Annotated in this window: 56 protein-coding genes (1 of these 56 only partly in view); 34 read left to right on the top strand and 22 right to left on the bottom strand. The window is 63.6% G+C overall.

What is annotated here, in order from left to right; translation table 11 throughout:
- The 13 genes from xdhA to uraH all read left to right on the top strand — a co-directional run.
- Positions 1-554, top strand: partial view of a xanthine dehydrogenase small subunit gene (gene xdhA / locus HNO79_RS00275; protein ID WP_082071045.1) — the 3' end only. Its footprint begins 946 nt before the window's first position; only the last 554 of its 1500 coding nucleotides appear in the window; its start codon lies beyond the left edge, outside the window; it ends in the stop codon at positions 552-554.
- Positions 547-2913 (top strand): xanthine dehydrogenase molybdopterin binding subunit, encoded by a 2367-nt coding sequence (xdhB, locus tag HNO79_RS00270; protein ID WP_214164370.1) that lies wholly within the window; start codon positions 547-549, stop codon positions 2911-2913. The genes xdhA and xdhB overlap by 8 nt, the downstream gene beginning before the upstream one ends.
- A gap of 4 nt (positions 2914-2917) precedes the next feature.
- A complete protein-coding gene (xdhC, locus tag HNO79_RS00265; RefSeq protein ID WP_048855386.1) occupies positions 2918-3772 on the top strand; it encodes a xanthine dehydrogenase accessory protein XdhC in 855 nt (284 codons plus the stop codon).
- Positions 3769-4725 (top strand): LysR family transcriptional regulator, encoded by a 957-nt coding sequence (locus HNO79_RS00260; protein WP_010514343.1) that lies wholly within the window; start codon positions 3769-3771, stop codon positions 4723-4725. The genes xdhC and HNO79_RS00260 overlap by 4 nt, the downstream gene beginning before the upstream one ends.
- Positions 4726-4897: 172 nt before the next feature.
- A complete protein-coding gene (locus HNO79_RS00255) occupies positions 4898-6355 on the top strand; it encodes an NAD(P)-binding domain-containing protein (RefSeq protein ID WP_214164371.1) in 1458 nt (485 codons plus the stop codon).
- 43 nt (positions 6356-6398) lie between these two features.
- Positions 6399-6635 (top strand): DUF4089 domain-containing protein, encoded by a 237-nt coding sequence (locus tag HNO79_RS00250; RefSeq protein WP_010514349.1) that lies wholly within the window; start codon positions 6399-6401, stop codon positions 6633-6635.
- A complete protein-coding gene (locus HNO79_RS00245) occupies positions 6632-8005 on the top strand; it encodes an AtzE family amidohydrolase (RefSeq protein WP_010514350.1) in 1374 nt (457 codons plus the stop codon). The genes HNO79_RS00250 and HNO79_RS00245 overlap by 4 nt, the downstream gene beginning before the upstream one ends.
- A complete protein-coding gene (locus tag HNO79_RS00240; RefSeq protein ID WP_214164372.1) occupies positions 8005-9597 on the top strand; it encodes a gamma-glutamyltransferase family protein in 1593 nt (530 codons plus the stop codon). Before HNO79_RS00245 ends, HNO79_RS00240 begins: the two co-directional genes overlap by 1 nt.
- Positions 9591-10865, top strand: a complete 1275-nt coding sequence (locus HNO79_RS00235; protein ID WP_048855415.1) for an allantoate amidohydrolase — start codon at positions 9591-9593, stop codon at positions 10863-10865. The genes HNO79_RS00240 and HNO79_RS00235 overlap by 7 nt, the downstream gene beginning before the upstream one ends.
- The gene (locus HNO79_RS00230; RefSeq protein WP_010514353.1) at positions 10862-12091 is read left to right on the top strand and encodes a pyridoxal-phosphate-dependent aminotransferase family protein; all 1230 of its coding nucleotides are present in this window, start codon (positions 10862-10864) and stop codon (positions 12089-12091) included. Before HNO79_RS00235 ends, HNO79_RS00230 begins: the two co-directional genes overlap by 4 nt.
- Positions 12092-12110: 19 nt before the next feature.
- Positions 12111-13022 carry an allantoinase PuuE gene (gene puuE, locus HNO79_RS00225; protein ID WP_010514355.1) on the top strand — a complete coding sequence of 304 codons (912 nt, stop codon included), beginning with the start codon at positions 12111-12113 and terminating at the stop codon, positions 13020-13022.
- Positions 13023-13030: 8 nt separating this feature from the next.
- The gene (gene uraD, locus HNO79_RS00220) at positions 13031-13546 is read left to right on the top strand and encodes a 2-oxo-4-hydroxy-4-carboxy-5-ureidoimidazoline decarboxylase (RefSeq protein WP_214164403.1); all 516 of its coding nucleotides are present in this window, start codon (positions 13031-13033) and stop codon (positions 13544-13546) included.
- Positions 13543-13899, top strand: coding sequence for a hydroxyisourate hydrolase (gene uraH, locus HNO79_RS00215; protein WP_214164373.1), 357 nt, complete (start codon positions 13543-13545; stop codon positions 13897-13899). Before uraD ends, uraH begins: the two co-directional genes overlap by 4 nt.
- A 174-nt stretch (positions 13900-14073) precedes the next feature.
- On the opposite strand, the gene HNO79_RS00210 is transcribed toward uraH, so the two are convergent.
- The 5 genes from HNO79_RS00210 to HNO79_RS00190 form a co-directional block, all read right to left on the bottom strand.
- The gene (locus HNO79_RS00210; protein WP_010514358.1) at positions 14074-15102 is read right to left on the bottom strand and encodes an isocitrate/isopropylmalate dehydrogenase family protein; all 1029 of its coding nucleotides are present in this window, start codon (positions 15100-15102) and stop codon (positions 14074-14076) included.
- A 170-nt stretch (positions 15103-15272) separates the two neighbouring features.
- Positions 15273-17045, bottom strand: a complete 1773-nt coding sequence (locus HNO79_RS00205) for a M24 family metallopeptidase (protein ID WP_408885684.1) — start codon at positions 17043-17045, stop codon at positions 15273-15275.
- Between the two features lie 25 nt (positions 17046-17070).
- Entirely contained in the window at positions 17071-17589 is a 519-nt protein-coding gene (locus HNO79_RS00200; RefSeq protein ID WP_010514360.1) for a GNAT family N-acetyltransferase, read from the bottom strand.
- Positions 17582-18484 (bottom strand): 50S ribosomal protein L11 methyltransferase, encoded by a 903-nt coding sequence (locus HNO79_RS00195; protein WP_010514361.1) that lies wholly within the window; start codon positions 18482-18484, stop codon positions 17582-17584. The genes HNO79_RS00200 and HNO79_RS00195 overlap by 8 nt, the downstream gene beginning before the upstream one ends.
- Positions 18485-20698, bottom strand: a complete 2214-nt coding sequence (locus HNO79_RS00190; RefSeq protein WP_214164374.1) for an ATP-dependent helicase — start codon at positions 20696-20698, stop codon at positions 18485-18487.
- Between the two features lie 88 nt (positions 20699-20786).
- On the opposite strand from HNO79_RS00190, the gene HNO79_RS00185 reads away from it, so the two are divergent.
- Entirely contained in the window at positions 20787-21458 is a 672-nt protein-coding gene (locus HNO79_RS00185; protein WP_244987379.1) for a JAB domain-containing protein, read from the top strand.
- 15 nt (positions 21459-21473) lie between these two features.
- Here the strand turns inward: HNO79_RS00185 and HNO79_RS00180 are convergent, their stop codons facing one another.
- Positions 21474-22166 (bottom strand): HAD hydrolase-like protein, encoded by a 693-nt coding sequence (locus HNO79_RS00180; protein ID WP_010514366.1) that lies wholly within the window; start codon positions 22164-22166, stop codon positions 21474-21476.
- Between the two features lie 84 nt (positions 22167-22250).
- Here HNO79_RS00180 and HNO79_RS00175 point away from each other — a divergent pair, with 84 nt between their 5' ends.
- Positions 22251-22922: a JAB domain-containing protein gene (locus HNO79_RS00175; RefSeq protein WP_200410514.1), complete on the top strand. Its 672-nt coding sequence runs from the start codon at positions 22251-22253 to the stop codon at positions 22920-22922.
- Here HNO79_RS00175 and HNO79_RS00170 read toward each other — a convergent pair whose 3' ends face one another.
- From HNO79_RS00170 to HNO79_RS00160, 3 genes are read right to left on the bottom strand one after another with little or no spacing between them, the layout of a single operon-like run.
- Positions 22923-24065 carry a 5-(carboxyamino)imidazole ribonucleotide synthase gene (locus tag HNO79_RS00170; protein WP_214164375.1) on the bottom strand — a complete coding sequence of 381 codons (1143 nt, stop codon included), beginning with the start codon at positions 24063-24065 and terminating at the stop codon, positions 22923-22925.
- Positions 24062-24577 carry a 5-(carboxyamino)imidazole ribonucleotide mutase gene (gene purE / locus HNO79_RS00165; RefSeq protein WP_214164376.1) on the bottom strand — a complete coding sequence of 172 codons (516 nt, stop codon included), beginning with the start codon at positions 24575-24577 and terminating at the stop codon, positions 24062-24064. Before purE ends, HNO79_RS00170 begins: the two co-directional genes overlap by 4 nt.
- Positions 24578-24601: 24 nt before the next feature.
- Positions 24602-24802, bottom strand: a complete 201-nt coding sequence (locus HNO79_RS00160; protein ID WP_010514370.1) for a DUF465 domain-containing protein — start codon at positions 24800-24802, stop codon at positions 24602-24604.
- Positions 24803-24962: 160 nt separating this feature from the next.
- Here HNO79_RS00160 and HNO79_RS00155 point away from each other — a divergent pair, with 160 nt between their 5' ends.
- The gene (locus tag HNO79_RS00155; RefSeq protein WP_010507586.1) at positions 24963-25133 is read left to right on the top strand and encodes a YdcH family protein; all 171 of its coding nucleotides are present in this window, start codon (positions 24963-24965) and stop codon (positions 25131-25133) included.
- 42 nt (positions 25134-25175) lie between these two features.
- Here the strand turns inward: HNO79_RS00155 and HNO79_RS00150 are convergent, their stop codons facing one another.
- The 3 genes from HNO79_RS00150 to rpmE form a co-directional block, all read right to left on the bottom strand.
- Positions 25176-25763, bottom strand: a complete 588-nt coding sequence (locus HNO79_RS00150) for a DUF1013 domain-containing protein (RefSeq protein WP_029329459.1) — start codon at positions 25761-25763, stop codon at positions 25176-25178.
- Between the two features lie 251 nt (positions 25764-26014).
- Positions 26015-26557 (bottom strand): Hsp20 family protein, encoded by a 543-nt coding sequence (locus HNO79_RS00145; RefSeq protein ID WP_029329460.1) that lies wholly within the window; start codon positions 26555-26557, stop codon positions 26015-26017.
- Between the two features lie 188 nt (positions 26558-26745).
- Positions 26746-26976, bottom strand: coding sequence for a 50S ribosomal protein L31 (gene rpmE / locus HNO79_RS00140; RefSeq protein WP_010514374.1), 231 nt, complete (start codon positions 26974-26976; stop codon positions 26746-26748).
- 252 nt (positions 26977-27228) lie between these two features.
- Between rpmE and mscL the strand changes: the two genes are divergently transcribed.
- Together mscL and HNO79_RS00130 are read left to right on the top strand one after the other, a co-directional pair.
- Positions 27229-27744, top strand: a complete 516-nt coding sequence (gene mscL, locus HNO79_RS00135; RefSeq protein ID WP_048855395.1) for a large conductance mechanosensitive channel protein MscL — start codon at positions 27229-27231, stop codon at positions 27742-27744.
- 135 nt (positions 27745-27879) lie between these two features.
- Positions 27880-28335, top strand: coding sequence for a hypothetical protein (locus HNO79_RS00130; protein ID WP_214164377.1), 456 nt, complete (start codon positions 27880-27882; stop codon positions 28333-28335).
- A gap of 48 nt (positions 28336-28383) precedes the next feature.
- Here the strand turns inward: HNO79_RS00130 and secF are convergent, their stop codons facing one another.
- Entirely contained in the window at positions 28384-29334 is a 951-nt protein-coding gene (secF, locus tag HNO79_RS00125; RefSeq protein WP_029329462.1) for a protein translocase subunit SecF, read from the bottom strand.
- 13 nt (positions 29335-29347) lie between these two features.
- On the bottom strand, positions 29348-30898 hold the full coding sequence (gene secD, locus HNO79_RS00120) for a protein translocase subunit SecD (RefSeq protein WP_214164378.1): 1551 nt from the start codon (positions 30896-30898) through the stop codon (positions 29348-29350).
- Positions 30899-31150: 252 nt separating this feature from the next.
- On the opposite strand from secD, the gene HNO79_RS00115 reads away from it, so the two are divergent.
- Positions 31151-32161 (top strand): Gfo/Idh/MocA family protein, encoded by a 1011-nt coding sequence (locus HNO79_RS00115; protein WP_214164379.1) that lies wholly within the window; start codon positions 31151-31153, stop codon positions 32159-32161.
- Here the strand turns inward: HNO79_RS00115 and HNO79_RS00110 are convergent.
- The 3 genes from HNO79_RS00110 to HNO79_RS00100 all read right to left on the bottom strand — a co-directional run bounded on the left by HNO79_RS00110 (position 32149) and on the right by HNO79_RS00100 (position 36278).
- Entirely contained in the window at positions 32149-33975 is a 1827-nt protein-coding gene (locus tag HNO79_RS00110) for an ABC-F family ATP-binding cassette domain-containing protein (RefSeq protein ID WP_214164380.1), read from the bottom strand. The two genes, HNO79_RS00115 and HNO79_RS00110, sit on opposite strands and share 13 nt — an antisense overlap.
- Positions 33976-34030: 55 nt before the next feature.
- The gene (locus HNO79_RS00105) at positions 34031-35410 is read right to left on the bottom strand and encodes an alpha,alpha-trehalose-phosphate synthase (UDP-forming) (RefSeq protein ID WP_010514382.1); all 1380 of its coding nucleotides are present in this window, start codon (positions 35408-35410) and stop codon (positions 34031-34033) included.
- A 127-nt stretch (positions 35411-35537) separates the two neighbouring features.
- A complete protein-coding gene (locus HNO79_RS00100) occupies positions 35538-36278 on the bottom strand; it encodes a response regulator (RefSeq protein WP_214164381.1) in 741 nt (246 codons plus the stop codon).
- 127 nt (positions 36279-36405) lie between these two features.
- Between HNO79_RS00100 and HNO79_RS00095 the strand changes: the two genes are divergently transcribed.
- The 11 genes from HNO79_RS00095 to thiL all read left to right on the top strand — a co-directional run bounded on the left by HNO79_RS00095 (position 36406) and on the right by thiL (position 47800).
- Entirely contained in the window at positions 36406-36894 is a 489-nt protein-coding gene (locus HNO79_RS00095) for a sigma-70 family RNA polymerase sigma factor (protein WP_010514387.1), read from the top strand.
- A gap of 106 nt (positions 36895-37000) precedes the next feature.
- Positions 37001-37564 carry a sigma-70 family RNA polymerase sigma factor gene (locus tag HNO79_RS00090; RefSeq protein WP_029329465.1) on the top strand — a complete coding sequence of 188 codons (564 nt, stop codon included), beginning with the start codon at positions 37001-37003 and terminating at the stop codon, positions 37562-37564.
- A 146-nt stretch (positions 37565-37710) separates the two neighbouring features.
- Positions 37711-37893 (top strand): hypothetical protein, encoded by a 183-nt coding sequence (locus HNO79_RS17190; RefSeq protein ID WP_010514389.1) that lies wholly within the window; start codon positions 37711-37713, stop codon positions 37891-37893.
- Between the two features lie 3 nt (positions 37894-37896).
- A complete protein-coding gene (locus HNO79_RS00085) occupies positions 37897-39699 on the top strand; it encodes a sensor histidine kinase (RefSeq protein ID WP_048855398.1) in 1803 nt (600 codons plus the stop codon).
- A gap of 98 nt (positions 39700-39797) precedes the next feature.
- Positions 39798-41510, top strand: coding sequence for a thiol reductant ABC exporter subunit CydD (gene cydD, locus HNO79_RS00080; protein ID WP_214164382.1), 1713 nt, complete (start codon positions 39798-39800; stop codon positions 41508-41510).
- Complete coding sequence (cydC, locus tag HNO79_RS00075; protein WP_214164383.1) at positions 41507-43201, top strand: thiol reductant ABC exporter subunit CydC; 1695 nt, start codon at positions 41507-41509, stop codon at positions 43199-43201. The genes cydD and cydC overlap by 4 nt, the downstream gene beginning before the upstream one ends.
- A gap of 137 nt (positions 43202-43338) precedes the next feature.
- A complete protein-coding gene (locus tag HNO79_RS00070; RefSeq protein ID WP_010514394.1) occupies positions 43339-43713 on the top strand; it encodes an OmpA family protein in 375 nt (124 codons plus the stop codon).
- Positions 43714-43736: 23 nt separating this feature from the next.
- Positions 43737-45572 (top strand): DNA helicase RecQ, encoded by a 1836-nt coding sequence (recQ, locus tag HNO79_RS00065; protein ID WP_010514395.1) that lies wholly within the window; start codon positions 43737-43739, stop codon positions 45570-45572.
- A gap of 59 nt (positions 45573-45631) precedes the next feature.
- Complete coding sequence (nrdR, locus tag HNO79_RS00060; RefSeq protein WP_029329466.1) at positions 45632-46138, top strand: transcriptional regulator NrdR; 507 nt, start codon at positions 45632-45634, stop codon at positions 46136-46138.
- A 72-nt stretch (positions 46139-46210) separates the two neighbouring features.
- A complete protein-coding gene (gene nusB, locus HNO79_RS00055; protein ID WP_214164384.1) occupies positions 46211-46792 on the top strand; it encodes a transcription antitermination factor NusB in 582 nt (193 codons plus the stop codon).
- 15 nt (positions 46793-46807) lie between these two features.
- Entirely contained in the window at positions 46808-47800 is a 993-nt protein-coding gene (thiL, locus tag HNO79_RS00050) for a thiamine-phosphate kinase (protein WP_214164385.1), read from the top strand.
- A 24-nt stretch (positions 47801-47824) separates the two neighbouring features.
- Here the strand turns inward: thiL and HNO79_RS00045 are convergent, their stop codons facing one another.
- A complete protein-coding gene (locus HNO79_RS00045) occupies positions 47825-48985 on the bottom strand; it encodes a hypothetical protein (RefSeq protein ID WP_010514399.1) in 1161 nt (386 codons plus the stop codon).
- Between the two features lie 156 nt (positions 48986-49141).
- On the opposite strand from HNO79_RS00045, the gene HNO79_RS00040 reads away from it, so the two are divergent.
- Both HNO79_RS00040 and glk read left to right on the top strand, forming a co-directional pair.
- Complete coding sequence (locus HNO79_RS00040) at positions 49142-49939, top strand: SDR family NAD(P)-dependent oxidoreductase (RefSeq protein ID WP_010514400.1); 798 nt, start codon at positions 49142-49144, stop codon at positions 49937-49939.
- 260 nt (positions 49940-50199) lie between these two features.
- Positions 50200-51168 (top strand): glucokinase, encoded by a 969-nt coding sequence (gene glk / locus HNO79_RS00035; protein ID WP_010514401.1) that lies wholly within the window; start codon positions 50200-50202, stop codon positions 51166-51168.
- 55 nt (positions 51169-51223) lie between these two features.
- Here the strand turns inward: glk and HNO79_RS00030 are convergent, their stop codons facing one another.
- Positions 51224-51691: a hypothetical protein gene (locus HNO79_RS00030; protein WP_244987393.1), complete on the bottom strand. Its 468-nt coding sequence runs from the start codon at positions 51689-51691 to the stop codon at positions 51224-51226.
- A 365-nt stretch (positions 51692-52056) separates the two neighbouring features.
- On the opposite strand from HNO79_RS00030, the gene HNO79_RS00025 reads away from it, so the two are divergent.
- Entirely contained in the window at positions 52057-53757 is a 1701-nt protein-coding gene (locus tag HNO79_RS00025; protein ID WP_214164387.1) for a thiamine pyrophosphate-binding protein, read from the top strand.
- An 18-nt stretch (positions 53758-53775) separates the two neighbouring features.
- On the opposite strand, the gene HNO79_RS00020 is transcribed toward HNO79_RS00025, so the two are convergent.
- Entirely contained in the window at positions 53776-54273 is a 498-nt protein-coding gene (locus HNO79_RS00020) for a hypothetical protein (RefSeq protein ID WP_010514404.1), read from the bottom strand.
- Between the two features lie 193 nt (positions 54274-54466).
- Between HNO79_RS00020 and HNO79_RS00015 the strand changes: the two genes are divergently transcribed.
- Positions 54467-55279: a hydroxyethylthiazole kinase gene (locus HNO79_RS00015; RefSeq protein WP_374699948.1), complete on the top strand. Its 813-nt coding sequence runs from the start codon at positions 54467-54469 to the stop codon at positions 55277-55279.
- On the opposite strand, the gene hpxZ is transcribed toward HNO79_RS00015, so the two are convergent.
- Both hpxZ and HNO79_RS00005 read right to left on the bottom strand, forming a co-directional pair.
- The gene (gene hpxZ, locus HNO79_RS00010; protein ID WP_214164388.1) at positions 55274-55663 is read right to left on the bottom strand and encodes an oxalurate catabolism protein HpxZ; all 390 of its coding nucleotides are present in this window, start codon (positions 55661-55663) and stop codon (positions 55274-55276) included. The genes HNO79_RS00015 and hpxZ overlap by 6 nt on opposite strands.
- A gap of 28 nt (positions 55664-55691) precedes the next feature.
- The gene (locus HNO79_RS00005) at positions 55692-56141 is read right to left on the bottom strand and encodes a hypothetical protein (RefSeq protein ID WP_010514407.1); all 450 of its coding nucleotides are present in this window, start codon (positions 56139-56141) and stop codon (positions 55692-55694) included.
- Positions 56142-56379 lie beyond the last annotated feature (238 nt).

Below are 56379 nucleotides of genomic sequence, written 5' to 3'. Positions count from 1 at the left end.
GACCGCCGGTGCTGATCGCGGCGGGGGCGAAGCTGCACCTGCGCCGTGGGGATGCGCGGCGTGTTATCGCGCTGGAAGATTTCTTCATCGATTACGGCAAACAGGACCGCGCGCCGGGTGAGTTCGTGGAAGGCGTGAGCATTCCCCGTCCCACGCCGGATACCGTGGTTCGGGCATGGAAGGTTTCCAAACGGTTCGATCAGGATATTTCGGCCATTCTGGGGGCTTTTTCGCTCACGATCGCGCCTGATGGCACCATCACCAATGCCCGCGTGGCCTTTGGTGGCATGGCGGCCACACCGCGCCGCGCCAGCCGGACGGAAGCCGCACTTGAAGGCCGGAAGTGGGACGAGACCACGCTGGCTGCTGCGCGGCAGGCCATGATGGATGATTTCGCGCCCATTACCGACATGCGGGCCAGCGACTGGTACCGCCGCACCGTCGCGGCCAATCTGCTGACCCGGCTTTACGCCGATTGCGGACCACGGGACGCACGTGCACAGACCAGCGTGCGCGCCGCGTGCACCGCTGCGGGAGAACACGCACATGGCTGATGGAAACGGCTTTGCCACGACGGCCCCTGCGTCGGGGGACGGCATTGTGGCCGGTGGCGCATCACGCAGCCTGCGGCATGAAAGTGCCGCCATGCACGTGCAGGGCAGTGCCGCCTATATTGATGATCTGCCCGAACCGCGCGGCACGCTGCACCTTGTCCCGGGGCTGAGCGCGCGCGCCCATGCCCGCATCGTGTCCATGGATCTTGATGCAGTAAGGCAGGCCGAAGGCGTGGTGGGTGTCTATACCGCCGCCGATATTCCCGGCGAGAACCAGATCAGCCCCGTCGGCAAGGGGGATGAGCCCCTGCTGGCGAGCACCGAGGTCTCGTTTTATGGCCAGCCTTTATTCGTGGTCGCCGCGACCACGCGCATGGCTGCACGCCGGGCCGTGCGGCTGGCCAGAGTGGAATATGAAGACCTGCCCGCCATCCTGAACGTGGCCGAGGCCCGCGCGGCGGGTAGCCCCATGGTCTGGCGACCGATGGAAATGAAGCGTGGCGACGTGGTGGCCGGGCTGGAGCACGCGCCCCGCAGGCTGTCTGGCCGCATTACCGTGGGCGGGCAGGAACATTTCTACCTCGAAGGGCAGATCGCCCTTGCCCGTCCGGGTGAGGAAGGGGAGATGCATGTCACCTCCTCCACCCAGCATCCGACCGAAACCCAGCACATGGTTGCCCATGTGCTGGACCGTCGCGCCAATCTGGTGACGGTGGAGGTCCGGCGCATGGGCGGCGGCTTTGGCGGCAAGGAAACGCAGGCCAATGCCTGTGCCTGCCTTTCGGCGCTGGTGGCCGACCTGACCGGGCGCGCGGCCAAGATGCGACTGGATCGTGACGACGACATGACCATGACCGGCAAGCGGCATGATTTCGTCATTGATTACGATGTCGGCTATACCGACGAGGGACATATCCTTGCGGTGGACATGGTGCTGGCGGCGCGGTGCGGGTGGTCGGCCGACCTGTCCGGCCCCGTGATCGACCGTGCGCTGTTCCATGCGGACAATGCCTATTTCTATCCCGATGTGCGCCTGCGCTCCGAACCGCTGCGCACCAATACGCAGTCCAATACCGCCTATCGCGGCTTTGGCGGCCCGCAGGGCATTGTCGCGGCCGAGCGCGTGATCGAGGAAATTGCCTTCGCCACCGGCCTTGACCCGCTGGAGGTCAGGCTGCGCAATGCCTATGGTACGCATGACCGCAACGTCACGCCCTACAACATGGTGGTCGAGGACTCGATTACCGCAGACGTCCTGCCCGAACTGGCGCGGCGCTGCCATTACGTGAAACGGCGCGAGGCCTGCCGTGCATTCAATGCCGGCAGTCCCTACCTGCGGCGCGGTATTGCGATCACGCCGGTCAAGTTCGGCATTTCCTTTACCGCCACGCATTACAATCAGGCGGGCGCGCTGGTTCATGTCTATACCGACGGGTCGGTGCAGGTGAATCACGGCGGCACGGAAATGGGGCAGGGCCTGCATACCAAGATGGTGCAGGTCGTCATGCGTGAACTGGGGCTGGGCACGGATCAGGTGCGCATTACCGCCACCACGACGGGCAAGGTGCCCAATACGTCGGCTACCGCCGCGTCGTCCGGGGCGGACCTCAATGGCATGGCGGTGCTGGACGCGGTGCGCCGGATCAAGCGCAGGCTGGTGGAATTCGCGGCCGGCCACTGGAACGTGGCCGAGGACGACGTCCGCTTCGCGCCCGATGGCGTGCATGTCGGGCAGAAGGTGATCGCGTTTTCGCACCTGACGCGGCAGGCCTATTTTGCACGTGTGTCCATGTCCGCCAACGGGTTTTACAAGACGCCCAAGATTTCATGGAACGGGGATACGGGGCAGGGCCGTCCCTTCTATTACTTTGCATACGGGGCGGCGTGTTCGGAGGTCGTGATCGACCTGCTGACGGGGGAGATGAAGATCGACCGCGTGGACATCCTCCATGACGCGGGGCAGTCCCTGAACCCTGTTCTGGACATCGGGCAGGTCGAAGGCGGCTTCGTGCAGGGCGCCGGATGGCTGACCTGCGAGGAACTGGTATGGGATAAGGCGGGCCGCCTGCGCACGCATGCGCCCAGCACGTACAAGATCCCGGCCTGCTCCGACCGCCCACGGGTGTTCAATGTCGAACTGCTGGAAAACGCGCCCAACCGGGAATACAGCATTTTCCGCTCCAAGGCCGTGGGGGAACCGCCATTCGTCCATGGGGTGTCGGTGCTGCAGGCGGTGTCCGATGCGCTGGCCAGTCTGGATGACTATCGCACCTGTCCCCGTCTGGACGCGCCCGCCACGCCGGAAATGATCCTGCGCGTGGCCGAACGCATGCGGCACGGCAACCCGCCCGCCGCCTGATCACATGGGCATGCAGATGCGCGCGGATCTGGTGCGATGGCGGATGTCAGGCCAGCCCATCGCCCGGATCAGTGTATCGGACGCGCGGGGGTCCACCCCGCGTGAGGCCGGAACCTTCATGCTGGTCACCCCCACAGAACAGTCTGGCACGATCGGTGGCGGGGATCTGGAATGGAACGCCATCCACCACGCCCGCAGGCTGCTGGAACATGGCGGCGACGCGCTGGTCCAGCGCATAAGCCTGGGGGGTAATTCGGGCCAGTGCTGCGGCGGGGAGGTCTGGCTGAACCTTGACCTGCCCGCCCCCCACAGGCTGGACGCCATCATGGAACAGCTGGAACACCAGCGCCGGATGCAGCCGCTGCTGCTTCTGTTCGGGGCGGGGCATGTGGGCCGCGCGCTGGCGCATGTGCTGGCCCCGCTGCCGCTGCGCCTTGCATGGTGCGATTCGCGCCCGCATGAATTCGGTTCAACCATTCCCCCGGGGGTAGAGGTGCATGACGATGGCGCATGGGAACGTCTGGTCGCCAGCGCGCCCGCGGGTTCAGGCGCGCTGGTCCTGACGCAGAGCCATGCACTGGACAGCGTTATTGTTGCATCCATCCTGGAACGGGGGGATTTTCGATATGTCGGCCTGATTGGTTCGCATACGAAGCGCCGCCGGTTCGAAGCCGGGTTCCGCCAGATCGGCCTGCCGGAAGACCGCATCGCCGCACTGGTCTGCCCGATCGGGGACCGGGGCGTGCGTGACAAGCGGCCCGCCGTCATCGCCGCACTGGTCGCGGCAGAAATTGTTACCCGCTTCCTGCACCCCGTGCAGGCGGGCGGTCATGTAAACGGGGATGACACCAGCCCATGAACGATCCGCTTTCCCGTACGCCCCGCATGATGCGGCTGCACGCGCGGGGCATTTCCTATTTCAACGCCGTGCGGGAATGCCGCTCCATCCGCGAGGCGGCGCGAAGGCTGAACGTCACGCCGTCCGCCCTGACCCGCCAGCTTGCGCAGATGGAGGCGGAAATCGGCGCCCCCCTGTTCGACCGCCTGCCCGATGGCATGGTGCTGACGGAAGTGGGCACGATCATGGCCCGGCATATCGTTACCGTCATGCAGGATGCCGCCCGGACGGAGGAACAGATCAATGCCCTGTCCGGTCGGCATGACGGGCGGCTGCGTATCATGGCGGTGGAAGGGATTGCGGGACAGCTGCTGCCCGCCCTGCTGGAACGCATCATTTCCGCCTATCCGGCCGTGGAACTGCATGTGGAAGTCGGTGCGCCCAAAACCATCGTCTCCGCCCTGCAGGACGGTCGGGTGGATCTGGGCATTGCGTTTTCGCTGGCGCTGTATCCCGAACTGCGGCGGGTGGCGGTGGGGCATTTCCCTGTTGGCGCGGTGGTGCGCGCGGACCATCCGCTGGCGCACCTGCGCACGGTCACGGTGGAGGAATGTACGGCCTATCGCCTGATCCTGCCTACACGCACGCTGTCGCTGTACCGTGTCATGGAACCCATGCTGCGCCCGTGGCAGGACCGGCTGAACGTGGTGTTGCAGACCGGATCGATCGAACTGACCAACCGCATGGTGCAGGCGGGCGTCGGGCTGGCGTTCCAGTCCCCGCTGGCGGTGGGCGTGCAGCCGGGACAGGACACCCTGCGCCATGTGCCGCTGCGTGATACCCGGGCGGTTACGGACCTCGGGGCCTATGTGCGGGAATCCCGCTGGCTGCCGCCGCTGCTGGAAACGGTGATTGAGGAACTGCGCCTGGAACTGCGGCGTGTGCAGGGTGTCAGCGATGAACGGGTGGTCTGACATCTGTTGCGTTTTGGGCAACGGAACGGTCAAATCATTATACTAGACGAAACAGGGGGAAGGCTGGTTAGATTTCCCCATCATGGTGCGGTTGGGGGAATATCCGCATGGCGTCGGGGGACGCCATGCGGGCTGCATCAACACACAGTAAAAAATGAATGGGAACCCGCAGATGGATACCACAACGCAGCCGAATGCCGGGACGGCCGGCGGGCTTGCTGCACTGGATGCGGCAGTGCGCCGGGATCTGGAGATCATCCGTTATCCCCGCAAGGAATGGGTTCCCCCCATGGAACGTGACGGCCAGCGCGTGCTGGACGTGGCCATTATCGGGGGCGGGCAGGGTGGTCTTGCCACAGCCTTCGCGCTCAAGCGCAATAACATCACCAATGTCCGCATCTTTGACCGTGCGGCCAAGGGGGGCGAAGGCCCGTGGGTGACATTCGCGCGCATGATCACGCTGCGCACGCCCAAATACGTGACCGGCCCCGACCTTGGCGTGCCGTCCCTGACCCCGCGTTCGTGGTACGAAGCGCAGTATGGCGCCGAAGCCTGGGAAAAGCTGGACAAAATTCCGCGTGGGCAGTGGCAGGCCTATCTGGACTGGTACCGCGACATCCTGAAGCTGCCGGTCGCCAATGACCATGATTTCCAGGGCGTGACATGGGAAGGTGGCCTGCTGCGCCTGACCTTCCGTCGTCCCGACGGTTCGACCCATGTGCATTACGCGCGCAAGCTGGTGCTGGCCACCGGGATCGAAGGCTGCGGGTCGTGGCATGTGCCCGACTTCATCCGCGATGGCCTGCCGCGTGCGCGGTATGCCCACACGTCGGAAAACATTGATTTCGCGGCGCTGAAGGGCAAGCGGATCGGTGTGCTGGGGGCTGGTGCCTCGGCGTTCGATAACGCGGCCACGGCGCTGGAAGACGGTGCGGGCAGCGTGACGCTGTGCCTGCGGCGCAAGGAAATCCCGTCCATCAACCCGTACCGGTGGATGGAAAATACCGGCTTCCTCGCTTATTACCCCGCCCTGTCGGATGAGCTGCGCTGGGGCTTCATGCGCCGGATTTTCGAACTCAACCAGCCGCCGCCGCAGGATACGTTCTGGCGCTGCCGTCGGCATGCGAACTTCTCCTTCCGCACGGGCTGTCCCTGGACGGGCGTGCGCATGGACGGGGATGAGATCGTGGTCGATTCGCCCACTGGTGAGATGCGGTTCGATTTCGTGATTATCGGCACGGGTTTCACAACCGACCTGTCCCGCAGGGCCGAGACGAAATCCTTCGCCCCCTCCGTCGCGCTGTGGGGTGATCGCTACACCGCACCCGCCGGGTCGGAAAGCGCCGTGCTGGAAAGCTATCCCTATCTGGGGGAAAACTACCAGTTCCTGCCGCGCCGCGCGGATGATCCGCTGGCGCCCATGCTGGCGAACATTCATAATTTCACGTTCTCCGCCACGCCAAGCATGGGCCTGTCGGGGGCATCCATCAGCGGCATGCGCTTTGGCGTGGAGCGTCTGGCACACGGGCTTGGGCGTGACTTGTACGTGGCCGATGGCAGGCAGCATCTTGAAAGTCTGCTGGCCTATGACGTGCCGGAACTGGTCAGTCTCGACCCTCCTGTTGCATGATGCGTCCCGGGTAGAGTTATCCATTCGGGAGAAAGTTGATCAGATGAGCAGTGCAGCACACCTTTCCCCTTCCGCGCCGGCCATGACCGGCGCGGGGGGGCATGATGACCGCAAGGGTCCACCCGTGGCCGATATGGCGCGGATTATCGGCCTGTCCATTCCGGCCGCCTGCATGCCCGATGTCGTGGCGAATACCGCCCTGCTGCATGGTTATGCCGATCTGGTCAGCGGTTTTGCGCTGCCTGATGACTGCGAACCCGCCTATGAGTACACGCCATGACCGGTCAGGGGCACAAGGCGGGCGCCGCCCTTGCCATTGCGGCGGATGTACGTGCCGGACGCCGCAGCGCCGTATCGGTCGTGACCGCTGTCATCGGGGATATCGAAGCCCGTGACACCCGTTTCAACAGTGTGACCCGCATCCTTGGCCCTGCCGCCGTGGCGCAGGCCGAGGAGGTGGACAAGGCCGTTGCGGCGGGTCGCGATCCCGGCCCGCTGGCAGGGGTGCCCTTTGGGGTGAAGGACCTGTTTGACGTCCGTGGCGAGGTCACCACGGCAGGCTCCATCGTCCTGCGCGACAACCTGCCCGCCACGCGCGATGCGGAGGTGGTCGAACGCCTGCGCGCGGCAGGCGCCGTGCCGGTCGCGACGCTGAACATGGATGAATTCGCCTACGGCTTTTCCACCGAAAACGCCCATACCGGCACAACACGCAATCCGCATGATCCCGCGCGTCTGGCCGGTGGGTCATCGGGCGGGTCGGCGGCATCGGTGGCTGCGGGCCTGCTGCCGTTCACGCTGGGGTCGGACACCAACGGGTCCATCCGCGTTCCGTCCTCGCTGTGCGGGGTGTGGGGGCTGAAGCCGACATACGGGCAGATGCCGCTGCGCGGTGTCTATCCGTTCGTGGCCAGCCTGGACGTGGTTGGCCCGATGGCCGACACGGTCGAGGATCTGCGGGCGGTGTACGGCATCATGGCCGGTGGGCTGCATATGGGCGAACCCGACGTGGGTGATGTGCGCGTGGCCCGCCTTGGCGGATGGTTTGCCGAAAATATCAGCCCCGAACTTGCCGCTGGCATTGACCGTGTCATGGCGCATCTGGGGCATGACCGGGTGATCGAACTGCCTGAAGTCGCGCGTGCGCGGGCCTCGGCGTTTTTGATCAGCGCGGCGGAAGGGGGCAACCTGCACCTGCCGCGCCTGCGCCGCCGGGCCATGCAGTATGATCCCGCCACGCGTGGGCGGCTTATGGCCGGCGCCATGCTGCCTGCCGCGACATTCGTGCAGGCGCAGCGTTTCCGTCGCTGGTTCCGTGGGCATGTACATGCCGCCCTTGCCAATGCTGACGTGCTGGTGGCGCCCACCACGGTGGGTGTCGCACCCCGGATTGACCAGCCCTCCATTACCGTGAATGGCAGGACGGTATCCGCCCGCGCCAACCTTGGCATCTTCACGCAGCCGATCAGCCTTGCCGGGCTGCCGGTACTGGCGGCCCCGCTGGCGGTTGATGGCCTGCCGCAGGGCATCCAGCTTATCGGTGCACCGGGTGGGGAAGCGAAGCTGTTTGCCGTGGCGGCCGAACTGCAGCGCGCGGGTCTGGCGGCCTGCCGCCCGATCGAGGCAGGATACGCACGGAAGGACAGCTGATGCTGAATACGCCGCGTTCATGCCGGGGGATGGTCACATCCCCCCACCACCTGGCCAGTCAGGCCGGGCTGGACGTGCTCAAGGCCGGGGGCACGGCAATTGAGGCCGCAGTCGCTACCGCCGCAGCCCTGGCTGTGGTCTATCCACACATGACCGGGATTGGCGGAGATGCATTCTGGCTGACCATGTGGCCCGATGGCCGCGTGGAAACCATCGATGCCTGTGGGGCGGCCGCGCAGAAGGCCGACCCCGCCTTTTACCATGCCGCGGGGCTGGATACGATTCCATGGCGCGGCCCGCTTGCGGCAAACACCGTGGCGGGCACCGTATCAGGCTGGGACATGGCGCTGTCATGGAGCCATGCCATGACACCCGCCCTGCCACTGGGGCGGGTACTGCGTGATGCGCTGTATTACGCGGAACAGGGCGTGCCCGTAACCGACAGTGCGGCCAACCTGACCCGCGCGAAGTTTGATGAACTGAAGGACGTACCAGGTTTCCGGGAGATGTTCACACCCGGTGGCCGCCTGCCACAGCCCGGCGACATCCTGCACAATCCGCGCCTTGCCACGACCCTGCGGCGGCTGGCGGATGAAGGGCTGTCCAGTTTCTACCGGGGCACTGTGGCGCGCGAGATCGCAGCCGACCTGAATGACGTGGGCAGCCCGCTCGTGCTTGCGGACCTGCAGGCGCACAGGGCAACGCACCAGCCCGCGCTGCATGCGCGTATCCATGGGGCGGACCTGTACAACCTCGCACCGCCGACGCAGGGGGTTGCATCCCTGCTGATCCTTGCGCTGTTCGACCGGCTGAAGGCGGCGAAGGCGGATGATTTCGATTACCTGCACGGGCTGGTTGAAGCGACCAAGCAGGCATTCCGCTACCGCGATACCCATGTGGGCGATCCCGCCTACATGACCGTTCAGGCACAGGACATCCTTGATGACCGCAAGGCGCTTGATCGCATGGCCGCCAGCATCGACCCCAACCGGGCGGCGCCGTGGCCGTGGCAGTCGCAGGCGGGGGACACGGTCTGGCTTGGTGTGATTGATTCCGACGGACTGGCCGTCAGCATGATCCAGAGCCTGTATTTCGAATACGGGTCCGGTGTCGTGCTGCCGCGCACCGGTATTGTCTGGCAGAACCGTGGCACCAGCTTCGGGCTGGACCCGCAGGGCTGGAATGGCCTGCGTCCCGGCCGCAAGCCGTTCCATACGCTCAACCCCGCCGGCGCACGTTTTGATGACGGGCGGACCATGGTCTATGGCACCATGGGGGGCGAGGGGCAGCCACAGACGCAGTCCGCCATTTTCACCCGCTACGCACGTTACGACATGGAACTGCAGGAGGCCGTCACGGCCCCGCGCTGGCTGCTGGGGCGGACATGGGGCGAAAGCAGTGTCAGCCTGAAATATGAGGACCGCTTCGACCCTGAGGTCATCGCCCGGATGCAGGCGGCGGGACACCAGATGGAACGGGTTGAACCGTTTTCTTCCACAATGGGCCATGCGGGCGCACTGGTGCGCCATAAATCGGGCCTGCTGGAAGGGGCGACCGACCCGCGTAGTGATGGATGTGTGGCGGCATGGTAATGCAGGCAGGTAAAACAATGGATCATCCCTGTGGTGCGCGTGCCGTGGCGCGATGTACCGAACTGGGCCGTGCGCCGTATTCGGATATGGAAGGGGGGCTGTTCCGCCCCTATCTCAGCCCGTCCTACCGTGCGACCTGCGGGCGACTGGCGGAGTGGATGCGCGACGCTGGCATGACCACCCGCATGGATGCCGCAGGCAACCTTGTCGGGCGGTATGAAGGTCTTGCGCCCGATGCCCCGGTCGTGCTGCTGGGGTCGCATATCGACAGCGTGCGCGATGGCGGGTTCTTTGACGGGATGCTGGGCGTGATCCTTGGCATCGAGACGGTGGCCCATTTCGCGCAGCAGGGAAAACGCTTTCCCTTCGCGCTGGAAGTCATCGGGTTTGGTGATGAGGAAGGATCACGCTTTCCGTCCGGCATGCTGACCTCCCATGCCGTGGCAGGCGTGCTGGATAACCCGGATCCGGCCATGTCCGACTGGGCCGAGACTGCGACCCTGTCCAGCGCACTGGAGGCATTCGGGCTGGATGTGGGGCAGATGCAGTCCGCGTCCCGCAAGGGCGACCCGGTCGTGGCCTATATCGAGGCACATATCGAACAGGGTCCGGCGCTGGAAGCCGAAGGCCGCGCCCTTGGCGTGGTCAGCGCCATCGCGGCCCAGTACCGCTACCGCGTGACGCTGCGTGGCATGGCGGGCCATGCGGGCACGGTGGCCATGAAGCTGCGGCGCGACGCGCTGGCGGGGGCGGCGGACATCATCCTTGCCGCTGAACGCATTGGCCGTGCCGGTAAGGACGGGCTGGTGGCCACTGTCGGGTCGCTGGATGTCATGCCGGGGGCGGCCAACGTCGTGCCGGGCGAAGTGGTGTTGACCATTGATGTCCGGGCCGGCACCGACGCCACGCGCGACCGCGCGGCGGCGGCAATCCTGGAGGAAGCCCGTCAGGTCGCCGAGCGGCGCGGACTGGAGATGGATGTGGCGTTGCAGCAGGATCTGGACGCCACGCCGTGCGATCCCGCGCTGACCGCGCTTATGGAACAGGCGGTGCATGACGTAACCCATGCCCCTGCGCCGCTGCTGGTCAGCGGTGCGGGACATGATGCGATGATCATGGCGCATCTGGCCCCGGTTTCCATGCTGTTTATCCGGTGCGCGGGTGGTATCAGCCATAACCCGGCTGAATCCGTGACCGATGACGATACGGATGCCGCGCTGCGGGCGATGATTACTTTTATCGGACTTTTTGAGAGACGTTTCGGATGACCCAGACCTTTTTCGGCCAGATCAACCCTCCCGCCCGGCTGTTGATGGGGCCGGGACCAGTCAATGCGCACCCGCGCGTGCTGCGGGCCATGGCGGCCGACATGCTGGGTCAGTTCGACCCGGAAATGACCGAATACATGAACCAGACGATGGACCTGTACCGTCAGGTGTTCATGACCAACAACCGCTGGACATTCCTGGTTGATGGCACGGCGCGCGCCGGGATCGAGGCATCGCTTGTCTCGCTGGTCGAACCGGGCATGAAACTGCTGATCGTGCGCGCGGGCCGCTTCGGGCTGCTGCTGTCCGAAATCGCGCAGCGCATTGGCGCGGAAATCGTGACGCTGGACATTCCGTGGGGCGAGGTCGCGACGCTGGAGCAGATCGAGGACGCACTCACCACCCACCGTCCGCATGTGCTGGCGTGTATCCATGGCGATACCTCCACCACCGTTGCCCAGCCGCTTGATGGTGTGGGCGCGCTGTGCCGCAAATATGGCGTACTATCCTATGTCGACACCACCGCCACGCTGGGTGGCATGGAAGTTGCGACCGATCGCTGGGGCGTGGATGTGGTCAGTTCAGGGCTGCAGAAATGCATGGGTGGCCCGCCGGGTTCGGCCCCCATCACCATTTCCGACCGTGCGGCGGAACATATCTTCGCCCGCCGCCATGTCGAGGCCGGGATCCGTGGCGCGGATACGCATGACGGCACGCGCGTGCGCATTCCCTCGAACTATTTCGACCTGGCCATGATCATGGATTACTGGTCTGAAAAGCGGCTGAACCATCATACAGAAGCCACCTCCATGCTGTACGGCGCGCGTGAAGCCGCCCGTATCGTGCTGGAAGAGGGGCTGCAGGCCCGCTTCGCCCGCCATGCCAGTGCATCACGTGCGATGTGTGCGGGCATGCGCGCGCTGGGGCTGGAACTGTTTGGTTGCGACGATTACCGCATGACCAACGTGACCGGTGTCTACATTCCCAAGGGCATTGACGGTGAAAAGGTCCGTGGCCGCATGCGTGAGGATTTCGAAATCGAGATCGGTTCCGCCTTCGGTCCGCTGCAGGGCAAGATCTGGCGCATTGGCGCAATGGGCTACAACGCGGAAAAGCACAAGGTGCTGCTGACCATCGGTGCGCTGGAAACCGTCCTGCGCCACGAAGGCTACAGCTTTGCCGCAGGCAGCGGTGTCGATGCCGCCCTTGCGGCCTATAACGCATAAGAATGGGGGATCTGGCGTAATGTCTGAAACGGGTAGCTATCCCCGCGATCTGGTTGGGTACGCGGGGAACCCGCCGGATGCGAAGTGGCCCGGCGGCGCGCGGATCGCGGTGCAGTTCGTCATCAATTATGAAGAGGGGGCCGAGAACTCGGTCCTGCATGGTGATCGCGGGTCGGAAGCGTTCCTGTCGGAAATGGTCGGGGCGCAGTCGATTACCGGCGCGCGCGCGATCGCGATGGAAAGCCTGTATGAATATGGTTCCCGTGCCGGGTTCTGGCGGCTGCACCGCATCTTTACCCAGCGTAAGCAGCCCCTGACGGTCTTTGGCGTGGCGGCGGCCATGGCGCGTAACCCGGCAGCGGTTGCGGCAATGAAGGACGCAGGCTGGGAAATCGCGTCCCACGGGCTGCGCTGGATCGATTACCAGCACGTGCCCGAAGCAGTGGAACGCGCGCATATCCAGGAATGCATCGCGCTGCATACGAAGCTGACGGGGTCACGCCCGCTGGGCTGGTATCAGGGGCGTACCAGCCCCAATACCGCGCGTCTGGTGGCGGAAGAAGGCGGCTTTGTATACGACGCGGATTCCTATGCCGATGACCTGCCGTATTATGACCGCAGCAACGGCCGCGCGCAGCTCATCGTGCCCTATACGCTGGATGTGAACGACATGCGCTTTGTCGCGCTGAACGGCTTTACCGAAGGTGAGCAGTTCTTCAACTACCTGCGCGACACTTTTGATGAACTGTATGAGGAAGGCGCTGACAAACCGCGCATGATGTCGGTTGGCCTGCACTGCCGTGTGGCGGGCCGTCCGGGGCGTGCGCGGGCTGTGGCGCGTTTCCTTGACTATATCGCCACGCGCGAAAAGGTATGGGTCGCAACCCGGCTGGATATCGCCCGGCACTGGCTGGATGTGCATCCGGCATGAAAAACGTGATGGACCGGGTCAACGAGGCGTCCACAGTCCGGTTTGTGGAACTGTTCGGCCCGATATACGAACATTCCCCATGGATTGCCCAGCGTGCGCATGCCCATGGTCCCTTTGCCGACGTGGAGGCCATGCTGGCGGCCATGCGGCATGAACTGGACCGGGCGACGGATGCGGAAAAAATGGCGTTGATCCGTGCCCATCCCGAACTGGCGCAGCGCATGGGCGTGGATCCGACGCTGACATCCGCATCAGCGGCGGAGCAGGCATCCGCCGGGCTGGATCGCCTGACGCCAGATGAATTCACAACATTCCGCACCCTGAATGATGCCTATGCCGCAAGGTTCGGCATTCCGTTCATTATCTGTGTGCGCCGGTCGGACAAGGAAGGCATCCTGAACGGGATCCGTAACCGGCTGGACAATACGCCAGAAGAAGAACAGCAGGCCGCCCTGCGTGAAATTAACAAGATTGCCGCCCTGCGACTGGCGGATGTGCTGGCGCGGCTGGAGCAGGAACCATGAGCACCCTTTCCACCCATGTTCTTGACCTTGTTTCGGGCAAGCCCGCCGCAGGCATGGCGATCAGCCTGTGGGCAGGCCATGAATGCCTGTTCCGTGGCGTGACCAATGTGGATGGCCGCTGCCCGGAACTGGGTCAGGCGACAGGGGACATGCAGGCGGGATCATACCGGCTGGAATTCGCCGTGGCGGATTATTTCCGTACGCGCGATGTCGCGTTGTCCGACCCTCCGTTCCTTGATGTCGTGCCGATTGCCTTTGGCATGGCGCAGGTAGCGCCGGGGGAAAAGGGCGGGCATTACCATGTGCCGCTGCTGGTCTCGCCCTACGGGTTTTCGACCTATCGGGGCAGCTGAGTAGCGTATTTGTGACAGAATAAAAGTTTTTGGGTGTCGCCTTTATTCAAAAAGGCGGCGTTCTCCGAAGCCTGTTGAAAAAAGCTTCACCAGAAAACGTCTTTAACAAAAAAGGGCCGTGGCGTCTGATCCGCCACGGCCCCTTTTTTATTTCCCCATGGTGGGAGAAATGGATCAGACCAGCGCCTGCTTCAGGGCTGCAGTCAGTTCGGTCGTGGTGGCCTTGCCGCCCAGGTCACCCGTGCGCACGGCGCCCGAGGTAATGACCTTCTCGATGGCCTTGTCGATACGGGTGGCCAGATCCTGACGGCCCACATGCGCCAGCATCATGTTGGCAGCCAGCAGCAGCGACGTCGGGTTGGCCTTGTTCTGGCCCGCAATGTCGGGTGCAGAACCATGGACGGCTTCAAACACGGCGGCTTTTTCGCCAATGTTGGCACCCGGCGCAAGGCCAAGACCACCAACCAGACCGGCGGTCAGGTCAGACAGGATGTCACCAAACAGGTTGGTGGTGACAATGCAGTCATACTGCCACGGATCGGTCACCAGCTGCATGGCGCAGGCATCGACGATCCGTTCGTTCACTTCCACGCGACCTTCATATTCCTTGGCGACCTTGCGGCCTTCTTCAAGGAACAGGCCCGTCAGCAGCTTCAGGATATTGGCCTTATGCACCAGGGTGACGCGCTTGCGGTTGTTCTTGACCGCGTATTCAAAGGCATAGCGCACGATGCGGTTGCATTCCTTGCGCGTGGTGTAGCCTGCGCTGGTGGCGATGGCATGCGGGTCGTCACCGTAGGGAATGTAGTTTTCCATCGCCGCGTAATACCCTTCGAGGTTTTCGCGGAAGATGACGAGGTTGATGTTCTCGAAACGGCCACCGGGCACGATCGTCTTGGTCGGACGGACATTCGCGAACAGGCCGAACTCCTGACGCAGTGTCACGTTGATGGATTTGAAGCCGCCACCGACCGGGGTTGTCAGCGGGCCTTTCAGCGCAAGGCCGGTGCGGCGGATGCTTTCGATCGTTTCCTTGGGCAGCGGGCTGCCGGTGGCATCAAGAGCCGCGACACCACCAAGAGCCTTTTCCCATTTGAAGGGGGCACCAACCGCATCCAGGATCTCGGTAACGGACTGGACGATTTCAGGCCCGATTCCATCACCGGGAATCAGGGTGGCGGGAATTGTTTTTTCTGTAGACATTCTCGGACGTCTCCCTTTGTGCTTGCTACTGAAAAGCGTTTCAGCATGCACCGGCTTGGCGTACCCGGTTCGTTGCCGGGTGCCCCGTCGGAACTGGTTAAAAGTCCTAGGCCCCCCAGCCCCGCGTGACAATCGGGCCACCGGGCCATGGCCGTGGTTTTGCAGTCACATTATCCGGCGTTCAGCGGCGCGCATGCAACGCCAAGCCATGTGCGTTCCTGACTTCCCAGATGTGGGGCGATCATTTCAAAAACCCGTGCATGATAGGCGTCCAGCCAGGCAATCTCGTTTTTCTGCAGGCTGCCTGCGTCAATCAGCCGCCGGTCAAACGGTGCAAGGGTCAGCACCTCGAACTGCAGGAAGCTGCGCCCTTCCTCCGCCGTGGGGCACGGCTGGACCAGATGCAGGTTTTCCAGACGGATGCCAAACGCGCCGGGGCGGTAATAGCCCGGCTCGTTGGACAGGATCATGCCCGCATGCAGCTTTACGGGACGGAAAACGGGGGAAATGGTGGCCGGTCCCTCGTGCACTGACAGGTAGCTGCCAATGCCGTGGCCGGTGCCATGGTCATAATCCAGTCCCCCTTCCCACAGGGCATGGCGGGCAAGGGCATCCAGCGCGTGGCCGGTCACACCACGCGGGAAATGCGCACGGGCAAGCGCGATATGCCCGCGCAGCACACGGGTGAAGGCGTCACGCACTTCCGCCCCCGGTGCGTCGGGCCCGGTCCAGACCGTGCGGGTAATATCGGTCGTGCCAAAGGGGTACTGGCCACCACTATCAATCAGGTACACCTCGTTCGGTTGCAGCCTGCGGTTGGTTTCGGGGGTGACGCGGTAATGGATGATGGCCCCGTTCGGGCCGGAGCCGGAAATGGCGGGGAAGCTTTCCTCGCGGTAATCCGGGCAGGCCGCGCGGAAACGGTCCAGCTGGTTCGCTGCCTCCAGTTCCGCCGTATCCGTGGCGTTTTCATCCAGCCAGTGCAGGAAACGGCAGATGGCGATACCGTCCAGCAGATGGGCGCGGCGGCTGCCGTCCTGCTCGGTTGCATTCTTGATCGCCTTGGGCATCTGGCAGGGATCGCCCCTTCGGATGACCGTGGCCCCTGCATCTTCCAGCGTCTGCATGAACCAGACGGCGTTACTGACCGGGTCCACCTGCACGCGTGCGCCAGACAGGACGCGCAGGCTGGATTCCAGCGCATCGGGGGGGGCGATCGTGACATCCGCGCCCAGCCATTGCCGCGTGGCGTCGGAGACCTTGGCCGGATCAATCAGCAATGTGACGCGACCGGTATCATGCACGATGGCGAATGACAGGCTGAGCGGCGTGTACGGCACATCGCGGCCGCGTATGTTCAGCAGCCATGCGATCGAGGCCGGGTCGCTCAGCACCAGTGCGGCGTCCCCCGCATCGCGCAACCCGTCGGCAATGGCCGTGCGTTTGTCGTGACTGGACTGCCCGGCCCATTCCTCGGGCTGCGGCACGCAGGGCGTGCAGGGAGGGGCAGGGCGGTCGGACCAGATCCGGTCAACCGGGTTGGCGGGTAGCGCCACAAGTTCCAGCCCCGCATCACTGAACGGGCGCAGCGCGCTTTCGCTGATCAGGCGTGGGTCGTAGCCGATCCGGCAGGTCGCGCCATGTCGCGCCAGCCATGTGGCGGGCGGGACCTCGCGGATATGAAGCCGTTCCCATGCAGCGGCATCGACCTGCTGGTCCATCTGGGTGATGTAGCGGCCATCGGAAAATACGGCCGCCCGGTCCGGCAGCACCGCCGCCATGCCCGCACTGCCGGTAAAGCCGGTCAGCCATGCCAGCCGTTCGGCGCAGGGGGCGACATATTCACCCAGGTGCTCATCTCCACGGGACAGGATAAATCCGTCAACGCCCATCTGTTTCAGCACGGTGCGTAGTGCATCGGGGCGATTTGGGGCTGGGGGCATGAGCATATCCTTCGGGTGTAGGGAATCAGGCAACGGACATGATGCGGTACAGGAACAGAAGGTCCATCCACCGTCCGTATTTCGTGCCACATTCCGGCAGCAGGCCGCCATGCTGGAAGCCGAAGCGTTCATGCAGCTTGCGCGACGCGATGTTGGTGGAGGTGATGCCCGCGATCATGACATGTACCTCCGCCGCCTTCGCGCGGTCGCACAGTGCCTGCAGCAGTGCGCTGCCAATGCCACGGCGCTTGTAGGCCGGAGCGATGTACAGCGAATGTTCGACCGTGTGCCTGTAGCCGGAAAAGGGCCGGAATGTTTTCCAGCTGCTGTAACCTGCCACATGGCCATCGGGTGTTTCGGCCACCAGCACGGGAAACCCGCTGGCCTGACTGGAATGCAGCCAGTCCAGCCGGGCGGCGATGGTGGTTTCGTGGGTTTCCCACATGGATGTGCTGTTGCGGATGGCGTGATTGACGATTTCGACAATGGCGGGAATATCCGCATCCGTTGCATCACGGATCAGCAGGGGCGGCGTGTCAGCCATTGGGTTTGCGCAGGATAAGCGTGCCCCAGTCCCCTTCACGCAGGTGGCGTTCCAGTACAAGCCCATGGCGGCGATGGGCAGCCAGCACCATGCGCACCTGCGTGTTCAGCAGCCCCGCAAGGATGGCAGTGCCACCGGGCAGCAGGTTGCGCGCAAGGTCCGCCGCCATGCTGCACAGCGGGCGGGCAAGGATGTTGGCGAAGACAAGGTCATAGGGCGCATGATGACGGATGGCGGGCGTGGCCCAGCCATTGCCAAGGTGACAGTCCACCAGATTGGACAGCCCGTTCATGGCCGCGTTGCGCCGGGTCACGCGCACGGACCATGGGTCGATATCGGTCGCGAGTACGCGTTTGTGCAGCAGGGCGGCCGCGGCCATGGCCAGGATGCCCGACCCGCAGCCAAGGTCGAGGATACGCTGCGGCCTGCGATAGGCGACCATTTCCAGCGCGCGCAGGCAGCCACGGGTCGAACCGTGTTCGCCCGATCCGAAGGCGACGCCGGCATCCAGCGTGATGGTGATGCGCTGGGGGCTGGTGGTGCGTTCAAGGTGCGTGCCACGGATCGCGAAGCGTTTGCCCGCAAGCTGCTCGGGAAAGGATTCGTACGTGCGGGCCAGCCAGCCTTCGGATTCCGTGTGGCTGCGGTCCAGTTCCGCATCGACGCCGCTGGTCAGCGCCGCCAGGATCAGGGCGGCGCGCAGTTCGTCTTCCCCGCTGCCGGTATCCTTGACGCCTTCCACGCGCCACAGGGTCTGGCTGTCATCGACTTCAAAGATACCGATGGTGGCGCAGACGGTGGACAGGGCGGATTCATAGGCTTCGACCGCGTCCGGCGGGACGGAGACCGATATGGTTTCCAGTTCTGTGGCGTGACGCCGGGGGGAAAGGCTCATCTATACCTGCTCAACAAATGTATCGATCACCCGCTTGGGGCCTGCTTTTTCAAACGCGACTTCCAGCCGGTTTCCCTCGACCGAGGTAATCGTGCCGTAGCCGAATTTCTGGTGGAATACACGCACCCCCACCTTCATGCCTGACGTGGCGGTGGTGGACGGGGTTACGTCATGCACGCGGCGCGACGCCACCAGCGGGAAGGGCGTGCTGCCAAACACGGCCGGACGGCCAAGGAAGCTGCGCCTGCTGTTGGATGTATCGCCGCGTGTCTCGACATGTTCCCCCGGCAGTTCCTCGACAAAGCGGCTGGGAATGGCGGACTGCCAGTTGCCATATATGCGGCGGTTGGCAGCGTGGCTGATAATCGCCAGTTTGCGCGCGCGCGTAATGCCGACATAGGCGAGGCGGCGTTCTTCCTCCAGCCCCTTCAGGCCACCTTCATCCAGCGTGCGCTGGGACGGGAAGACGCCTTCCTCCCATCCCGGCAGGAAGACGGTGTCGAATTCCAGCCCCTTGGCGCCGTGCAGCGTCATGATGCTCATGCTGTCCTCGCCCGACCTGTCTTCGGTGTCCATGACAAGGGCGACATGTTCAAGGAACCCGCTGAGGTTTTCATAATCTGCCAGCGAGCGCACCAGTTCCTTCAGGTTTTCCAGCCGTCCGGGGGCATCGGGGGATTTGTCGGCCTTCCACATGTCGATATACCCGCTGTCTTCCAGCAGGTAATCAATGGCGACGACATGCCCCTCGCGCCCCAGCATGTCCCGCGTGGTGGCCAGCGTGCGCATGAGGGCGGCAAGCTGTTCCCTGGCCCGACCCTTGATATCGCCCGCGCCCAGCATTTCCAGCACGGCCGCGGTCAGCGGGATCTGACGTTCGCGGGCATGCATGTGCATTTTCTGCAGGCCGGTGGTGCCCACGCCCCGGCGCGGCACGTTGATGATGCGTTCAAACGCAAGGTCATCGGACGGCTGGTTGACCACGCGCATGTAGGCGATGGCGTCGCGGATTTCGGCGCGTTCGTAAAAGCGCAGGCCACCAACCACGCGATAGGGCAGGCCAAGGGTGATCAGCCGTTCCTCGAACGCGCGGGTCTGGAAGCCCGCGCGGACAAGGATGGCGATTTCCGCCATCGGGTGGCCATCGGCGCGCAGGCGCTCGATCTCGCTGCCGACCATGCGGGCTTCGTCATCCGAATCCTGTACGGAAATGACGCGGACCTTTTCGCCTTCCGCATCCTCGCGGCCGGGCTGAAGCGTCTTACCCAGACGTTCCTCGTTATGGGCGATCAGGCCTGACGCCGCCCCAAGGATCTGCCGGGTGGAGCGGTAGTTGCGTTCCAGCCGCACGACCTTCGCCCCGGGGAAGTCGCGTTCGAAGCGCAGGATATTTTCCACTTCCGCGCCACGCCACGAATAGATCGACTGGTCGTCATCCCCCACGCAGCAGATGTTCGAGGGCTGGCCGCCGCGGTGCGCCAGCAGCCGCAGCCACAGGTACTGGATGGTGTTGGTATCCTGATATTCGTCCACCAGGATATACCGGAAGAAACGGTGATACTGCGCCAGCACATCGGGGTGCCTGCGCAGGATTTCCGTCATGTGCAGCATGAGGTCGCCAAAGTCGCAGGCGTTTATCTGCCTCAGGCGCAGCTGGTAGTCGGTATAGATCTCGGCGCACCGGCCATTGGCGAAATCCGTATCCTCCGCCGCCGTAATGGCGTCAGGCACCAGCCCGCGGTCCTTCCACCGCTGGATCACGCCCATTATGGCCTGTGGCGGCCAGCGCTTGGTATCGATACGATAGGGTTCGAGGATCTGCTTGAGCAGGCGCAGCTGGTCATCGGTATCAAGGATGGTGAAGCTGCTGGTCAGCCCGACATATTCCGCATGGCGGCGCAGCATGCGCGCGCACAGGGCATGGAACGTGCCCAGCCACAGCCCTTCCGCCGGTTCACCCAGCAGGGCGCTGACGCGTTCGCGCATTTCGCGCGCGGCCTTGTTGGTGAAGGTTACGGCAAGGATCTGGTTGGGTCGCGCCAGGCCCGACAGCAGGATATGCGCGAACCGCGTTGTCAGCACCCGCGTCTTGCCCGTGCCCGCGCCGGCAAGAACCAGAAGCGGACCATCGGTGGTCTCGATCGCGGCCCGCTGTTCGGGATTGAGGCGGTTCAGGTAATCCGGCGCGCGGCCGGTTGGGATAAGGCTGTCCATCACGGTATCTTCTATAGCAACCCCGGCGCGGGGGAACCAATGCTATCAGTCGTGGCCAGGGGGAAATGCGGTGGGAAGCAGGGACGGCATGAAAACGGGTACGGGACCGGGCGGCCACAGGGCACGCATGCGCAGGCGCATCCGCACGGCGGGCGCGCATTCGCTGGCGGATTATGAACTGCTGGAAGTGCTTCTGTTCGCGGCCGTGCCCCGGCGCGATACCAAACCACAGGCCAAGGCGCTGCTGGCCAGCTTCGGCAGCCTGGAGGCCGTGCTGGACGCCACGCCCGCCGCATTGCGCGCGGCGGGGCTGGGGCCGCGTGGGGTGGCGGTGCTGGGGTGTCCCGCGCGTGTCGCGTGGCGTCTGGCCCATCCCGACCTGCGTGCGCAGGTGATGTTTACGGACATGACGGCGGTACTGGACTATTGCGACCGGCTGCCGGTGCATGAAACTGATGGGTGGCGGGTGTTCTACCTGGATTCCGTGCGGCATGTGCTGGCTGATGAGGTAACGGCCACCGGCCAGCCTGCCGACATGTGCCGTGCGGTGCTGGCGCGGGCGCTGGAACTGCATGCCGTCTCCCTTGTCGCGGTCAGGGACATGGACCGTCAGGCCCCGCCGGAGGGCGGCAGTCCTGCAGACCTGCGTTTCGGCCGCATGCTGCATACTCATGCCCGCCTGCTGGGCCTGACCCTGCATGACTGCGTGCTGCGCGGCGGCGGAACCAGCACCAGCCTGCGGGCCATGATCGTGGCCTAGGCAGCCTGCAGCCTGTCAGGCGTGGGGATGGGCCTCGGCTGCGGCAAACTGCTGGCGGATGGCGTCCAGCAGTTCGGATGGCTGGCTGACCAGCGCGTCCGCGCCTGCCTGCGTCAGTTCCTCCCGCGTGCCATATCCCCATAGTACGCCCAGGGCGCGGACGTGGTTGGCATGGGCGCCGCTTATGTCAAAACGCCGGTCGCCGATCATCAGCGCGTCCTCGCGGCGAATGTCATGTTCGCGCAGCACGGCGGCGATCAGTTCGGGCTTTTCGGCGCCGCTGTCATCCGCGCGGGCGCCGGACAGGCCATCAAAATACTGCACGAGATTGCGTAGGTGCAGGATCTTGCGCGCAAGATGGCGTGGCTTGGATGTCGCGACAAACAGCCGCACGCCCTCCGCCGACAGGGTCTCGATCACGTTGCGCATATGTTCGAAGACCGGGCTTTTGTGCATGCCTTCCGATTCGTAGTGCTTGCGGTAAAGCGCCATCGCTTCCTGCACCCGGTCATCGCCATAATGGGCGAGGATATGGGCGATCAGTTCCTCCAGCGGTGGGCCAACCACCCATGTCAGGTCAACCGACATGTCGGGTTCATGCCCGAGGTCACGCAGCACGGCATAAATGGACTCTACAATACCATCGCGGGACCGCACGATGGTTCCGTCCAGGTCAAAAAGTACGGTATGGTTCTTGTGAAGCAGCATGCAGGTTCATAACCTCCTTAGTCCTGAACACATCATGCATCATTCCGGGCGGCCTTGTCCTGAAATTGTTGGGAAATCCCCGTTTTGTCCGAACACAGGCAGTACGCGCCGGTCACGTTACCCCTTGGGGGCGGCATAAGCCGGGCGGATGACCATACCTTTCTGCAGGATCTGATCCGCACGCTGGACACCACCCACCCCGCGCCGGACCGGCTGGCTGCCAGCTTTCTGGCGCATTTTGGTTCGGCGGGCATGGCGCTGTCGGCGCATGTGGGGGGACTGGATGAAGTGGCGGGACGGGAAACCGCGCTGCCGCCGCTGCTTGCAGTGGCGCGCGAGGCGGCGCTGCGCCTGTACCGCGCCCGCGTGCGCCGCACGGACGTGCTGGCGGGACGCGCGGGGCTGGAGGCCTACCTGCAGGCCTGCATGGGCCATGAAGTGATCGAGCAGTTCCGGGTGCTGTTCCTTGATGAAGGCTTCCACCTGCTGGCCGATGAACTGATGGGGACCGGCACGGTCAACCATTCGCCGGTTTACCCGCGTGAGATCATGCGTCGCGCCCTGGCGCTTGGGGCAAGGCTGCTGGTACTGGCGCATAACCACCCCGCGGGACAGCCGGAGCCATCGCCCGCCGATATCGAAATGACACTGCGCATCGCCCAGATCGGCCGGATCATGCAGGTCACGGTCCATGACCATATCATCGTGGGCAATGGCCGCACCCACAGCTTCCGCGAGGCGGGGCTGCTGATCTAGCTATGTGGCATCCACCGGGCGCGCCAGCGGGCCAAGTGCGGCCTCTACGCCGAATTCCCCCGGCAGCGCACCCTTTGGGAACAGGACGTTCACATGCCCCATCTTGCGCCCCGGACGGGCTTCCGTCTTGCCGTAATGGTGGGCCAGCAGGCCGGGTGTCGCCACGATTTCAGGCCACAGGGCCATGTCATCGGGGCCGATCAGGTTTTTCATGACGGCGTCGCTGTGGCGGCTGGCCGGGGGCAGGGGCAGGCCGGTTACGGCGCGCACGTGCATTTCAAACTGGTCCACGGGGCAGGCATCCATGGTCCAGTGTCCCGAATTGTGGGGCCGGGGCGCGATTTCATTCACGCGCAGGCTGCCATCACGGTCCACGAACATTTCAACCCCCAGCAGGCCGGCCAGGTCCAGCGCCGAGGCGATGCGCCGGGCAAGATCGCGCGCCTGCGCCGCAAGCTCGGGCACGATTCGGGCCGGGGCCAGACTGATATCCAGAATGCCGTTGCGATGGCGGTTTTCGGTTACGTCAAAGGTGACGATATCGCCGCGTGCGTTGCGGGCGACCATCACGCTGATCTCACAGGCAAAGCGCACCATGCCTTCAGCCACCAGTGGATGGGGGCGCAGGCCGTCGAACGCGGCGTCCAGACCGTCCGCGTCATGGATTCGGACCTGTCCCTTGCCATCATAGCCAAGGCGCGTGGTCTTGAGGATGAAGGGATAGCCCAGTGCCTGCGCCGCCCTGTCCAGATCGGCGCGGTCGTGCACCCCCCGCCACGGGGCCACCGGAATATCGTTTTCCGCCATGAAGGTCTTTTCGGCGATTCGGTCCTGACTGATCCGCAGGATATGGCCTGCGGGATGGACCGGTCGGATGCTGGACAGCAGGTCCAGCCCGTCGGCGCTGATATTTTCGAATTCAAAGGTGATGACATCCACCGCATCGGCAAAGCGACGCAGGGCGTCATGGTCGTCATACCGGCCGAGGGTGATGGCATGGGCCACCTGCGCCGCCGGGCCATCGTCTTCCGTCGTCAGGATATGGGCACGATAGCCAAGACGGGCTGCGGCAATGGCCGACATGCGGCCCAGCTGCCCGCCCCCGACAATGCCAAGGACCGAACCGGGAGGAAGCTGCGTCATCGCACAGGTTCCTGCGCCACGGCAGCGGTCTGTTTCGCCCGCCATGCCGCGAGACGTTCCCCGAGGGGGGCATCCGACAGGGCAAGGATGGACGCTGCCAGAAGGGCGGCATTGGTTGCCCCCGCCTTGCCAATGGCCAGCGTACCCACGGGAATGCCGCCGGGCATCTGCACGATGGACAGCAGGCTGTCCATGCCCTTCAGCGCATGGGATTCGACCGGAACGCCCAGTACCGGCAACGCCGTCCATGCCGCGCACATGCCCGGCAGGTGCGCCGCGCCCCCCGCGCCGGCAATTATGACCGACAGGCCACGTCCCTGTGCCGATTTTGCATACTCCGCCAGTCGGTCGGGCGTGCGGTGGGCAGACACGATGCGCATCTCATGCGCGATATCCAGCGCGTCCAGCACGGCGGTGCCATGGCGCATGGTTTCCCAGTCGGACTGGCTGCCCATGATCAGCCCCACGCGCGGGGATTTCGTGCCGGAGGACGGAAGGGGGGGGTGGCTCACGATTGAAATACTCTTGTCTGGGTATCAGGCGATACTGTCGGGGATCATGCGGCTTTCCAGCCACGTGATCTCGTCCTTCAGCAGCAGCTTGCGCTTTTTCAGCCGCTGTAGCTGCAACTGGTCCGTTACCTGCAGGGCCATGCGGCTTATGACCGTATCAAGGTCACGGTGTTCGCTGCGCAGTTCGTGCAGCTTGCGAAGGAGGGTGTCCCGGTCTGTCAGCATGGCGGCTCATCTTTTAGGTGGACATGTCGTATCCTAAGCATATCCGCGGCAAAAGGCGAAATGCTCGGCATGCCTCCCGGGGGCTGCAATTTTAGCATGGAAATTGCCGCACGGTCTGGTCTAGCCTGATCGGGTTGTAGCAAAGACGCTGGAGGGTTCCATGTCGTACGAAGCACGTATCAACAGCCTCAAAACCCGTCATGCGCGGCTTGATGCCCGCATTTTCGATGAAGACCGCAGGCCCATGCCCGATGAGGGCGCCCTGCGGCGGCTCAAGCTTGAGAAACTTCGTGTGAAGGAGGAAATCGAGCGTCTGGCCCGGCTGGGCTGACACCGTTCCTGCCGCCCGGCGGGCCGGGCGGCAGGGGCCGGGTCAGATTCCGTGTTCGCTGTCGTCGTCCAGTTCCAGCGGCGGCGGCACGGCCTGGCCTTCGCGCGCCAGACGTTCGTTGGCAGCGGCCACCATTGCGTTCAGGTCCGTCTGGCTGCACAGGCCCAGTGTCACCGGGTCGCGCGGCTTGATGTTCGCGCTGTTCCAGTGCTGCTTGGTGCGCACCTTTTCAATGGTATCCTTGGTCGTGCCCAGCAGCTTGCTGGTCTGCTGTTCCGACAGCTGCGGGAAATTGCGCAGGATGAAGGCAATCGCGTCCGGCCGGTCATTACGTTTGGCAACCGGGGTATAGCGCGCGCCCTTGGACCGGCGGTTGATCGGGTTGGCCGGCGGCAGGATCTTGAGCCGGGATTCCGGGTCCTTTTCGCAGCGGTCGATTTCCGCCTGGGTCAGCTGGTGGTTGGCAATCGGGTCATAGCCCACGATTCCCTGTGCAACTTCCCCATCGGCAATGGCCTGTACTTCCAGGGGGTGCATTCCACAGAAATCGGCAATCTGGGTAAAGGTCAGCGCCGTCTTTTCAATAAGCCACACGGCGGTTGCCTTGGGCATTAAGGGCAGGGCAGTCATTCTCAGGTCCTACAGCGTGTGGCGCCACACGCAGGCACCTGAAAGGGTGTTTGAAACAGCCCCCTAGCGAAGTGGGGGCCGTGCGTACCTGCTGGCGCGCCAGAAACAGAAAACACTCGTGGAAGTGATATGACGGTTGCGGACCGTAAAGGTCAAGACTTCAATCCACCCACCCGGGATGTTTCGCATCAATAAAAACAGGGGCAGGCCAATGGCCCGCCCCTGCGGTAAAATACGGTGAAGGTGGAATTTTACGCGGCCTGCCGTGCGGGCTGTGGGGCAGGTGTCGCGGTGGTCCGGGCCGCAATCTGCCCGTCCATTTCACCGGTTGCGGGTGCAGGTGCGTCGCCTGACGCATCACTGCCCGCCATGGCCTGCCCCGATGAAATGGGAATACGACGCGGCTTGAGCGCCTCAGGCATGATCTGGCGTACGGCAATGCGAAGCAGTCCGTTGGTCAGGTCAGCCTTTTCCACCACTACATGATCCGCCAGCACGAACCGGCGTTCAAAGGCACGCGTGGCAATGCCGCGATACAGCATTTCCCTGCCCTGCGCATTGTCACTGACGCGACCTGACACGATCAGGGTATTGTCCTGCACCGTCAGTTCAATGTCATCAGGGCCGAAGCCTGCGACCGCCATTGTCAGGGTATACTGGGCGTCGGACAGTTTTTCGATATTGTAGGGGGGATAGGACGGACTGACCGGGTTCTGTGTCGCCGTATCGACAAGCTGGGCCAGACGGTCGAATCCTATGGCACTGCGAAACAGTGGCGCGAAATCATAAGCCATGTTTGAAACCTCCATGAAGCAAGGTCTATCGTCTTGTGGCCCCTCGACTGAGCGGACCACGATTTTCGGGTGATGCGCATGGACCCGCGTGGGCGTCCGGCGCATCCCAGACATGGGAATGCCCGGCCCCCTGTTCAAGGGACCGGGCATTTCCATAAACTTCAGACCTGTTCGGGAGGGCGGGGTGATCAGCCCTTCTTGCGCTGGCCCAGTGCACCGAACTTCTTGTTGAACTTGGCGACCTGGCCCCCGGTGTCCATCATGCGCTGCACGCCGGTCCAGGCCGGGTGGGACTTCGGGTCAATGTCGAGACGAAGCGTGTCGCCAGCCTTGCCGTAGCAGGAGCGGGTCTTGTACTCGGTGCCATCGGTCATGATGACATTGATTTCGTGATAGTCGGGGTGGATGCCGGATTTCATTTCAAACACTTTCGCGCTGGGCCCACCGATGCCGACCGGGGGCGTTGTATCGGCAGGCGTATAGACGACAAGCACCGGCAAGATCAACACCCGATGGCAAGAAAAGCCGGTTCCCCGGGTTTGCCGCCATGGTGTTACCCGCTTGCATCATATGGCGCGGAATGAAAAAGCGATATGACGATATATGGTCGTCATGATGTCGGGATATTGCTAGAGCTAGGGCATCTTCTATTAAATAAAGGATTGGCATCCATGGCGAAACTGCCGGATCACGTGCCCGAACTGCACGTCAAGGATATTCATGTACCCGGTTGGCTGGGGGAATTCCGCGCATTCCTGATGCGTGGCAATGTGGTTGATCTGGCGGTCGGTGTGATTGTTGGTGCCGCGTTCACCGCCATTGTGAACAGCCTTGTGAAGGACGTGTTCACGCCGGTGCTGGGCCTGTTGATCGGTGGTATCGACTTTACCAACCTGTTCATCACCCTGCGCGGTCCGCACATGGCAACACTGGCCGACGCGCAGAAGGCCGGGGCGGTCACGATCAATATCGGCCTGTTCCTGAATGCCGTGATCCAGTTCATCATCATCGGTTTCGTGATTTTCTGGGTTGTGAAGGCCATCAACCGCCTGACGGTGAAGAAAGAGGCCGAAAAGCCCACGACCCCGCCCGCACCGCCGCGCAACGAAGTGCTGCTGCAGGATATCCTCGATGTGCTGAAGGCGGAAGCGGCCCAGAAGTCGGCGGCACCCGCGCCCAAGGCCTGATCCAGATATATCAGACTGCGACAGGGCAGGACGGGCACCCGATCGGGTGCCCGTTTTTTTTGGCGTATCCATGACCGCCCTTGTGCGGGGGGACGGGACTGCCCAATATCCCCCGGTATGGTGAAGGGCTGGCTTATGACTGATATTACACGACATGTGCGCCGGGGGCTGCTGGCCCTGTCCATGGCGGCTGCGCTGGCGGGGTGTCACAGCACCCCACGGCAGGACATGTCGCACCTGTCGGCTCCGGCACAGGATTACCTGCTGATCACATCCTATTTCATGGCCGAAGGGGGCATGGTCAGCCGCCTGCAGGATGGCGGCCTGTCGGGCCAGCAGGTGTATGACATGGCGACCGCGCTCAAATACGGCAAGAGCATGCTGCTCGCTGCCCTGACCAAACCTTCGGGCAGGGCGCGCCGTGATGGCCAGCGCGCGGTGGAACTGATGGTCGCGTGCACCAACCAGCCCGATCCGTCCACCTTTCCCGGCGGAACACCGGCCCGCTGCCTGCCGGCCGGTTTTGTAGGGCCGGATGCAAAAAAGGGGCAGGCCCGGCCGCAATCGGCCACGCCCACCCCCGGCAGGTAAGATCGCCTCCGCTCCTCACGCATTCCGACGTGTGGCAGCGGTGGCTGATTATGTACGCGTGGGCGGCCGTGCGTCGCGGCGCAGGCGCTTTTCTCCCATCAGCAGCAGCAGTGGTGCCGCGATGAAGATGGAGGATGACGTGCCCACCACGATCCCGAACAGCATCACCCACGCAAAGCCCGACAGGCTGGCGCCGCCAAACAGTGCCAGCGGCAGGGCGGCAAGGAACACGGTCGAGGACGTGCCCAGTGTGCGGCTGAGGGTTTCGTTGATCGACAGGTCAATCAGTTCCGCCAGCGGCATGGTGCGGTATTTGCGCAGGTTTTCACGCACGCGGTCATAGACCACCACCTTGTCATTGGTGGAATAGCCAAGGATCGTCAGGATGGCGGCCACCATGACCAGGTCGAATTCAAAATGCGTGATGACCAGAAAGCCAATGGCCTTGGTCAGGTCCAGGATCAGCGTCACCACCGCGCTGACCGCGAACTCCCATTCAAAGCGGAACCAGATGTAGGCCAGGATCATCAGCAGGCTGATGCCAAGGGCCAGCATGCCGTTACGGAACAGTTCCCTTGATACCGAAGCGCCCACCGCATCCGCACGCAGCACCTGCGCGCCGGGCAGGGTGCCGATGGCATGGCGCACGGAATCGACCATGGCCTGCGTGCGTGCTTCATGGTCGGGTTCGCTGTCCGGTGGCGTATCAAGGCGGATCAGCACGTCATCCGGCCCACCGAAGGACTGCACGCCCGCCGCAGAGACATGCTCGGCTGCAAGTGCTGCACGGATGGCGTTGAAATCCGCCGGTCCCTGCGTGCGCGCTTCCACCACGATGCCGCCACGGAAATCCAGACCCAGCGTCAGGCCGGGGTGGAAGAACAGGATCAGCGAGGCAATGGACAGCACTGCCGATGTCGCAAGCCCGATAAAGCGGCCGCGCATGAAGTTGATTTTCGTGCCACGCGGCACGAACCGGAGAAGGGGACGATCAAACATCATTCGGCGCGCCTCAGACCGGCAGGGCGCTGGGGCGCGTGCGGGCATACCAGCGCACCATCAGCATCCGGGATAGGAGAAGGGTGGTGAAAAGGGTGGTCACGATACCGATCGTAATGGTCAGCGCGAAGCCGCGTACCGGCCCGGTCCCGAAAACGAACAGCATGACATGTGCCAGCAGGGCGGTGGCGTTACTGTCCACGATCGTGCCGGTCGCGCGCTCAAAGCCTGCCTGCATGGCCTGCAGCGCGCTGCGGCCGCGGGCCACTTCCTCGCGGATGCGTTCGTTGATCAGGATGTTCGCATCCACCGCCATGCCCAGGGTCAGCAGCATGCCCGCCATGCCCGGCAGGGTCAGCGTCGCCTCGAACAGCGACAGGATGGCCGTCATCAGCACCAGGTTGGCCAGCAGGGCAATGTTCGCGTACCACCCGAACCGGCCATAGAACAGCGCCATGAACGCGATCACCAGCACGAAACCGGCGGCAAGGCTGTAGCCGCCCGCCCGGATTGAATCCGCCCCCAGCGACGGGCCGATGGAACGCTGTTCGATCACGTTCAGCGGTGCGGGCAGTGCCCCCGCGCGCAGCAGCAGCGCCATATCGGTCGCCTGCTGGGCACTGAACCCGCCGGTTATCTGCCCGCTGCCGCCGGTAATGGCGGTGCGGATGACCGGGGCCTCGATCACCTTGTTATCCAGCACGATGGCGAAGCGCTTGCCCACGTTGGCGCGGGTGACGTCACCAAATTCCTGCGCGCCGGTCGAATCGAAGGTAAAGTTCACCGCCCATTCGCCGCTCTGCTGGTCAATCGAGGCGCTGGCGTTGGTCAGGTCCGCGCCATCCACATCCACGTGCGAGAAGACCGGCAGCTTGCTCTGCCCATCGGTCATGGGCAGCAGTTCCACGCCCGGCGGCGGCACGGAGGACCCGATGGCAGAATCCGCAACCAGGTGGAACGTCATCTTCGCCGTGGTGCCCAGCAGGTTCTTGACCCGTTCGGGGTCACTGATACCGGGCAGTTCGACAATGATCCGGTCATCGCCCTGGCGGGTGATTTCGGGGTCGATGGCACCGGTCGCGTCGATACGGCGGCGCACGATCTCGATCGACTGTGTGACCGCGTCATAGGAGCGCTGGCGTGCGGCTTCTTCTGACAGGGTGAGGGTGATCTGGCCACCCTCGGCCTGTTCAACCTTGAATTCGCCCGGCACGTTCATCGGCATGGCACGCAGCGCCTTGATGTCGGGCTGGGCCTCTTCGGGCGTGCGGGGCGTGAACGTCACGCCATGCGCGCTGGTGGTCAGGTTGCGGTATCCCAGCGAATTTTTCAGCAGGGTCTGGCGGGTTTCGTCCTGCAGTCCGCGCAGCCGGTCGGCTGTCACGCTGTTCATATCGACCTGCAGCAGCAGGTAGGACCCGCCCCGCAGGTCAAGGCCCAGGTGGATCTGCCGCCACGGCAGGGACGCCATGGGCTGGCGGATGACATTGGGCAGGCACAGCGCCAGCCCGATCAGACATACGCCAATGACCGAAGCCATTCTGAGCCGACTGTAATACATCATGACTTGATGGAAAGCTCCCTACGCCCGGCATGATCAGTGTGTATCGCGTGTGCGAAAATCAGTGGCGGGAACATGCCGGTCCGCGCCCGATGATGCAACCGCTGATCCGCCAGCCAGCCCGCATCCGTTGCCGTTTTGCCGCAATTCGCACGGCCCGTCATGCCGCGCGTGCGCCCGGCGGGGGTGGGCGCATGCGTGGCTGGCTGCTAATCCGGAAGGCAGGTTACGGACATGAACAGGCAGGAGCAGGGCATGACGCAGTCAGGAACGGGGTTGTTACGCGTCGGGATCGTGGGGGCGGGGCATTTCGGTCGTTTCCATGCGCTCAAGGTGCAGGCGGCCGCGCGGGAAGTGCTGACCGGCATTCATGACCCTGATACGGCGCGCGCGCGCAAGGTCGCGGTGGAGGCCGGTGGCGCGCCGGTCCTGTCCTATCCCGACCTGCTGGCCTGTTCGGATGCGATTATTGTCGCAGCCCCGGCCGAACACCATTTCGAACTTGCCCGGCAGGCCCTTGCGGCGGGAAAGCATGTGCTGGTGGAAAAGCCCATGGCGGCGACACTGGCGCAGGCTGATGAACTGGCGCATCTGGCGCAGGTGCATGGCGTGGTGCTGCAGGTGGGGCACCTGCTGCGCTATTCCGCCGAGCACCGTGCCATTACCGACCGGATTTCGCGTCCCCTCTATATCGAGGCCACGCGCCTTGCACCCTACAAGCCGCGTGGAACGGATGTATCGGTCATCCTTGACCTCATGATCCACGATCTTGACCTGGTGCTGTCCATCGTGGACAGCCCGATCGAAAGTGTCGATGCGCTGGGGGCTGCCGTCAGTTCGCCTTTCGAGGATATCGCCAACGCCCGCGTGCGTTTTGAAAACGGCTGTGTCGCCACCATTGCGGCCAGCCGCATTTCCCTCAAGACCGAGCGGCGGATGCGCGTCTTCTCGCAGGAAGGCTACCTGTCCGCTGATTTCATGAAGCGCGAACTGACCATGATCGGGCGCACGCGCGGCCTGCCGCTGCCGCTGCCGGGATCGGGCGGATTCCGTCGCGAATCCGTAACGTGGCGCGACCATGATACGCTGGCGGCCGAACATGCCGCCTTCGCGGCTTCATGCCTTGATGGCGCGCAGGTGCTGGTGGATGCGGTGGCGGGCCGCCGGGCGCTGGCCGCGGCGCTGGCGGTGACACGGGAAATCGCTGCCACCCGTGCGCGGATGGAGGCGTCCGGTCTGATCATTCCCCCCGGTCAGGAAGACTGAAGCGTCTCACGCAGCATTTCGAGTTCCAGCCACCGTTCTTCCGCCGCCGTCAGGTCGGCCTGTGCCGTTTCCAGCGCCGTGGTGGCGGCGGTGAAGCCCGCAGGGTCGCGCGCATACAGCCCCGCATCGGACAGGATGGCCCGCAGGCGTTCGATTTCCGCCTCCAGCGCCGCCATCTGCTTGGGCAACTGTTCCAGCGCGTGCTTGTCCTTGTACGACATCTTGCGCGATGGCTGCCGGGGTGAAGACGACGGTGCGACGTCGGTTCTGGCCGGCGCGGCGTCAGCGCGGTCCTGCCGGGGGCGGGCGGCCAGTGTCGCATCCTGCCGCTGGGCCAGCATGTCGCTGTAGCCACCGGCATATTCCACCCATTTCCCGCCGCCTTCCGCCATCAGGATGGAGGAGGCGACCCGGTCGAGGAAATCACGGTCATGGCTGACCAGCAGCACCGTGCCGGAATAGGCCGCCAGCATGTCCTGCAGCAGATCAAGCGTTTCAAGGTCAAGGTCGTTGGTTGGCTCATCCAGCACCAGCAGGTTGGACGGTCGCGCCAGCGCGCAGGCCAGCATAAGCCGCCCGCGCTCCCCGCCCGACAGCACGCCCACCGGCGTGCGGGCCTGTTCGGGGCGGAACAGGAAGTCCTTCATGTAGCCAATAACGTGGCGTTTCTCATCGCCAACCTGCACCATGTCACCGCCGCCACCCGTCAGCGTATCCGCCAGCGTGGTGTTGGGATCGAGCGAGCGACGCTGCTGGTCCAGTGTCACGACATTGAGCGCGCTGCCGATATTGATGGTGCCGGAATCCGGTTTGTCCAGCCCCGTCAGCAGGCGCAGCAGCGTGCTCTTGCCCGCGCCATTTGCCCCCACGATTCCCAGCCGGTCGCCGCGTAGGACACGCAGGTCCAGATGACTGACCACCGGGTGAGCGGGGTCGTAGGCGCGTGACATGTCTTCCGCCACCGCAACCAGTTTGCCCGACAGGTCGCTTTCGCGTGCTTCCATCTTCAGGCCACCGGGCTGACGGATGGCGGTGCGGCGGATATTGCGCAGTTCGGCCAGTTCGGCCACGCGGCGGACATTGCGCTTGCGTCGCGCGGTCACGCCATAGCGCATCCAGTCTTCTTCACGCGCGATCTGGCGGTCAAGCTTGTGGCTGTCGCGCTCCTCCTGCTCCAGCACTTCTTCGCGCCACGTCTCGAACCGGGCGAATCCCTGGTCCAGTCTGCGGGTCACGCCCCGGTCCAGCCACACGACCGAACGCGACAGCGTTTCCAGCAGGCGGCGGTCATGACTTATGATGACCATGGCGGAAGACAGCGACAGCAGTTCGCGCTCCAGCCATTCAATGGTGGGCATGTCCAGGTGGTTGGTGGGTTCGTCCAGCAGAAGCAGGTCGGGTTCGGGTGCAAGTGCGCGGGCCAGCGCGCAGCGGCGGGCTTCACCGCCAGACAGCGTGGCCGGGTCTTCCGTGCCATTCAGCCCCAGTTCGGTCAGAAGCAGCTCGGCGCGGTATTCCGGGTCGCCCGGTCCCATGCCCGCGCGGACATAATCCAGCGTGGTGGCGAAGCCCGACAGGTCGGGCTCCTGCGGCAGGTAGCGCATGGTGGTGCCGGGCTGGATGAAAACGGTGCCGTCATCGGCCTGTATCTCACCCGCCGCAATGCGCAGCAGGGTGGACTTGCCACAGCCATTGCGCCCGACAAGGCAGATGCGCTCGCCCGGGCCAACGCCGAAGCCCGCGCCATTGAGCAGCGGCGCGCCGCCAAGGGTCAGGGTAATATCCTGAAGGAGAAGAAGGGGAGGTGAGGCCATGCCCACTTATGTATTCTCAACCACTCCCTGCGCAAGGCCGGTGTGGGAGGCAAGGCTACTGCCGCGCCGCGTTTTCAAGGATGTTCAGGAATGACAGCCCCCAGCCAAGGGCCGTGCGGTTGGCAATGCTGTTCCAGCATGCTTTCCAGCGTTCGCGCCGTTCTTCTACCGACATGGCCAGCGCGCGTTCCAGCGCATCGGCCATCCCGTCATGGTCCAGCGGGTTGACCAGAAGGGCAGCTTCAAGCTGCTTGGCCGCCCCGGCAAGCCGCGAGAGGATCAGCACCCCGGGATTTTCGGGATCCTGTGCCGCGATGAATTCCTTGGCCACAAGGTTCATGCCATCGCGCAGCGGGGTGATGTAGCCAATGTCCGCCAGCCGCATGTAACCGGCCACGGTGGGGCGCGGGCTGCCGCGTGTCAGGAAGCGCAGCGGCGTCCAGTCGGCCTGTCCCTTATGGGCGTTCAGCTTGCCGATCTGGTGTTCCAGCTTGTTGCGCAGCGCCTGATAGGACGGTACGTCCGTCCGGCTTTCGGCCGCGATCTGCAGGAACGTGACCTGGCGTTCCCGTTCGGGATAGGTTTCCAGCAGGCGTTCATACCCGGCAAGGCGATGGTCAAGCCCCTTGGTCGGGTCCATGCGGTCCACGCCAAAGACCAGTTTGCGCCCCGCAAGGGAGCCGGACAGCCGGCGGAGGTCCTGTGACCCAGCGGCTGCCGTTGCCGCATGGGCAAAGGCCTGGGGATCGATTTCAACGGGGAATGTGCCGACGCGCACCCTGCGTCCCTCGAATGTCAGGGTGCTGTCATCTTCCGCCGTGGCGCCTGCCTTGCGGGTGGCGGCAAAGATGAAATTGGCCGTGTCGTCGGCTGTCTGGAAACCCAGCAGGTCCGCGCGCAGCAGGTCGCGCAGGAACGTGCCGCCATCGGGTGCCGTAGCCAGCATGTCGGGCGCGGGGAAAGGGGTATGAAGGAAAAAGCCGATGGGCTGGCGCACGCCGTGGCGGCGCAGCAGGGCCGCAAGCGGCAGCAGGTGGTAGTCGTGGATCCAGATCACGTCTTCCGCCCGCAGCAGGGGCAGCAGGTTTTCACAGAACCGTTCGTTGACCGACCAGTAGGTGGCCAGTTCACGCCGTTCGAAGTGGATGTGCTCGGGCAGGGAATGCATGAGCGGCCACAGCGTGGAATTGGAAAAGCCGGTGTAATAATTGCGGTGTTCGGCGGGTGTCAGGCCGATGGTGGCGTATTCCACCCCGTCCGCCTGCTGGATTTCGGGCGGCAGATGGGCCGCGTCGGGATGGCAGGTGCCGTTCCAGCCGAACCACATGCCCCCCTTGCGCGCCAGCAGGTCCTTCAGCACAACCGCGAGGCCGCCGGGCCGCAGCCCTTCCTTGGGAACGGGAACGCGATTGGATACGATGACCAGCCGTTTCATTCTGCCCTCTCTGATAAGCTGTCGCGTGGCGGATCAGCCCCAGCCGGTTATGCGGCCAGAACAGGCACCATACACGCCGGGCCATACGGGGGGGATGGCGCAGGCGCGGTACTGGCATGCGGATGTGTCAGTTCAGGGAAACGCCACCCGAAACGGCCTGATAGGTGGAGACGGCCAGTGTAAGTGGTTCAAATGGCTTGGTAATCACGAATGCCGGTTCGATCGTATCGCCCGTCAGCAGGCGTTCGGGGTAGGCGGTGACGAAGATGATGGGAATGTCCTGGTGCTGCAGGATGCTGGAAACCGCCTTCATCCCGTCGCCACCATCACCAAGGTTGATATCGGCCAGGATCAGGCCCGGCCTGGTTTCGCGCGCAAGCCTTACGGCTTCCGCCTCGCTGCTGGCGACGCCTGCAATGGTATGGCCGCACTGGCGCACCAGTTCCTCGATATCCATCGCGATGATCGGTTCGTCCTCGATGATCAGCACGCTGGTCTGGGCGCAGGAACGCAGGCGGGTGTGGGCGTCCCCCAGTATGGTGGTGGCCTGCGCGGGGGACAGGGAAAGGACACGTGCCGCGTCATTGACCGGCAGTTCCTCCAGCGATGTCAGGAGCAGCAGCTTGCGCCCCAGGGGCGGCATGCCGCCCGCCGTCTCGTCTTCGCGGCCATGTTCGGCATGGTGTCGGGATATCCACTGGTAAAGGCGCAGCCTCGGCGGCATGGAGGGATCGTCCACCGCCATGAGTTCGCGCAGGCTTTCGGCAACCAGCAGGTCACCACTCGACTGACTGCCACATAATGCGCGGGCGTACCGCCGGGCATAGGGCAGGGCGCGAAGCAGGTCTTGACGCCGTGATAGCGGCATGAGGCATTCATCTCCCCAGATAAACTGTTACACTCCGGATCATGACAGCGTTAGACTGTGCTGCAAGAGTTGAAGAGTAAACAAACTGGAATCAAGAATACCACCCGATCCGTCAGCGGTCACGCACTTGCGTGGGGAGATCCTGTCCCTTCTGCCGCAATTACGTGGTTTTGCCCGTTTTCTGACGGGGCAGGCCGCGCAGGCGGACGACCTTGTTCAGGAAACCGTGCTGCGGGCGCTGGCGGCACTGGACCAGTTTACCCCCGGCACCAGCATGAAAGCATGGCTGTACACGATTGCGCGCAATCTTTTTTATGAACAGGTGCGCCACGGGCGGCGCGAGCGCGATGTCATGTCCGACTACGCCCGCCGTCCCGACCGGCCCGAAAGTGATACGGGGGAAGGGGAGGCGGATGCGCTGCGCGACCTGGATGGCGCGATCTGGCGGCTGAGCCCCCGCCTGCGTGAGGCGCTGGTGCTGGTTGGCGTGCAGGAAATGACCTATGCCGAGGCCGCCCATGTGTGCGGTGTCACCGTGGGCACCATCAAGGCCCGCGTGTCACGCGCGCGCAGCCAGATCATGGAATACATGACCCCCCCGCCAGAAGGGGGATGAGGGAAACCGCGACATCATGCTCGCGTTTTCGTTATGTCGATGGATGTAACCTTTCGTCCCCCCCGTTCATTGCACCCGCATGAACGACATCAAAGGGGAGATGAACATGACCAACAGCTTTCATGACGAAATGATTGCAATCCTGCCCCGTCTGCGCGTTCAGGCCCTGTCGCTGACACGTAACCGCGCGGCAGCGGATGATCTGGTGCAGGACGCCGTGTGCAACGCGCTGGCCGCACAGCACAGCTTTACCCCGGGCACCAACTTTTCCGCATGGATGCACCGCATCCTGCGCAATCGCTTCATTTCCGATCTGCGCAAGAAGCGCGAAACCGGCAATATCGAGGATGTGCCCGCTTCCGCCATGGCAGGCAGCGGCGCACACGAGGAACGTCTGGTGGTCAAGGAACTGGTCGAGGCCATGAACCGCCTGCCCGCCGATCAGCGCGAGGCGCTGGTGCTGGTGGTGATGCAGGGCATGAGCTACGACGAACTGGCCGCGGCGACCGGCTGCGCCGTCGGTACCGCCAAAAGCCGCGTCTTCCGCGCCCGCCGCCAGCTGGCCACATGGCTGTATGGTGAAGAGCGCGACATTTCCACCGTCGAACTGCGCGGTGCGGTGCAGCGCCTGCGTTCGCGCATGGAGGCGCGTCCCGCGGCATCGGTCTGAATGGAGTGGATTCCCACTTTGAATTGCGGCGTGAATATGGCACTGACGGTAACGTCTTCACCGCTATCCTGGGACTTGCAGGGTGGGATACGGCCCTGATACGGGCAGGGATTGTGTGAAGTGGGAATTTACTTCGGGATAATGCGATGGCTCTGAAGGACAAGTGTCCTCCCAGGCAACCAGGAAAGAAGTCCATTAACAGATCGGATGACGCGTTCGAGCTATGGTTGAAGCGGGGGCTGCATCAGTTGTTCGATGATGTAACAAAAGAGCCAGTGCCCGAGGAACTCCTGCGTTTGATTGAGGAAGACCGGAAACGGACAAAATAACGGATGTCCGTGTTCCCTTCTTCCGGTCACGGCAGGCAGGTCCGTCACCGGAGCCTGTTCACCCGCGTCGGTCGCGTGTTCGACGCCGTGCGTGGCCGGATGATGGCGATCATCCTGCTGGCGGCCATGCCCATTGCCCTGATTGGCGCGGTACAGGCATGGCACAGTTACCATTCCACCCTTGAAGCTCCCGGTGAGCGGACCGACCTGACGGTATCGCGCATCGACCTTGAACTGCGACATGAGGCCGATCACCTTGGCTCCCTGCTGCAGGCCGTGTCCCGCATGCGGCTTGATGATGCGGGCCTGCGGCATATGCTCGAACTGGTGCAGTCCCTGACCGGGCGGCATTACAGCCAGATCGCCCTGGCGGATGACCGGGGCAACATCCTGACCGCCGTGGGACGGCAGGGCGATGCGCCTGCGCTGGGGGCGGATGCCATGCCCCGTTTCCAGGGTGATGTCCGGATGGTCGCGCTGACCGATCCCCTGACCCATGTGCCCGGCTATTTCCGGATTACGGTTTCCGCCGTCATTTATGATGACGCGGGCAGGCCCGCGCGTCCGGGGTACCTGACCGCGGTCATGCCGCTGTCATGGCGCAGTGCCATCCTGCAGGCCAGTGACCCGCGACTGGACCTGGTGCAGCAGAACGGGCCGATCCAGATATGGGTGGTGGACAGCCAGGCCCGCGCCGCGGCGCCGCTGTGTTCCGACTGCAACTGGGCTGCCCGCCCCCCCGACCGCATCATGCAATGGGCGCGCGTGACCCTGGCGACGGGGGGCGACCATGCGCACATCACCCTGCCGGAGGGATCGTTTTCCATCGGTCGCGTGCAGGGGGGCGTACATGTCCTGACCATGACGCGCCGCAACGCGGGGGAGCGGCATGCGGTGGTGATGTTCGCCATATCGCTGGTCAGTAGCGGGCTGCTGCTGCTGGCGGGGCTGCTGGGGGCATCCAAGAGTGCCGACGTGCTGGTGATTACGCCGTTGCGGCAGCTGACGGCATCCGTCAACCAGTGGCAGCTGGGGGGCATGTACGAAGTACGCTCCAACTGGGCCATGCCGCTGGAGGTCAGGCAGTTGGCCCATGCCTTCAGCAAGGCCACCCGCAGGCTGGCGCGGCATGAAAAGCGGCTGGAACGCGCGCAGGCGCGGCAGGAACTGCTGCTCAAGGAAATGCATCATCGCGTCAAGAACAACCTGCAGATCGTGGCGTCGCTGCTGAACCTGCAGGCCGGTCGCATCCGCCAGCCTGCGGCACGCGAGGAATTTGCGCAGGCGCGTGATCGTGTACGCGCGCTGGCCACCCTGCACCGCTATCTTTACGCCGATGGCGAACTGTACAGCCTGAACATGCAGAGTTTCGTACGCGAACTGTGCGGCCAGATCATGCATGCCATTGGTGAATCCGACGAAAGCCGCATCACGCTGGATATCCGCGTCGATGACCTGCTGATGGTGCCGGATCAGGCGGTGCCGCTGGCCCTGATCGTGACGGAAGCGGTCAGCAATACCATCAAATACGCCTTTCCCGACCGCCAGCATGGTACGCTGGAAGTTGGCCTGCGCGCGCTGTCTGGCGACCGGGCCTGCCTGTGGATTGCCGATAACGGCGTAGGTATGGCGGCGGCGCGCAATCATTCCGCGGCAGAGGAAGGGCGCAGCGGGATCGGCATGCAGCTGATCCGTGGTTTTGCCCGGCAACTGGGCGGCGAACTGCAGATGTTTGAGGAAAACGGGACCCGCTATGTCCTTGTTTTTCCGTTGAAGCAGCCCGAACAGGATGAAACATCCGCGTGAATCCATGCAAAAATGCATGGCAGAGTTATGGCGTGGGCAGATTCAGGCCATGGATGATGGCTGTCCCTGTGCCGTGTCCTTCGGTATAGGGAACGGTCATGAACGATGACAAGACAGTGATGAAGGCGTGGACGAAGGCACAGTCGCGTCTTGGGCGCCGGCAGGCCATGCCGGTTGTGTTGCTGGGGCTGGCCACGGCGGCCACTGCGGTGGGACAGGTCTGGTGCGTGGCCAACGTGCTGGCTTACGTGCTGGTCGGCGGCGGCCAGTCGGCGGTGACGTGGCCGCTGGCCGGGCTGGTGGTGCTGGCCATCATCCGCGCTGTCTTGCAGATGGGGTCGGACATGCTGGCCGCCCGTGCGGGCATGAAGGCGCGTGCGCGCCTGCGTGGTGGGGTGCTGGACGCCATCCTGCGCGGCGGGCCGGGCCTGCTGCGCCGTCATCATACAGGGGAGCTGGCGGCACTTGCCGTTGACCGGATCGAGGCGCTGGACGGTTTTTTCGCCCGCTGGTTGCCCGCTTCCGTGCTGTGGGTTGCGGCTCCGCTTGTCATCGGCGTCCTTGCCGCCCTGGTGCAGCCGGGTTCGGCGCTGATCATGGCGATATGCGGCATTGCCGTGCCCTTCGGGCAGGCCCTGTTCGGCATCGGTGCCGCAGTTGCGTCGCGCAACCAGTTCCTTGCCATGACCCGCCTGCAGGCGCGCTTCCTTGACCGGGTGCGCGGGATCGCCACCATCGTCCTGTCCGGCCGGACGGACGATGAAACGCGCAGGCTTGCGGCTGCGGCGGAGGAACTGCGCCTGCGGACCATGAAAGTGCTGCGGGTTGCGTTCCTGTCCTCGGCTTCCATTGACTGCGCGATGGTCGTGGCCCTTGTGCTGGTGGCGCTGCGCAACGGGGCGCAGCTTATGGCGCTGCATGATCAGGGCGTGCCGGCGACACTCATGGCGGCCCATGTGGCGCGCGGGCTGTTTGTCGTGCTGCTGGTACCGGAATTCTTCGCACCCTTCCGTAGTCTGGCGCTGGCCTATCAGGATCGCGCCCATGCATCGGGGGCTGCCGCGGCCATGCGGATACTGCCTGATGCCGCCACCGTGCGCACTGCCGGGCAGACGGTGTGCGAAACGGGACAGGGGGTCAGTGTCGCGTTCGAGCATGTGGGCTTCACGTGGGATCCCGCGCGCGGTGCGACGCTGGATGATGTTACGTTTACCGTGCCCGCGGGCCAGACGCTGGTGCTGTGCGGCCCGTCGGGGTCGGGCAAGTCGACCGTGATCGAAATGTTGCTGGGCTTCATCCAGCCCGAAATCGGGCGCATTACCTTCAATGGTGTCGACATGGCCACCATCCTGCCCGAGGCGCTGGTCGCCATGACATCATGGATCGGGCAGAAGCCGGTCCTGTTCGCGGGCACCCTGCGCGAGAATATCCTGTTTGCCCGTCCCGATGCCACGGATGCGCAGTTGCAGGCCGCCATCAGGACGGCGGCGGCGGACACCTTCATCGCCACCCTGCCGCATGGGCTGGACACCCTGATTGGCGAAGGCGGGTTTGGCCTGTCGGGTGGTCAGGCGCAGCGCGTGGCGATCGCGCGTGCCTTCCTCAAGGACGCGCCGCTGCTTTTGCTGGATGAACCGACATCCCACCTTGACCCGCAGACCGAGGCGGACGTGTTCGACAGCCTGCGTGCGCTTGCGGCCCATCGCACGGTTATCCTCGCCAGCCATTCTGCGGCGGTGGACGGGTTCGGGGGGCAGCGGGTGGACCTTGATCATGGCCGTATTGTCACCAGTGGGGAGAATGCATCGTGAAGTCCTCGGAAAACCGGGAATTCGCGCGGCAGGCGCGGCGTGAAGGCGTGATGGGACCGGTGCTGCAGATCCTGCACATATGGCAGCGCCGTGCCCCGTTGCTGACAGCGGGCGCGCTTCTGTCCCTGCTGGCCGTGCTGATTGGTCTTGTGCTGATGCGCGAGGCGGGCATGCGGGTCGCGGCCATGACGATGGGCATGATCGTGGTAACGACCGGGGCGCTGCGCATCTTCGGCAGTGCGCGGGTGATCCTGCGCTATACCGAACGCCTGGTCACGCATGACGCGATGTTCCGTGCACTGGCGGATGTGCGGGTATGGTTCTTCCGCAACCTGGCGCGTGGCGCGGCGGCCGGGCTGGGCTTCCGTCGCGCGGGCGATCTGCTGTCGCGGCTGGTGTCCGATGTCGAGACGCTGGACGGGCTGTACCTGCGCATCATCATCCCGCTGCTTGGCGCCTGTCTGGTGCTGCCGTTCCTGTTCATTGCCATCAACATGGTCAACACGGTGCTGGCGGTTGTCGTGGCCGGGCTGTTCGCGTGCAGTGTCTTTGGCCTGCCGCTGGTCGCCGCCATGCTGGGGCGGCGCGAGGGCGGACTGGTCAACCATGCCAGCGCGCAGTTGCGGATCGGCGTGCTGGACATGGTGGGGGGCTTGCGCGAAATCGCAACCTTTGGCGCGGAGGGCCGCATGCTGGCCCATGTCCGTGACCGTGATGATGCCCTGTACCGTGCCCAGATGAAGCAGGCGCGTATGCTGGCCATGTCAGGTGCCGTGTCCTACCTGTGCGGACAGGCGGCGGTGCTGGTGGTGCTGGCCGCGGCACTGGGAATCGGGCTGCCGCATATCGCGCCCCTGCCTGCGGCCGCAGTCCTGTTCCTGACGGTCGCGGCGTTTGAAAGCGTCGGGGGACTGACCCGCGCGGGTGCGCTGGCGGGCAGCATTACGCAGGCTGCGGCCCGTGTCGTGGCCGTAAGCGATATGCCGGAACACGCCCCACCCGAAGGCACCGAGCCCGCACCGGCGGGGACCGACATCTGCTTCGATCATGTCTCCTTCCGCTGGGACGCCAACCGTGCCCCGGTGCTTGATGACCTGAGCCTGAGCATCCCGGCAGGCCAGCGCATTGCGGTGCTGGGACCGTCGGGCGCGGGGAAGTCCACGCTGGCGGCGCTGCTGCTCAAGGCGGTGGCTCCCCAGGGGGGATGCATCACGCTGGGTGGCCGCGATATCGCCACCATCCGCGATGAGGACCTGCGCAGGCGGATCGCGTGGCTGTCACAGGCGACGCACCTGTTTGCCGATACGATTCGTGCCAACCTGCTGCTGGGGCGTCCCGATGCCACGGAAGCCGACCTCTGGACCGCGCTGGAACAGGCCCGGGTTGCGGATGTGGTGCGCGAACTGCCCGAAGGTCTGGACAGCTGGCTGGGTGAAGGTGGTGCGAGCCTGTCCGGCGGGCAGGGACGGCGTCTGGCGCTGGCGCGGGTGCTGCTGTCGCGCACACCCATCCTGATACTGGATGAACCGGCCACGGGGCTTGATGCCCGCACCGAGCAGGAATTCCTCCAGACCCTGAATGATGTCACGCAGGGGCGCACGGTTATCCTGATCGCACACCGTCTGACGGGTATTGAAAAACTGGATATGGTATGGCGTATTTCTGGCGGAAAAATGGTCAGTGCCCGGTGACAAAGGGGTGGCCATGCCAGTGGAAAGGATTGACGCGGCTATCCCCACAGGGCACGAAGTAGCGGAAAACCGGATCGGGCATACCATAAGGCTGAGAGCGATCCGTCTTGAATACCTGAATCAGGAGTAAATTCATCATGCGTCGCCTGTCCCTTCTTCTTGGTCTTGGTCTGCTGACAGGGTGTGCTGGTGGCCATCCGGGTAAATATGTCGTGTTCTTTACCGAGAACTCCACCCAGCTTGACACGCCGGCCCAGACCGTGATCACGCAGGCTGCACAGCGCGCCGTCTCGAGCCACGCCAACGTGCGCGTCGAAGGCTACGCCGCTGCCAGCCATGACCTGTCTGCTGATGAACTGCTGGCCATCGACCGTGCCAAGATCGTGGCCCGCCAGCTTGCGGTTGACGGCGTGGATGCCAGCCGTATCCGCCAGCAGCCGCGTGGTCCGCTGAACAATGAAAACGGTGCGCTGGCGTCGCGCCGTGTCGAAATCGAGGTTGGTGGACGCTGATCGACGGTCCTTCTTCTGATAATATGACTGCCCATGACGGCGCATCGCGCAATCCGCGTGATGTGCTGGCCGAGGTATTCGGCTTCCCTGATTTCCGTGGCCTGCAGCAGCAGGCCGTGGATGAGGTCATGGCGGGCCGGGACTGTCTTGTGCTCATGCCGACCGGTGGTGGCAAGAGTGTCTGCTACCAGGTGCCTGCCCTGGCGCGCCCCGGGACCGGACTGGTCATTTCCCCCCTGATCGCGCTGATGGACGATCAGGTGGCGGCCCTGCGCCAGTTGGGGGTGAATGCAGGCGCGCTGCATTCTGAACAGGAAGCCGATGATGCCGCCCGTGTCCGTGCGGACCTTATGGCAGGGCGGCTGGATATCCTTTATGTCTCGCCTGAACGGCTGCTGTCCCCTGGCATGCTGGAACGGCTCGGGCGGCTGACGCTGTCGGTCATCGCGATTGACGAAGCGCACTGCATTTCCGCCTGGGGCCATGAATTCCGGCCCGAATACCGCGAACTTGCGGCGCTGCCGCAGCATTTTCCCAATGTGCCCCGCATCGCCCTGACCGCCACGGCAGATGCGCGTACGCGCAGCGATATCCTCGATGCGCTGGCGATGCCGGATGCGACGGTGCTGAAGGCCAGCTTCCACCGGCCCAACCTTGATATCGCCGTGCGCCCCAAGACATCGGAACTGCGGCAGTTGACCGGCATACTGGACCGGCACCGGGGGGCTGCGTCCATCGTCTACTGCGGCAGCCGCAGCAAGACCGAGCGGATTGCCCGCTCGCTGGCAGGCAAGGGCTATGCCGCGCTGCCGTTCCATGCAGGCCTGTCACCGGTAGAAAAGCGCGCGGCCCTCATGCGGTTCCGCTCGGGGGAGCCTGTGGTGATTGTCGCCACCATTGCCTTTGGCATGGGGATCGACCGGCCCGATGTGCGCGCCGTCGTGCATCTGGACATGCCATCCTCGCCCGAAGGGTATTACCAGCAGATCGGCCGCGCCGGGCGTGATGGCGCGCAGGCCGAAACCGTGCTGCTGTATGGTGGCGATGACATGGCCCGCGCCCGGTACTGGCTGGAACAGTCCAACGCGCCCGAGGCCCAGAAACGGATCATGAGTGCCCGCCTGGAAGCCATGATTGCCCTGACCGAGACCACGGGCTGCCGCACGCAGGCGCTGCTGTCCTGTTTTGGCGAGGAACTGTCTACCGCCTGCGGGCACTGCGATAACTGCCGCAATCCGGTCGCGACGTTTGATGGCACGGTGGCGGCACAGAAGGTGCTTTCGGCCATCTATCGCACCGGGCAGCGTTTTGGTGCGGTGCATGTGGCTGGCGTGCTGCGGGGCAAGGCGTCGGACATGACGTCCCGCCACGGGCATGAAAAGCTGAGTGTGTTTGGCATTGGCCGTGATCGGCCCGAACCCTTCTGGCGTGGCGTGATCCGCCAGTTGATCGCGCGTGGCGCGATAAAGGTGACGGGCGAATATAATTCCCTTGCCCTTGAGGAGGGGCGTGCGCGTCCCATATTGCGTGGCGAGGAGCAGATCATGCTGCGCGAGGACGCGACCGAAGACCTGAAAGCGGCAGGCCGCGGTTCAGGCAGCGGGCAGCGGCCCCAGATGGTGGATCTTACGCCAGAAGCCGCCGCGCGGTACGAGGCGCTGCGGCAATGGCGGCTGGGTGAGGCGCGGGAGCAGGAAATTCCGCCCTATGTCATTTTCCATGATGCCGTGCTGCATGATATTGCACTGGAATGTCCGACCTCGCTGGACGAACTTGGCATGATCCGTGGGGTGGGTGGCTCCAAGCTGGCCCGCTATGGCGCCGCGGTGCTGGATGTACTGGCTGATGTCGGCGCCTAGCCCGTCACGCCCCCGCGTGGCGTGTTCTGTTTCATCGCGTAATCAGGAAACGGTTTTGCATGCGTTGCCCTTTTTGTGGAAATGACGATACGCAGGTGAAGGACAGCCGCCCGCATGAAGACGGCGCGGCCATCCGGCGCAGGCGCATATGCGGATCATGCGGGCAGCGTTTTACCACCATTGAACGCGTGCAGTTGCGTGACCTTGTGGTGATCAAGGCCGATGGGCGCCGCGTGCCGTTCGAGCGCGATAAGATGGCGCGTTCGGTCCGTATCGCGCTACGCAAGCGCCCGGTGGATGCCGACCGGATCGAACGGATCGTCAATGGGCTGGTCCGGCATCTTGAGGCAATGGGGGAGACGGATATCCCGTCGCGCGATATTGGCCGGCTGATTATGGAAACGCTGCGTGAAATTGATTCCGTGGCCTATATCCGTTTCGCCAGCGTGCATTGGGATTTCCGGGAAACCAAGGATTTCGCGGATATTCTGGATACGATTTCAGCATCCGTATCGGGGGATGCAGGCGAAGAGTTTTCCCCATCCGACCCGAAAGACAAAGATTGAACTGGACCCCGCCGCGCAAAGAGGCGATGAAACCCAGAATTTGCAGCAATGCCATAGCAGGAGTAACGCGCCATGACACAGACAGACGGTGACCGGCAGCCCAGGGTCCGTTCCCGTACCGCATCGCGTGTTGCAGCGGTGCAGGCCCTGTTCCAGATCGAACAGGGCAATGAAAGCCCGGAACGGGTCATAAACCAGTTCATGCGCCACCGGCTGGGCACGTCCGCGTCCGAACAGTGCGCATATGCCGAAGGGCAGGTGCCTGATGCGGATGCGCGCCTGTTCGGGATCGTGGTGCGGGGCGCCATGGCCCGGCAGGACCGTATTGACGCGCTTCTGCATGACATCCTGCCCGCCTCGTGGCCGCTGGCCCGGCTGGACCCGGTACTGCGTGCGATCATGCATGCCGCAGGTGGCGAGATGACCGGTGCGGACCCCGTTCCCGCGCGCGTCATCATCAATGAATACATGGATATCGCCCATGGGTTCCTTGCCGGGGATGAACCGCGCATGCTCAATGGCGTGCTCGATGCCCTGTCGCGGCGGATCAATGACCCGACGGGGCCCGTGGCGGATGCGGATGGCGTGGAAACGATAGTGGTGGATGAAGAAGCTCCCACCACCGATGCCGCGCCCGACACCAGGCCCGCCTGAACCCGGCGGAAGGGCATGACGGCCATGGGACAGGACACGCTGTCGGATAATGGCCTGCCGGCGGAATTCGGGTTCATTGCCCGTATTTTCCGCCCGCTTGCGGGAAATGGGGCGCTGGACCTGCGCGATGATGCCGCCGTGTTCATGCCGCCTGCCGGGCGTGAACTGGTCATCGCCGCCGACGCCATGGTTGAAGGCGTTCATTTCCTGCCAGATGATCCGTCTGATACCGTGGGGCGCAAGCTGCTGCGCTGCAACCTGTCGGACCTTGCCGCAATGGATGCGACCCCGCTGGGTTATCTCATGACGGTGTCCATGCCGCCCGAACGGGACGAGGCATGGTTCGCGGGCTTTGCCTCCGGGCTGGTGCATGACCAGAAACGCTTTGGCATTACGCTGCTGGGGGGGGATACCACCTCGACCTCCGGGCCGCTTGTTTTGTCCCTGACGGTGCTGGGGCATGTGGCGCCGGGGCAGGCGTTACGGCGCAGTACCGCCCGCGTGGGTGACGGCATATGGGTGACGGGCACCATTGGCGATGGCGCAATGGGCCTGCTGGCGCGGCGGGGGCAGGTGGCCGATCCCGATCATTTCCTGGCGCGACGATACCAGTTGCCACGACCCCGGCTGGGTCTGGAACTGGGGGATGTGGCATCCGCCGGGATGGATGTATCCGATGGGCTGGTGCAGGATCTGGGGCACATGGCGCGTGAAAGCGGGGTCGGTATCGTGATCCATGCGGATCAGGTGCCGCTTTCGCCCGCCGTGCGCGCGCTTGGCCCGCAATGGCTGCCCACATGCCTGAGCGGGGGGGATGATTACGAACTGCTGCTGGCTGTCCCGCCTGCGCACGAAGATCGCCTGCTGCGCCATGCCGCACGGTCCGGGGTGGAGGTGACGTGCATCGGTCAGGTGGTGGCGGGAAATGGCGTGCAGGTGCGCGACAGTGCAGGGCATGAGATGGTACTTGCTCGGCGTGGCTGGAGCCATGTGCCGGACGGGGGCTGAGGCCCGCCAGCCACGATCCGCCGTTCAGTCGGTCAGGGGACGGTCATAGACCCGGTAGCGTTTGCACGGTTCGGGTGTAATGCGTTCGATCAGGCGGCGCATGGGCAGGTTTGTTTCCAGCACCCAGCCCAGTTCGACCGTGCGGTAGGGCAGGCTGCGCCCGCGTTTCATGAGTTCGGTAATGGCGAGGGCAGGCATGATCGCGCCCAGTGCCGTACCGTCCAGTACGGAACTGACACCCAGCAGGATAACGCGGGCGGAATGGAATTCATGCCGCAGCAGGCGCTTGCCCAGCTTCAGCCACCCCAGTGGTGAGGGATCCCCGTTGAGGTCGGCGGAGATGTCGAACACATTGGGCACAACCAGCGCCACGCAGACCGGTTTGCCATCCTGTTCGATCAGCACGAAATGTTCTGGACGCAGGATGGGCTTCATTTCCACGATCATGGCCTGCATGTCTTCCCGCGCCAGCGGGATCGACCCCCAGTTGTTGCGCCATGCGTCGTTGTACAGCGTGCGCAGGATCTCCCCATCTTCGTCAATGCGGTCCATGCGCAGGCCACGGGTGGTGACATTGCCCAGCCGCCCTTCGCCCAGGCGCAGGCTGGCGGGGACAAGGTGGGCTTCCTCCGCATCCGGCCCTGTGCGCATCTGGTAGGCCACAAGGTCGCGCACCTTGGTACAGCCGCAGGCTTCCATCATGCCGGGCAGCCATTGGGGATGCCACGGCATGGCCACCATGGGCAGGGCATGGTGCCCCTCGATCATCATGCCGAATTCGCCATTGCTATCCAGCGTCTGCGGCCCGCGCATGAGCTTCATGCCGTGCTGGCGCAGCCATGTGCCTGCCGCATCCAGCAGGGCTGATACGACCTCCAGGTCGTCAATGGCGTCCAGCGCGCCGAAAAAGCCGACCGGTTCGCCATAATGTTCCATGGAAACCGGGTCGATCTGGGCGGATATGCGTCCCACCGCCCGGTCGCCCCGCATGGCCAGGAAATACTGTGCGCGGCCCAGACGGAAAAAGGGGCTCTTGCGCGGGGTCAGCAGGTCGCGCTGGGTTAGGTCCAGGGGCGCGACGTAACCTGGCAACCCGGCGTACAGGCGACGGGGCAGCTGGATAAAGGTGGTCATCTGACGAAAGCCGGAAACGGGAATGATAGTAAGACGATCGGTTTCGTTCATGACCGGTTCGTTGCATCCTGAACATTACCCGCATCGACCTTCATTCCGTCACGGAACGGGGCAGGCTATGCAGGCATGGGTTAAAAGAAGTGATTCGGTGGTCCGTCCTGTTGCTGTGCTGATGGCACAGAAGGACCCTTAAAAGGAAGATAGACAATGACGGTTCGGTCCGGTTCACGCATGGATGAAGGGGCATATGTGCTGATTACGGGGGCATCCAGCGGGATCGGGGCGGAACTGGCATGGCTGTATGCGGCCCGTGGGCGGCCGCTGGTGCTGTGGGGACGCAATGCCGAACGACTGGAAAACGTGGCCGCACGTGCCCGCAGTTACGGCGTCAGCGTGCATACGCGCGTGCTGGACCTGTCTGATGGAGCAGCGGCGATTGCAGCCCTGCGCGAGGATGATGACAGCCATCCGCTGGATATCGCCATCCTTGCCGCGGGCCTTGGGGACATGCGGCGCGGGCGCGACGTGGTGGAACGCGCGGAGGACGTGCTGCGCCTGGGACTGGTCAATTATGCCACGCCATCGGCCATGGCGGCTGCCGCGGCCGAGCGCATGGCCCCGCGCGGGCGGGGCCATATCGTGATGATCAGTTCCGTTGCCGCCTTCCATGCCCTGCCGTTCGCCGCGGCCTATTCCGGGTCCAAGGCGGGGCTGAAACGCTTTGCCGAGGCGCAGCAGATGGCGCTGGCCCCGTTGGGGATCGGGGTGACGCTGGTCTCGCCCGGGTTTGTGGACACCCCCATGAGCCGCCGCGTGGTGGGGGCCAAGCCCTTTCTGCAGACCGCGCCTTCGGCCGCGCGCAGGATCGCCCGTGCCGTGGACCGGAACCGGCCGCACCTGGTCTTTCCGTTCGTGTTTTCCGTGCTACGGCTGGTGGATACGCTGGTGCCGTGGCCGTTCAAGCGGCGGATACTGTCGGCCATCAAGGCCGACCAGATGGACTGAACTGCCTGCGGACGGGATATGGTCCGTATAATATGTTTTAATGTTAACCGGAACGATTGTGGCCATTTCGTGACATTTATCAATGAAATTGCGCGATAGCTGGTCTTGTTTTTTGGTCAGATGTGTTAACCGGTATGTCTGCGGCGCCTGAATTGCCTGCTCTGTTGCATGGAATGCATGGGGAAGGGCACAATCGCAGACTGTTTTTATTGTAATAGCGGGGCAAGGAGCTGCCGTATGGCCACGGAGCGTGACCGGACATGAAAGAGATCGTAGCAGTTGATATTGGCGGCACGCATGCGCGCTTTGCCATCGCCCAGGTTGATCAGGGGCGGGTTGTCACGCTGGGGGACGCCACGACCCTGAAATGTGCCGATCACGCCAGCCTGCAACTGGCATGGGAAGCCTTTGCCCGCGTGGTTGACCGTCCTCTGCCCAGGGCCGCAGGCATTGCCGTGGCCTGTCCGATCAAGGGCGATATCCTCAAGCTGACCAATAACCCGTGGGTCATCCAGCCCGCGTGGCTGCCGGTCAAGCTGGGTGTGGACGAACTGATCCTGGTGAATGATTTCGGCGCCGTGGCCCATGCCGTGGCGCAGGTGGGCGAAGACAGCCTGCAGCATATCTGCGGTCCCGAACTGCCGCTGCCCGAACAGGGTGTGGTTACCGTCGTGGGGCCGGGCACGGGTCTGGGGTCCGCTTATATCGTGCGCCGCAAGAATGGTTATTTCGTGTGCGAAACCGAAGGTGGCCATATCGACTTTTCCCCGCTGGACCAGCTTGAGGACCGGATCCTGAGCGTGCTGCGTCGTCGCTACCGGCGTGTGTCGGTTGAACGCGTGGTGTCGGGGCCGGGGCTGCTGAACCTGTACGAGGCGATTGCCGAAATGGGGGAACTGTCGGTCAAGGCGCGTGATGACAAGGCGCTGTGGACCATGGCGCTGGAGGGATCCGACCCGGTGGCCGCCGCGGCGCTGGAACGTTTCTGCCTCAGCCTTGGTACGGTCGCAGGCGACCTGGCCCTGGCGCAGGGGGGCAGCGCGGTCGTGATCGCCGGTGGCCTTGGGCTGCGTCTGGCCGAACACCTGCCCCGTTCCGGTTTTGCCGAACGCTTTGTGGCCAAGGGCCGCTTTGAAGGCATGATGGCGGAAATGCCGGTCAAGCTGATTACCTATCCCCAGCCCGGGCTGCTGGGGGCGGCGGCGGCCTTTGCCGAAGCCTATCGCTGATACGGCCTGAAGGGGCGTCCCGTTACTGGCGGGGCGCCCTTTTTCATATCCGGGATCAGCCGCGCCACAGGTGCCCGGGCATGGCGTCATAATGCTGGGTCAGGAAATCCAGCAGCAGCGCCAGCACGTCGCCCATATGCCGGGGATCATACCGGGCATGATAGGCGATTTCATGCATCGGCTGGTTGTTGATCATGGTGGCGACCAGAATCCGCTCGTAGCGGTGGCCGATGATGTCATGAATATATCTGTAACGGTTGATTGACCCCATCCGCCCGTTCAGCGGCCGTACGGACAGGCCGAGGGATGTCCTGTCCAGATCCGGGTCTTCCTGTCCCATGACGCCAATCCGGTAATCCGTGGCCCAGAACCGGGCTGCCGCCATGTGGTGCGCGGTGATCAGACCACCGCGGTGCAGCGTGTCGATCACGGGCGACAGCGACAGGGGCGCATCCTCCGCGTTGTTCCCGTCGGGTGGCAGGGCAGACAGGGTAGCGGGGCTGTCAGCGGACAAGGGGCTCACTTTCATGACTGCGTGTTACCGCATCATCTTCACGTCCGGAACGTGGGTCAATTGAAAGAGTAAGATTATCCCCGCTCCTGCATGAAAAAATATCATCCCTTCCGGTCCAAATGCTTGAGGGTCAAAAAGCCGGATAAAAAAACGGCATCACCCGGGACGGGGTGATGCCGTAAGGTTCCGTGGACAATGTTGGGAAATCGACGATCGGGAATCTGTCGGGCGACCCACGGGTAAAGAAACTGATAATGATAGTAATTATCATTATCAAGATAAAAATGGCATCTGCCCTGATTGTCCCGATGGTGGACCCGGTCCCGAAAACGTGGTGCGATAGCCGCACCGTCAATGCATACGCAGGGGACAGCATGGCTATTACACCGCTTGAGGTCGCAGCACGGCGGACAGGGGGGCGGCGGGGTGCTGATATCCTGCTGGAAATTTTGGAAAGTGAAGGGGTCCGCTACATTTTCGGCAATCCCGGCACGACGGAACTGCCGCTGATTGATGCGCTTCAGGGCCGCCCGGATCTGAAATATATCCTCGCGCTGCAGGAAGCGAGCGTGGTGGCCATGGCCGACGGTTATGCACAGGCCGCAGGGCGCCCCGGTTTCCTCAACCTGCACACTGCAGGGGGGCTGGGGCATGGCATGGGCAATCTGCTGAATGCCAGCGTGTCACAGACGCCGCTTGTCGTGACGGCGGGACAGCAGGACTCGCGACACACGATTTCTGATCCGTTGCTGTTCGGGGATCTGGTCAGTATCGCGACCCCTGCCGTCAAATGGGCGCAGGAAGTCCTTCATGCGGACCAGTTGCCGGTGCTGGTGCGACGGGCTTTCAACGATTCGATGGCCGCCCCGTCCGGCCCTGTCTTCCTGTCGCTGCCCATGGACGTGATGGAGGAAACCAGTGATGTGGATGTCGGCTCTCCTTCCATCATCAATCGCGATTCCATAGCTGGTGGCCTTCCGGAACTGGCGCGTGCGCTGGCGGAGATTACGCCAGGGCGACTGGCGATCATTGCGGGGGATGAGGTCCATGGCGCGGATGCGGCGGCACAGGTCGCGGCAGTGGCCGAAATCCTTGGTGCGCCGGTTTATGGCGCGTCATGGCCATCGCGTATTCCGTTTGCGACGTCCTGTTCGTTATGGGCGGGCAACATGCCCACACGCGCGACCGACATCGCCCACAGGCTTGCGGATTATGACGCGATCTTCGCGCTGGGTGGCAAATCACTGATTACCATCCTGTATTCCGAAGGCTCGCCCGTGCCGCCGGGCTGCGCGGTTTATCAGGTATCGGCTGATGCGCGTGATCTGGGACGTACATTCCAGACTCCGCTTTCGCTGGTGGGGAATATCCGTGCATCGCTGGACGTGCTGCTGCCCCTGCTGCAGCAGGCGACGCAGCCCCGCCGGGCCGAATTCACGGCGGCCCGCGACCATGTCATCGCCGCCCGTGCCAGCAGGCGTGCCGAGGCGGAGGGTCTTGTAGCCCGTCACCGCGATGACCCGGTCGTAGCCCCCTGTGTTGCCGCGCATGAGGTCGTGCGCGCCATTGGTCCCCGGATTGCCATTGTGGATGAAGCGATTGCGACATCGTCCTATACGCGCATGTTCCTCGATAGCGACTGGGCCGCGCAATATTCCTTCCTGCGCGGTGGTGCGCTGGGGTGGGGCATGCCGGCAGCAGTCGGGGCCTCGCTCGGGCTGGGCCGGGAGCCGGTGGTCTGCCTGGTGGGGGATGGTGCGGCACTGTATTCCCCGCAGGCCCTGTGGACGGCGGCACATGAGGGTCTGCCGGTGACCTTCGTGGTGATGAACAATCGTGAGTATAACGTGCTGAAGGGATTCATGCGCGGACAGACGCACTACATTTCCGCGCGGGAAGGGAATTTCCTGGCAATGGATCTGTGTAATCCACCGATCGATTATCAGGCCATGGCGACGTCCTATGGCCTGGACTCCCGCCTGATTACCCGTGCGACGGATATTGCCCCGGCGATCGAGGCTGCAATGGCATCCGGCCGTCCCAACCTTGTCGAGATCGTGATCAGCACGATCTAGAAAAAACGGCCCTATTCCTTAGCGCAGGGGAAAGGTGCAGCGGGTCGGCAGGGTATCGGCCCGCTCCCGCCCCGGGTCCACGCGCAGGGTCAGCCGCATGACGGCGGCGGCCAGATGCGCGCCACTGGTATGCATGGTCGTCTTTATGTCCACGCCATGGTTGTTATCCAACACCGCGACATTGCGCCCACGCCCCACGGTGCCTTCCGCCCGGACGGACCAGTATGTGCCATTGATGTCGGACAGGCGGGCAAGATTGTAGACCGTCCCTTCGCCCCTGAGCTTGCTGTAACCAATCCCGATCGCCCCACCGCCCGTAATCTTGACCGGATAGGAGTGTTCGCCAAAATACAGGCGTCCCTTGCCCCATGAATACCCGCCGGCAAGAGCCGCATCGCGCAGGGTGAAGCATAGCCTGGCCGTTGGCTGTCCCAGTGCATCCGCAGCCCATGCGGAAGAGGAGGCCAGTAGTCCTGCGGCAAGAATGACAGGGGCAGAGAGGAAAGCTGGTCGCACGGTATGTTCCTGCTACGATATGTCGGCTGGTAAAAACATATATGAGATCAAGAGGGCTACCGGCATCATTGACCGGCTGCGTTCTTTGTTTTTCAGTCGATTACCACCAAAAGGCAACCCCTGTCTGTGTCGGCCCCCATGGGCTGGACGCGTGGGAAAGGAGCGCAACCTTATGCACGCAGCAGCCATATCCATGAATTATGATCACCCTGCCTGCCGCGCCGTCCTGCGGCAGGTCAGGCAGCAGGCGCCGTTTGTGTACGGGTTGACCAACTATGTTGCGGCGACCCTCAGCGCCAATGTGCTGCTGGCGGCAGGGGCGGCGCCCGCGATTGGCGCAGCACCGGGCTGGCCGGCCGGTTTCGGGGGGCATGCGGGGGCAGTATGGGTCAATGCGGCGGGGCTGATCAATTGCACGGCACAGGATATGCTGGCCGCCGTGCAGGCTGCGAATGCCGCAGGGGTGCCATGGGTGCTCGACCCCGTGGCCATGGGGGCTGGTATCGGGGAATATGATGCCATTATTCGTGATCTGATGCGACAGGGGCCGGCCGTCATACGGGGCAATGCCAGTGAGGTCATGGCCCTGGCTGGCGGTGCGGCGACGGCGCGGGGGGTGGAAACCACGGCCTCCATCGCACAGGCAGTGCCGATGGGACAGGATCTGGCCCGTAATAAACAGGTGATCGTGGCGATCAGTGGGCCGGAGGACCATATACTCGGCCCTGATGGGCGTCACCTTGTCGTGCCGGGCGGTAACCGGTTGTTGACGGTCGTGACGGGGGCGGGATGCGCCTTGGGTGGGCTGGTGGCGGCCGGCCTTGCGGTGACCCCGGTGGAATCGGACAGGCTGGTCGCTGCGGCAGCCATTCATGCACTATATGCGCGTGCAGCTGAAATCGCGGCCCGGAATGCAGGCGGGCCAGCTTCCTTCGCGATCGGATTTGTCGATGCCCTGGCGCAGTTGCAAGACACCGACATCTCTGACGGAATCAGTTCATCATGATATATCCGCCATAAGGGAGACATGCGCGGCAATGACCTTCCACCCATCGGGAGTGCGGATCCATGTCTGGCTCTGCCGTCCGATCCGTTCACCGCCATGGCGACGGAATTCCAGGTCAACCGTGCCGGCATCCGTGCCGATGGCGGTAATATGGCGTCGAAGCACATCGCGCGGGGGCGATCCCCCCGTCCGGTTGCGGCGGAACGCGGCGATTTCATCAAACCCGTACAGCGTTTCGCCGACCCCATACCGCACGGTTTCCGGCCCGTGGTAAAAGAGCGCATCGAGTTCCTGAAGGTTATTGTCACTCAGCGCCTTTTCATAGCGATCGGACATGGCGGTCAGTTCCGCGACGGTTTCGGGACGGTTCAGGACAGGGGACATGGTGTTTCCATAAAATGTGATGGTGACGTTATGCCTTGGCTGCAGGCGCTGCATGGGCACCGTTTTCCGTTACATTTATAACAGCTTCATCGGAAAACGATACGACTTCCGAAGGTGCGCGGCTGGCCGCTTCGTTCGTTTTGCGGGCCAGATCATTAGTCACTGTTTTCAGTTCCGCGACTTCAGATCTGACATCATTCAGTATTTCCATCAGGGCTGCATGATCTTCTGCCGCACGCCGGTCGGTTCCCCGGCTGAGTACCGCATTGCCCACCATAAGGGCGGGGAGGGCAACCAGCTGGATACAGTTGCTTATGTAAAGCAGCGTATTCTGCCATGCAGGCGCAGCCAGCGGGATAAGCGAAAAGACCAGAAAGGCATAAACGCACCAGATGCTTCCGAATATGATCGTCATGCGCACGGCCACATGATCGTTCACTTCATGAAGAAGGGAGGGTTTGGTCGAAGGATTCGGCATGGGAACCTGCTCGTAGCAATATGGTGTAATAATTCAGGGGTATGTCCCAGAATCTGTCCCGATGCGTCCATCTTAAAATGGATAGGATTTATGCCGGCAGGAGAGGGGACAAACGGATTCTGTCCGTCCGACATGTTTTTCTCAATTCCTGCAGGCCTCAGGAATGCCGGTTTTCTGTGGTTTTTGGGTTTTGGCGTGTGACGGTTTTCGTTTTTTTGCATTTTTATGATTGACGGTA

This window comes from Komagataeibacter oboediens, from assembly GCF_018491655.1.
GTDB classification, from domain to species: Bacteria; Pseudomonadota; Alphaproteobacteria; order Acetobacterales; family Acetobacteraceae; genus Komagataeibacter; species Komagataeibacter oboediens.
This window is presented reverse-complemented; position numbering and strand designations above follow the sequence as displayed.

Excerpts from the sequence above, each read along its gene's own strand:
- xdhB (WP_214164370.1), top strand. The coding sequence starts at position 547 with ATGGCTGATGGAAACGGCTTTGCCACGACGGCCCCTGCGTCGGGGGAC.
- xdhC (WP_048855386.1), top strand. The coding sequence starts at position 2,918 with ATGGGCATGCAGATGCGCGCGGATCTGGTGCGATGGCGGATGTCAGGC.
- HNO79_RS00260 (WP_010514343.1), top strand. The coding sequence starts at position 3,769 with ATGAACGATCCGCTTTCCCGTACGCCCCGCATGATGCGGCTGCACGCG.
- HNO79_RS00255 (WP_214164371.1), top strand. The coding sequence starts at position 4,898 with ATGGATACCACAACGCAGCCGAATGCCGGGACGGCCGGCGGGCTTGCT.
- HNO79_RS00250 (WP_010514349.1), top strand. The coding sequence starts at position 6,399 with ATGAGCAGTGCAGCACACCTTTCCCCTTCCGCGCCGGCCATGACCGGC.
- HNO79_RS00245 (WP_010514350.1), top strand. The coding sequence starts at position 6,632 with ATGACCGGTCAGGGGCACAAGGCGGGCGCCGCCCTTGCCATTGCGGCG.
- HNO79_RS00240 (WP_214164372.1), top strand. The coding sequence starts at position 8,005 with ATGCTGAATACGCCGCGTTCATGCCGGGGGATGGTCACATCCCCCCAC.
- HNO79_RS00235 (WP_048855415.1), top strand. The coding sequence starts at position 9,591 with ATGGTAATGCAGGCAGGTAAAACAATGGATCATCCCTGTGGTGCGCGT.
- HNO79_RS00230 (WP_010514353.1), top strand. The coding sequence starts at position 10,862 with ATGACCCAGACCTTTTTCGGCCAGATCAACCCTCCCGCCCGGCTGTTG.
- puuE (WP_010514355.1), top strand. The coding sequence starts at position 12,111 with ATGTCTGAAACGGGTAGCTATCCCCGCGATCTGGTTGGGTACGCGGGG.
- uraD (WP_214164403.1), top strand. The coding sequence starts at position 13,031 with ATGGACCGGGTCAACGAGGCGTCCACAGTCCGGTTTGTGGAACTGTTC.
- uraH (WP_214164373.1), top strand. The coding sequence starts at position 13,543 with ATGAGCACCCTTTCCACCCATGTTCTTGACCTTGTTTCGGGCAAGCCC.
- HNO79_RS00210 (WP_010514358.1), bottom strand. The coding sequence starts at position 15,102 with ATGTCTACAGAAAAAACAATTCCCGCCACCCTGATTCCCGGTGATGGA.
- HNO79_RS00205 (WP_408885684.1), bottom strand. The coding sequence starts at position 17,045 with ATGCCCCCAGCCCCAAATCGCCCCGATGCACTACGCACCGTGCTGAAA.
- HNO79_RS00200 (WP_010514360.1), bottom strand. The coding sequence starts at position 17,589 with ATGGCTGACACGCCGCCCCTGCTGATCCGTGATGCAACGGATGCGGAT.
- HNO79_RS00195 (WP_010514361.1), bottom strand. The coding sequence starts at position 18,484 with ATGAGCCTTTCCCCCCGGCGTCACGCCACAGAACTGGAAACCATATCG.
- HNO79_RS00190 (WP_214164374.1), bottom strand. The coding sequence starts at position 20,698 with ATGGACAGCCTTATCCCAACCGGCCGCGCGCCGGATTACCTGAACCGC.
- HNO79_RS00185 (WP_244987379.1), top strand. The coding sequence starts at position 20,787 with ATGAAAACGGGTACGGGACCGGGCGGCCACAGGGCACGCATGCGCAGG.
- HNO79_RS00180 (WP_010514366.1), bottom strand. The coding sequence starts at position 22,166 with ATGCTGCTTCACAAGAACCATACCGTACTTTTTGACCTGGACGGAACC.
- HNO79_RS00170 (WP_214164375.1), bottom strand. The coding sequence starts at position 24,065 with ATGACGCAGCTTCCTCCCGGTTCGGTCCTTGGCATTGTCGGGGGCGGG.
- HNO79_RS00160 (WP_010514370.1), bottom strand. The coding sequence starts at position 24,802 with ATGCTGACAGACCGGGACACCCTCCTTCGCAAGCTGCACGAACTGCGC.
- HNO79_RS00155 (WP_010507586.1), top strand. The coding sequence starts at position 24,963 with ATGTCGTACGAAGCACGTATCAACAGCCTCAAAACCCGTCATGCGCGG.
- HNO79_RS00150 (WP_029329459.1), bottom strand. The coding sequence starts at position 25,763 with ATGACTGCCCTGCCCTTAATGCCCAAGGCAACCGCCGTGTGGCTTATT.
- HNO79_RS00145 (WP_029329460.1), bottom strand. The coding sequence starts at position 26,557 with ATGGCTTATGATTTCGCGCCACTGTTTCGCAGTGCCATAGGATTCGAC.
- rpmE (WP_010514374.1), bottom strand. The coding sequence starts at position 26,976 with ATGAAATCCGGCATCCACCCCGACTATCACGAAATCAATGTCATCATG.
- mscL (WP_048855395.1), top strand. The coding sequence starts at position 27,229 with ATGGCGAAACTGCCGGATCACGTGCCCGAACTGCACGTCAAGGATATT.
- HNO79_RS00130 (WP_214164377.1), top strand. The coding sequence starts at position 27,880 with ATGACTGATATTACACGACATGTGCGCCGGGGGCTGCTGGCCCTGTCC.
- secF (WP_029329462.1), bottom strand. The coding sequence starts at position 29,334 with ATGTTTGATCGTCCCCTTCTCCGGTTCGTGCCGCGTGGCACGAAAATC.
- secD (WP_214164378.1), bottom strand. The coding sequence starts at position 30,898 with ATGATGTATTACAGTCGGCTCAGAATGGCTTCGGTCATTGGCGTATGT.
- HNO79_RS00115 (WP_214164379.1), top strand. The coding sequence starts at position 31,151 with ATGACGCAGTCAGGAACGGGGTTGTTACGCGTCGGGATCGTGGGGGCG.
- HNO79_RS00110 (WP_214164380.1), bottom strand. The coding sequence starts at position 33,975 with ATGGCCTCACCTCCCCTTCTTCTCCTTCAGGATATTACCCTGACCCTT.
- HNO79_RS00105 (WP_010514382.1), bottom strand. The coding sequence starts at position 35,410 with ATGAAACGGCTGGTCATCGTATCCAATCGCGTTCCCGTTCCCAAGGAA.
- HNO79_RS00100 (WP_214164381.1), bottom strand. The coding sequence starts at position 36,278 with ATGCCGCTATCACGGCGTCAAGACCTGCTTCGCGCCCTGCCCTATGCC.
- HNO79_RS00090 (WP_029329465.1), top strand. The coding sequence starts at position 37,001 with ATGACCAACAGCTTTCATGACGAAATGATTGCAATCCTGCCCCGTCTG.
- HNO79_RS17190 (WP_010514389.1), top strand. The coding sequence starts at position 37,711 with ATGGCTCTGAAGGACAAGTGTCCTCCCAGGCAACCAGGAAAGAAGTCC.
- HNO79_RS00085 (WP_048855398.1), top strand. The coding sequence starts at position 37,897 with ATGTCCGTGTTCCCTTCTTCCGGTCACGGCAGGCAGGTCCGTCACCGG.
- cydD (WP_214164382.1), top strand. The coding sequence starts at position 39,798 with ATGAACGATGACAAGACAGTGATGAAGGCGTGGACGAAGGCACAGTCG.
- HNO79_RS00070 (WP_010514394.1), top strand. The coding sequence starts at position 43,339 with ATGCGTCGCCTGTCCCTTCTTCTTGGTCTTGGTCTGCTGACAGGGTGT.
- recQ (WP_010514395.1), top strand. The coding sequence starts at position 43,737 with ATGACTGCCCATGACGGCGCATCGCGCAATCCGCGTGATGTGCTGGCC.
- nrdR (WP_029329466.1), top strand. The coding sequence starts at position 45,632 with ATGCGTTGCCCTTTTTGTGGAAATGACGATACGCAGGTGAAGGACAGC.
- nusB (WP_214164384.1), top strand. The coding sequence starts at position 46,211 with ATGACACAGACAGACGGTGACCGGCAGCCCAGGGTCCGTTCCCGTACC.
- thiL (WP_214164385.1), top strand. The coding sequence starts at position 46,808 with ATGACGGCCATGGGACAGGACACGCTGTCGGATAATGGCCTGCCGGCG.
- HNO79_RS00045 (WP_010514399.1), bottom strand. The coding sequence starts at position 48,985 with ATGAACGAAACCGATCGTCTTACTATCATTCCCGTTTCCGGCTTTCGT.
- HNO79_RS00040 (WP_010514400.1), top strand. The coding sequence starts at position 49,142 with ATGACGGTTCGGTCCGGTTCACGCATGGATGAAGGGGCATATGTGCTG.
- glk (WP_010514401.1), top strand. The coding sequence starts at position 50,200 with ATGAAAGAGATCGTAGCAGTTGATATTGGCGGCACGCATGCGCGCTTT.
- HNO79_RS00025 (WP_214164387.1), top strand. The coding sequence starts at position 52,057 with ATGGCTATTACACCGCTTGAGGTCGCAGCACGGCGGACAGGGGGGCGG.
- HNO79_RS00015 (WP_374699948.1), top strand. The coding sequence starts at position 54,467 with ATGAATTATGATCACCCTGCCTGCCGCGCCGTCCTGCGGCAGGTCAGG.
- hpxZ (WP_214164388.1), bottom strand. The coding sequence starts at position 55,663 with ATGTCCCCTGTCCTGAACCGTCCCGAAACCGTCGCGGAACTGACCGCC.
- HNO79_RS00005 (WP_010514407.1), bottom strand. The coding sequence starts at position 56,141 with ATGCCGAATCCTTCGACCAAACCCTCCCTTCTTCATGAAGTGAACGAT.